Annotated in this window: 54 protein-coding genes (2 of these 54 running past the window's edge); 27 read left to right on the top strand and 27 right to left on the bottom strand. The window is 61.2% G+C overall.

Annotated elements, in window-relative coordinates:
* Positions 1-271, top strand: partial view of an MFS transporter gene (locus AC1DWG_RS12045; RefSeq protein ID WP_477787847.1) — the 3' end only. The gene continues 1,067 nt to the left of window position 1, outside the view; only the last 271 of its 1,338 coding nucleotides appear in the window; its start codon lies off the left edge, out of view; it ends in the stop codon at positions 269-271.
* Between the two features lie 24 nt (positions 272-295).
* Here AC1DWG_RS12045 and AC1DWG_RS12040 read toward each other — a convergent pair whose 3' ends face one another.
* Positions 296-1,180 carry a DMT family transporter gene (locus AC1DWG_RS12040; RefSeq protein WP_477753945.1) on the bottom strand — a complete coding sequence of 295 codons (885 nt, stop codon included), beginning with the start codon at positions 1,178-1,180 and terminating at the stop codon, positions 296-298.
* Positions 1,181-1,303: 123 nt separating this feature from the next.
* Positions 1,304-2,080 (bottom strand): IclR family transcriptional regulator, encoded by a 777-nt coding sequence (locus tag AC1DWG_RS12035; RefSeq protein ID WP_477764507.1) that lies wholly within the window; start codon positions 2,078-2,080, stop codon positions 1,304-1,306.
* A 165-nt stretch (positions 2,081-2,245) separates the two neighbouring features.
* On the opposite strand from AC1DWG_RS12035, the gene ypfJ reads away from it, so the two are divergent.
* Entirely contained in the window at positions 2,246-3,139 is an 894-nt protein-coding gene (ypfJ, locus tag AC1DWG_RS12030; protein ID WP_477753947.1) for a KPN_02809 family neutral zinc metallopeptidase, read from the top strand.
* Positions 3,140-4,099, top strand: a complete 960-nt coding sequence (locus AC1DWG_RS12025) for an alpha/beta fold hydrolase (protein WP_477764506.1) — start codon at positions 3,140-3,142, stop codon at positions 4,097-4,099.
* 70 nt (positions 4,100-4,169) lie between these two features.
* On the opposite strand, the gene AC1DWG_RS12020 is transcribed toward AC1DWG_RS12025, so the two are convergent.
* The 3 genes from AC1DWG_RS12020 to AC1DWG_RS12010 form a co-directional block, all read right to left on the bottom strand.
* Positions 4,170-4,763: an HAD family hydrolase gene (locus AC1DWG_RS12020; RefSeq protein ID WP_008052432.1), complete on the bottom strand. Its 594-nt coding sequence runs from the start codon at positions 4,761-4,763 to the stop codon at positions 4,170-4,172.
* Positions 4,760-5,629 carry an acyl-CoA thioesterase II gene (tesB, locus tag AC1DWG_RS12015; RefSeq protein ID WP_477787846.1) on the bottom strand — a complete coding sequence of 290 codons (870 nt, stop codon included), beginning with the start codon at positions 5,627-5,629 and terminating at the stop codon, positions 4,760-4,762. Before tesB ends, AC1DWG_RS12020 begins: the two co-directional genes overlap by 4 nt.
* A gap of 104 nt (positions 5,630-5,733) precedes the next feature.
* Complete coding sequence (locus AC1DWG_RS12010) at positions 5,734-6,303, bottom strand: GNAT family N-acetyltransferase (protein WP_477787845.1); 570 nt, start codon at positions 6,301-6,303, stop codon at positions 5,734-5,736.
* 78 nt (positions 6,304-6,381) lie between these two features.
* Here AC1DWG_RS12010 and AC1DWG_RS12005 point away from each other — a divergent pair, with 78 nt between their 5' ends.
* Both AC1DWG_RS12005 and AC1DWG_RS12000 read left to right on the top strand, forming a co-directional pair.
* The gene (locus AC1DWG_RS12005; protein WP_477787844.1) at positions 6,382-7,302 is read left to right on the top strand and encodes a histone deacetylase family protein; all 921 of its coding nucleotides are present in this window, start codon (positions 6,382-6,384) and stop codon (positions 7,300-7,302) included.
* Between the two features lie 220 nt (positions 7,303-7,522).
* The gene (locus tag AC1DWG_RS12000; protein ID WP_477787843.1) at positions 7,523-8,764 is read left to right on the top strand and encodes a TIGR03862 family flavoprotein; all 1,242 of its coding nucleotides are present in this window, start codon (positions 7,523-7,525) and stop codon (positions 8,762-8,764) included.
* A 117-nt stretch (positions 8,765-8,881) separates the two neighbouring features.
* Here the strand turns inward: AC1DWG_RS12000 and AC1DWG_RS11995 are convergent, their stop codons facing one another.
* Together AC1DWG_RS11995 and yedA are read right to left on the bottom strand one after the other, a co-directional pair.
* The gene (locus tag AC1DWG_RS11995) at positions 8,882-10,222 is read right to left on the bottom strand and encodes a DEAD/DEAH box helicase (protein ID WP_477787842.1); all 1,341 of its coding nucleotides are present in this window, start codon (positions 10,220-10,222) and stop codon (positions 8,882-8,884) included.
* A 65-nt stretch (positions 10,223-10,287) separates the two neighbouring features.
* Complete coding sequence (gene yedA, locus AC1DWG_RS11990; RefSeq protein ID WP_477787841.1) at positions 10,288-11,220, bottom strand: drug/metabolite exporter YedA; 933 nt, start codon at positions 11,218-11,220, stop codon at positions 10,288-10,290.
* Between the two features lie 165 nt (positions 11,221-11,385).
* On the opposite strand from yedA, the gene AC1DWG_RS11985 reads away from it, so the two are divergent.
* Positions 11,386-11,838, top strand: a complete 453-nt coding sequence (locus AC1DWG_RS11985) for an Lrp/AsnC family transcriptional regulator (protein ID WP_007990688.1) — start codon at positions 11,386-11,388, stop codon at positions 11,836-11,838.
* Positions 11,839-11,976: 138 nt separating this feature from the next.
* Here AC1DWG_RS11985 and AC1DWG_RS11980 read toward each other — a convergent pair whose 3' ends face one another.
* The 3 genes from AC1DWG_RS11980 to AC1DWG_RS11970 all read right to left on the bottom strand — a co-directional run bounded on the left by AC1DWG_RS11980 (position 11,977) and on the right by AC1DWG_RS11970 (position 13,997).
* Positions 11,977-12,588 (bottom strand): 3'-5' exonuclease, encoded by a 612-nt coding sequence (locus tag AC1DWG_RS11980; RefSeq protein WP_477755002.1) that lies wholly within the window; start codon positions 12,586-12,588, stop codon positions 11,977-11,979.
* A gap of 22 nt (positions 12,589-12,610) precedes the next feature.
* Positions 12,611-13,090: a LabA-like NYN domain-containing protein gene (locus AC1DWG_RS11975; protein WP_007990686.1), complete on the bottom strand. Its 480-nt coding sequence runs from the start codon at positions 13,088-13,090 to the stop codon at positions 12,611-12,613.
* A 124-nt stretch (positions 13,091-13,214) separates the two neighbouring features.
* Positions 13,215-13,997, bottom strand: a complete 783-nt coding sequence (locus AC1DWG_RS11970) for a DUF2076 domain-containing protein (RefSeq protein WP_477764501.1) — start codon at positions 13,995-13,997, stop codon at positions 13,215-13,217.
* A gap of 179 nt (positions 13,998-14,176) precedes the next feature.
* Here AC1DWG_RS11970 and AC1DWG_RS11965 point away from each other — a divergent pair, with 179 nt between their 5' ends.
* Together AC1DWG_RS11965 and AC1DWG_RS11960 are read left to right on the top strand one after the other, a co-directional pair.
* Positions 14,177-14,851 (top strand): YciC family protein, encoded by a 675-nt coding sequence (locus AC1DWG_RS11965; protein ID WP_477764500.1) that lies wholly within the window; start codon positions 14,177-14,179, stop codon positions 14,849-14,851.
* A gap of 66 nt (positions 14,852-14,917) precedes the next feature.
* Positions 14,918-15,997, top strand: coding sequence for an endonuclease/exonuclease/phosphatase family protein (locus tag AC1DWG_RS11960; RefSeq protein ID WP_477787840.1), 1,080 nt, complete (start codon positions 14,918-14,920; stop codon positions 15,995-15,997).
* A gap of 129 nt (positions 15,998-16,126) precedes the next feature.
* Here the strand turns inward: AC1DWG_RS11960 and AC1DWG_RS11955 are convergent, their stop codons facing one another.
* From AC1DWG_RS11955 to AC1DWG_RS11935, 5 genes are all read right to left on the bottom strand, one after another.
* Entirely contained in the window at positions 16,127-16,960 is an 834-nt protein-coding gene (locus AC1DWG_RS11955; RefSeq protein ID WP_007975815.1) for an ABC transporter ATP-binding protein, read from the bottom strand.
* On the bottom strand, positions 16,948-17,751 hold the full coding sequence (locus tag AC1DWG_RS11950; protein ID WP_007990681.1) for an ABC transporter permease: 804 nt from the start codon (positions 17,749-17,751) through the stop codon (positions 16,948-16,950). The genes AC1DWG_RS11955 and AC1DWG_RS11950 overlap by 13 nt, the downstream gene beginning before the upstream one ends.
* A gap of 8 nt (positions 17,752-17,759) precedes the next feature.
* The gene (locus AC1DWG_RS11945; protein WP_057400544.1) at positions 17,760-18,746 is read right to left on the bottom strand and encodes an ABC transporter substrate-binding protein; all 987 of its coding nucleotides are present in this window, start codon (positions 18,744-18,746) and stop codon (positions 17,760-17,762) included.
* 393 nt (positions 18,747-19,139) lie between these two features.
* Positions 19,140-20,510: an aspartate aminotransferase family protein gene (locus AC1DWG_RS11940; protein WP_477787839.1), complete on the bottom strand. Its 1,371-nt coding sequence runs from the start codon at positions 20,508-20,510 to the stop codon at positions 19,140-19,142.
* 21 nt (positions 20,511-20,531) lie between these two features.
* Positions 20,532-22,022: an aldehyde dehydrogenase gene (locus AC1DWG_RS11935; RefSeq protein ID WP_477764497.1), complete on the bottom strand. Its 1,491-nt coding sequence runs from the start codon at positions 22,020-22,022 to the stop codon at positions 20,532-20,534.
* A gap of 227 nt (positions 22,023-22,249) precedes the next feature.
* On the opposite strand from AC1DWG_RS11935, the gene AC1DWG_RS11930 reads away from it, so the two are divergent.
* On the top strand, positions 22,250-23,179 hold the full coding sequence (locus AC1DWG_RS11930) for a LysR family transcriptional regulator (RefSeq protein ID WP_477760375.1): 930 nt from the start codon (positions 22,250-22,252) through the stop codon (positions 23,177-23,179).
* 89 nt (positions 23,180-23,268) lie between these two features.
* On the opposite strand, the gene hrpB is transcribed toward AC1DWG_RS11930, so the two are convergent.
* Positions 23,269-25,785 carry an ATP-dependent helicase HrpB gene (gene hrpB / locus AC1DWG_RS11925; protein WP_477787838.1) on the bottom strand — a complete coding sequence of 839 codons (2,517 nt, stop codon included), beginning with the start codon at positions 25,783-25,785 and terminating at the stop codon, positions 23,269-23,271.
* A 109-nt stretch (positions 25,786-25,894) separates the two neighbouring features.
* Between hrpB and AC1DWG_RS11920 the strand changes: the two genes are divergently transcribed.
* Together AC1DWG_RS11920 and AC1DWG_RS11915 are read left to right on the top strand one after the other, a co-directional pair.
* Positions 25,895-26,314 carry a hypothetical protein gene (locus tag AC1DWG_RS11920; protein WP_008022979.1) on the top strand — a complete coding sequence of 140 codons (420 nt, stop codon included), beginning with the start codon at positions 25,895-25,897 and terminating at the stop codon, positions 26,312-26,314.
* A 41-nt stretch (positions 26,315-26,355) separates the two neighbouring features.
* A complete protein-coding gene (locus tag AC1DWG_RS11915; RefSeq protein ID WP_477787837.1) occupies positions 26,356-27,252 on the top strand; it encodes a cation diffusion facilitator family transporter in 897 nt (298 codons plus the stop codon).
* On the opposite strand, the gene AC1DWG_RS11910 is transcribed toward AC1DWG_RS11915, so the two are convergent.
* Positions 27,246-28,289 (bottom strand): DUF6515 family protein, encoded by a 1,044-nt coding sequence (locus AC1DWG_RS11910; RefSeq protein ID WP_477755746.1) that lies wholly within the window; start codon positions 28,287-28,289, stop codon positions 27,246-27,248. The two genes, AC1DWG_RS11915 and AC1DWG_RS11910, sit on opposite strands and share 7 nt — an antisense overlap.
* A 439-nt stretch (positions 28,290-28,728) precedes the next feature.
* On the opposite strand from AC1DWG_RS11910, the gene AC1DWG_RS11905 reads away from it, so the two are divergent.
* A complete protein-coding gene (locus tag AC1DWG_RS11905; RefSeq protein ID WP_007937367.1) occupies positions 28,729-29,208 on the top strand; it encodes an Lrp/AsnC family transcriptional regulator in 480 nt (159 codons plus the stop codon).
* A 225-nt stretch (positions 29,209-29,433) separates the two neighbouring features.
* The gene (locus AC1DWG_RS11900; RefSeq protein ID WP_003185724.1) at positions 29,434-29,643 is read left to right on the top strand and encodes a DUF2788 domain-containing protein; all 210 of its coding nucleotides are present in this window, start codon (positions 29,434-29,436) and stop codon (positions 29,641-29,643) included.
* Here AC1DWG_RS11900 and AC1DWG_RS11895 read toward each other — a convergent pair.
* The 4 genes from AC1DWG_RS11895 to AC1DWG_RS11880 all read right to left on the bottom strand — a co-directional run bounded on the left by AC1DWG_RS11895 (position 29,638) and on the right by AC1DWG_RS11880 (position 36,070).
* Complete coding sequence (locus AC1DWG_RS11895; protein WP_477764495.1) at positions 29,638-30,273, bottom strand: pseudouridine synthase; 636 nt, start codon at positions 30,271-30,273, stop codon at positions 29,638-29,640. The genes AC1DWG_RS11900 and AC1DWG_RS11895 overlap by 6 nt on opposite strands.
* Before the next feature lie 71 nt (positions 30,274-30,344).
* On the bottom strand, positions 30,345-31,844 hold the full coding sequence (gene amn / locus AC1DWG_RS11890; protein WP_477764494.1) for an AMP nucleosidase: 1,500 nt from the start codon (positions 31,842-31,844) through the stop codon (positions 30,345-30,347).
* Between the two features lie 117 nt (positions 31,845-31,961).
* The gene (locus AC1DWG_RS11885; protein WP_477759721.1) at positions 31,962-33,611 is read right to left on the bottom strand and encodes an acyl-CoA dehydrogenase family protein; all 1,650 of its coding nucleotides are present in this window, start codon (positions 33,609-33,611) and stop codon (positions 31,962-31,964) included.
* A 74-nt stretch (positions 33,612-33,685) separates the two neighbouring features.
* A complete protein-coding gene (locus AC1DWG_RS11880; protein ID WP_477787836.1) occupies positions 33,686-36,070 on the bottom strand; it encodes a 7TM diverse intracellular signaling domain-containing protein in 2,385 nt (794 codons plus the stop codon).
* Between the two features lie 368 nt (positions 36,071-36,438).
* On the opposite strand from AC1DWG_RS11880, the gene AC1DWG_RS11875 reads away from it, so the two are divergent.
* The 4 genes from AC1DWG_RS11875 to AC1DWG_RS11860 all read left to right on the top strand — a co-directional run bounded on the left by AC1DWG_RS11875 (position 36,439) and on the right by AC1DWG_RS11860 (position 39,985).
* Complete coding sequence (locus AC1DWG_RS11875) at positions 36,439-37,236, top strand: hydroxymethylpyrimidine/phosphomethylpyrimidine kinase (RefSeq protein WP_477753820.1); 798 nt, start codon at positions 36,439-36,441, stop codon at positions 37,234-37,236.
* A gap of 31 nt (positions 37,237-37,267) precedes the next feature.
* The gene (gene thiE, locus AC1DWG_RS11870; protein WP_477753821.1) at positions 37,268-37,891 is read left to right on the top strand and encodes a thiamine phosphate synthase; all 624 of its coding nucleotides are present in this window, start codon (positions 37,268-37,270) and stop codon (positions 37,889-37,891) included.
* Positions 37,892-37,922: 31 nt separating this feature from the next.
* A complete protein-coding gene (hemL, locus tag AC1DWG_RS11865) occupies positions 37,923-39,206 on the top strand; it encodes a glutamate-1-semialdehyde 2,1-aminomutase (protein WP_085726051.1) in 1,284 nt (427 codons plus the stop codon).
* Between the two features lie 224 nt (positions 39,207-39,430).
* Positions 39,431-39,985: a tetratricopeptide repeat protein gene (locus AC1DWG_RS11860; protein ID WP_103396533.1), complete on the top strand. Its 555-nt coding sequence runs from the start codon at positions 39,431-39,433 to the stop codon at positions 39,983-39,985.
* Between the two features lie 110 nt (positions 39,986-40,095).
* On the opposite strand, the gene AC1DWG_RS11855 is transcribed toward AC1DWG_RS11860, so the two are convergent.
* Positions 40,096-40,425: a DUF1820 family protein gene (locus AC1DWG_RS11855; protein ID WP_024780849.1), complete on the bottom strand. Its 330-nt coding sequence runs from the start codon at positions 40,423-40,425 to the stop codon at positions 40,096-40,098.
* Between the two features lie 133 nt (positions 40,426-40,558).
* On the opposite strand from AC1DWG_RS11855, the gene miaB reads away from it, so the two are divergent.
* From miaB to lnt, 5 genes are all read left to right on the top strand, one after another.
* A complete protein-coding gene (miaB, locus tag AC1DWG_RS11850) occupies positions 40,559-41,884 on the top strand; it encodes a tRNA (N6-isopentenyl adenosine(37)-C2)-methylthiotransferase MiaB (RefSeq protein ID WP_477753823.1) in 1,326 nt (441 codons plus the stop codon).
* A gap of 221 nt (positions 41,885-42,105) precedes the next feature.
* Positions 42,106-43,113 (top strand): PhoH family protein, encoded by a 1,008-nt coding sequence (locus tag AC1DWG_RS11845; RefSeq protein WP_008022966.1) that lies wholly within the window; start codon positions 42,106-42,108, stop codon positions 43,111-43,113.
* A complete protein-coding gene (gene ybeY, locus AC1DWG_RS11840; protein WP_477753824.1) occupies positions 43,106-43,600 on the top strand; it encodes an rRNA maturation RNase YbeY in 495 nt (164 codons plus the stop codon). Before AC1DWG_RS11845 ends, ybeY begins: the two co-directional genes overlap by 8 nt.
* A gap of 5 nt (positions 43,601-43,605) precedes the next feature.
* Entirely contained in the window at positions 43,606-44,445 is an 840-nt protein-coding gene (locus AC1DWG_RS11835; RefSeq protein WP_477764490.1) for an HlyC/CorC family transporter, read from the top strand.
* 8 nt (positions 44,446-44,453) lie between these two features.
* The gene (gene lnt, locus AC1DWG_RS11830; protein ID WP_477753825.1) at positions 44,454-45,977 is read left to right on the top strand and encodes an apolipoprotein N-acyltransferase; all 1,524 of its coding nucleotides are present in this window, start codon (positions 44,454-44,456) and stop codon (positions 45,975-45,977) included.
* Between the two features lie 82 nt (positions 45,978-46,059).
* Here lnt and AC1DWG_RS11825 read toward each other — a convergent pair whose 3' ends face one another.
* A complete protein-coding gene (locus tag AC1DWG_RS11825) occupies positions 46,060-46,821 on the bottom strand; it encodes a YdcF family protein (protein WP_477787835.1) in 762 nt (253 codons plus the stop codon).
* A gap of 104 nt (positions 46,822-46,925) precedes the next feature.
* On the bottom strand, positions 46,926-47,246 hold the full coding sequence (locus AC1DWG_RS11820) for a hypothetical protein (protein WP_108216349.1): 321 nt from the start codon (positions 47,244-47,246) through the stop codon (positions 46,926-46,928).
* 281 nt (positions 47,247-47,527) lie between these two features.
* On the opposite strand from AC1DWG_RS11820, the gene leuS reads away from it, so the two are divergent.
* The 5 genes from leuS (at position 47,528) to AC1DWG_RS11795 (ending at position 53,566) form a co-directional block, all read left to right on the top strand.
* Positions 47,528-50,134, top strand: a complete 2,607-nt coding sequence (leuS, locus tag AC1DWG_RS11815; protein WP_477753827.1) for a leucine--tRNA ligase — start codon at positions 47,528-47,530, stop codon at positions 50,132-50,134.
* An 87-nt stretch (positions 50,135-50,221) separates the two neighbouring features.
* Complete coding sequence (locus tag AC1DWG_RS11810) at positions 50,222-50,827, top strand: LPS-assembly lipoprotein LptE (RefSeq protein ID WP_477764487.1); 606 nt, start codon at positions 50,222-50,224, stop codon at positions 50,825-50,827.
* A gap of 39 nt (positions 50,828-50,866) precedes the next feature.
* Positions 50,867-51,904, top strand: a complete 1,038-nt coding sequence (gene holA, locus AC1DWG_RS11805; protein ID WP_477753829.1) for a DNA polymerase III subunit delta — start codon at positions 50,867-50,869, stop codon at positions 51,902-51,904.
* A 112-nt stretch (positions 51,905-52,016) separates the two neighbouring features.
* On the top strand, positions 52,017-52,181 hold the full coding sequence (arfA, locus tag AC1DWG_RS11800; protein WP_025108699.1) for an alternative ribosome rescue factor ArfA: 165 nt from the start codon (positions 52,017-52,019) through the stop codon (positions 52,179-52,181).
* Positions 52,182-52,243: 62 nt separating this feature from the next.
* Positions 52,244-53,566, top strand: a complete 1,323-nt coding sequence (locus tag AC1DWG_RS11795; RefSeq protein ID WP_477787834.1) for a lytic murein transglycosylase — start codon at positions 52,244-52,246, stop codon at positions 53,564-53,566.
* A gap of 124 nt (positions 53,567-53,690) precedes the next feature.
* Here AC1DWG_RS11795 and AC1DWG_RS11790 read toward each other — a convergent pair whose 3' ends face one another.
* From AC1DWG_RS11790 to lipB, 3 genes are all read right to left on the bottom strand, one after another.
* Entirely contained in the window at positions 53,691-54,641 is a 951-nt protein-coding gene (locus tag AC1DWG_RS11790) for a S66 peptidase family protein (protein ID WP_477787833.1), read from the bottom strand.
* A 174-nt stretch (positions 54,642-54,815) separates the two neighbouring features.
* Positions 54,816-55,814 (bottom strand): lipoyl synthase, encoded by a 999-nt coding sequence (gene lipA, locus AC1DWG_RS11785; RefSeq protein WP_162276382.1) that lies wholly within the window; start codon positions 55,812-55,814, stop codon positions 54,816-54,818.
* 25 nt (positions 55,815-55,839) lie between these two features.
* On the bottom strand, positions 55,840-56,447 hold the 3' portion of the coding sequence (gene lipB / locus AC1DWG_RS11780) for a lipoyl(octanoyl) transferase LipB (RefSeq protein WP_477753832.1). The gene runs 40 nt beyond the window's last position; only the last 608 of its 648 coding nucleotides appear in the window; the start codon falls outside the window, past its right edge; its stop codon occupies positions 55,840-55,842.

The raw sequence follows: 56,447 nt of genomic DNA, 5'->3' as shown, positions 1-56,447 counted from the left end.
GGCCATCGGCGCACACCAGGCCTGGACCGCGAACATCTGGAGCCTGGTGATGGACTACACGCCCAAGCACATGATGAGTACGGTGTTCGGCTTCGGCGGCATGTGTGCGGCGATTGGCGGGATGTTCATGACCCAGCTGGTCGGCCACATCCTGACCGTCACCAACAACAACTACACCGTGCTGTTCACCATGATTCCGGCGATGTACTTCATTGCGCTGACCTGGATGTACTTCATGGCACCGCGCAAGATTCCTACCGTCACCGACTAAAACATCATCACCCTCACAGGTTTTTTAGCGGCGGCTTTGTTGCCAGGCCGCTGCCAACCCGCTGCAGCAAATCACGGCAATGCCGAGCAGGGTGGTCAGTGTCGGCGTATGGGAAAACAGCAGCCAGCCCAGCAGGCCGGCGAAGATGATCTGGCAATAGCTGAACGGTGCCAGCAGTGCCGGTGCCGCGAGGCGGAAAGCCTGGGTCAGGAACAGGTGGGCCGTCATCCCGCAGGCCCCCAGCGCCAGCATCATCGCGCCATGCATCAGGTTTGGCGTCTGCCAGAAGAACGGCACCAGCGCACTCATCACCAGCGTGTTGCACAAGCCTGCGAAGAAGTTGCTGGTGGTCGGGCTGTCGATCTCGCTGAGCTTGCGCGTCAGCAGTTGATAGAAGCAGAAAAACAGCGCCGAGCAGAATGGCAGCAACACCGCCGGGGTAAACAGATCACCGCCGGGGTGAACGATGATCAGCACCCCGCTAAAACCGAAAATCACCGCCAGCCATTGCCCTCGTGTCACCCGCTCCTTCAGCAGCGGCACCGACAACGCGGTGACCAGCACCGGAGCGAGGAAGTTGACCGACGTAGCCTCGGCCAGCGGGATGTACATCAAGCCTGTGGTGAAAAACAGACTGGTACCCAGCAGGCACAGCGCCCGGATCAGCTGAAGCAATGGCCGTTTGGTACGCAGCACTCGCAGCCCGGATTGCGGCAGGAAAATCCCGGCCATCAGCAAGGTGTGAACCACGTAACGCGCCCAGACCACCATGACAATGGGATAGAAACCCGAGAGATATTTGGAAAAGGCGTCGTGGCTGGAAAACAGGAAGGTCGCGACAACGATCAGCAGGATCCCTTTGAAGGGCTGATTGACGCCGGAAAGCGGGGTGCTGCTGGGCGACGTCAAGACGAAGTCCTTTTATGGGTTGAGGCGAGACCTGAATAATTTAGAACCCAGTTCCACTTTATGACATCAATGACTCAAGAAAGTGTGCGAATACCGCACACTCTATTCAAGCAGACATCACGCTCAACTGAACAACTCTGACGCCTGGCTCGCCAGCGAAAGCTCTTCGGCGTACTTCAACAAGGTCGACGCCAACTCATGCAAGCGCGCACCGGGCATTCGCGCGCTTGGCCCGGCAATACTGAGCACGCCAATCACCCGGCCATCCAGTGGATGACGTACCACGGCGGCAATCGCCGAGGTGCCCACCGCCGAACTTTCCTCGACCCAGGCGTAGCCTTGCTCCCGCGCCAGACGCAAGCGCTCCAGCAGTTCAATATTCGAACGCGGTGCATTAGGCCCGATATCCCGAGGCAATCCGCCCCCTTGCCGCTCGACCAGCAACAGCGCCTCGGCATCGCTCATGCACGCCAGCCACGCATGCCCGGAAGCCGTGTAGAACAAAGGCGCATCACGCCCCATGTCCGGGTCGTAGCGCAGGCCCGAGCGGGCACCCTGGGACTTGGCGATCCAGACCTGCCGCTCACCCTGAATCACCCCCAGACGCACCAGTTCACCGGTTTCCCCGGCCAGTCGATCAAGCACCGGCTGAACGATATCCGCACCGCTGCCGGACAGGTATCGAAAGCCCATGGCCACCAGCTTGGTCGACAGGTGATAGCGCAGGTTGTCCGGATTCTGCCGCACGTAACCCAGGCGAATCAGTTCGGCGAGCAACCGATGAGTCGCGCTTTTAGGGATTTCCAATTGCTCGGCCAACGTCTGCATCGGCAGACCCTGCGGTTCACCTGTCAGGCTTTCCAGCACGCTGAAGACACGTTCGATCTGACTGCCGGCCATGGTAGGTCCCAAACAAAATTTGGCTGATTCTAGAAGAGAAGCCCCACGAAGCAAAATTGGAACCAGTCGCACAACCGGCAGTCTGACTATCGGACTGGCGCGGCTCTCAATTCGCAGCAACACTCATCGCACGGCTCTTTACCCGGAACAAAAGAGGATTCCCGCATGCTATGGAAAAAAGGCCGACGCAGTGACAACGTGGTCGATGCCCGTGGCGATGATGTCGGCAGTGGCGGCGGTGGGATGCGCTTCGGCGGTGGCAAGGGCCTGAGCCTGACGGCAATCCTCCTGATCGTCGGCATCGGCTGGATCACCGGCCAGGATCCGTTGCAAATCCTCGGACAACTGACCGGGCAAATGGGCCAGCAAACGGCGCCCGCTACCAACCAGAGTCGCAAGGCACCGCCGGTCAATGATGAAAGCGCGGAGTTCGTTCGTTCGATCCTCGGCGATACTGAGGACACCTGGGGTGCGATTTTCCAGCAGGCTGGCCGCCAATACAAAGACCCGACCCTGGTGCTGTTCAGCAACCGCGTGAATTCGGCCTGCGGCCTGGCCACCTCGGCGACCGGCCCGTTCTATTGCCCGGCGGACCAGAAAGTCTACCTGGACATGGCGTTCTTCCAGGAAATGTCCCAACGCTTTTCCGCCGCAGGCGACTTCGCCCAAGCCTACGTGATCGCTCACGAAGTCGGACACCATGTACAGACCCTGCTTGGGGTTTCCGCGAAAATTCAGGCAGCGCGCCAGCAGGGTCGGCAGATGGAGGGCGACGGTGGTTTGCTGGTTCGTCAGGAACTGCAAGCCGATTGCCTGGCCGGCGTCTGGGCCAACAATGCGCAGAAGCGCCTGAACTGGCTGGAACCGGGCGACATCGAAGAAGCACTGAACGCAGCGAACGCCATCGGCGACGATCGTTTGCAGCAACAGGGTCAGGGCCGCGTGGTCCCGGACTCGTTCACCCATGGTACGTCGGCGCAACGGGTGCGCTGGTTCAAAACCGGTTTCGCCCAAGGCCAGGTTGGCCAGTGCGATACCTTTGCGGCGAAAAATCTGTAAATGAAGAATTGGTTGTTGGTTGTTCTGTTTACTTGCGCAACGTCCCAGGCCGCCGAGCATGAGGTCAAGGAGCTCAGCTCAGGGCGCCTGCTGTTGAAATCAGGTGAAATCGCGGTGGGCATCAGCCCCGCCCCGGCAAAAATCGAACGGGTGCTGATCATCCTCCACGGTCGCTTGCGCAATGCGCAAACCTATCTGCAGAGCGGTGAGCACGCGGCCGAACTGGCCGGACAAAGTGCAACGACCCTGGTGATCGCCCCGCAGTTTCTCAATGAAACCGACGTTGCGGTCCATCCGGTGGCCGACACGGTTTTGCGCTGGCAAGGCAATGATTGGATGGCTGGCGGCGAATCCACGGCACCGTTTCGGCTGAGTTCCTACGCCGCGCTCGACGAAATCATCGCCCGCCTGGGTGACCGCCAGCAGTTTCCGGATGTGAAGCAAATCGTCATCGCCGGGCACTCCGGCGGCGCGCAGGTGGTTCAGCGCTATGCATTGCTCGGCCACGATCAACCAGCCCTTGAAGCAGCAGGCGTGCAGGTGCGATACGTGATCGCCAATCCGTCGTCCTACGCCTATTTCGATGAGCGCCGGCCAGTGGCGTTCAGCCACGCGGGTTGCCCGCAATTCAATCGCTGGAAATATGGGCTGACGGATTTGCCCGCCTACGCCGAAGGACAAACTCTCGCACAACTGCAGGAAAAGTACCTCACGCGTGACATCGTTTATCTACTGGGCCAGCAGGACACCGACCCGAATCATCCGGCGCTGGACAAGAGCTGCGAGGCTCGGGCGCAAGGACCTTATCGATTGGCGCGCGGGCATTTTTACTTTGATTATCTGAAGCGGCTGCAACCGCAAGGGTTGAATCAGCAACTGATTGAAGTACCCGGGGTCGGGCATAACGGCGACGGGATGTTTACCTCGCCAGAGGGGCAGAAGGCTTTGTTTGGTCAGTAGGTTATGCACTGCCTGATCTGACGCCATCGCGAGCCTGCTCGCGATGGCGGTCTAGCAGACAACAAATTCGTCAAGCCGACAACATCTGCCGCAACTCGACACAATCCGCCGCATGCCAATCGGTCAATTCCGGCCATGGATTATCCGGCAGATTCACCAAAACAGTCCGCGCTCCCGCCGCTCGCCCGCAATCGAGATCGAAGCGGTAATCACCGACCATCACCATCTCGCTCGCCGGCACCTTCCACGCTTCGGCCAGTTTCAGCAGCCCGCCCGGATGCGGTTTGGGTGGTGCATCATCGCGACCCAACACATCTTCCAGTGCAAAGCAGTCGGCCAGGCCAATGGCCTCCAGCGTGACATGCGCCAGCTCCCGGGCATTGCGCGTGAGAATGCCCAGGCGATAACCGCGCCCGGCCAGCTCACGCACCAGCTCCACCGCGCCCGGTGCCGGTTGCGAACCGAGGGCCAGGTCCCGCTCATGCTCCAGCAGCCACGCATGTTTGGCTGCGGCTTCATCGGCCGGCAGTGCGGCGAGGTGAGTCAGGATGTCGTGTTCGGCAGGGATCGCCAACGCCACGCGAATCGCCGCGAAGTCGTGCACGGCGACCGTCAGGGTACCGTCCATGTCGAACACCCAGTGACGTACATCGGCCAGGCTCATGTCCAGTCCTTGCGATGACGGATCAAGCCTTCCTGGGTGACCGAGGCCACCAGTTGCCCGGCGCGGTTGAACACGCTGCCACGGGAGAATCCACGGGAGTTGCCGGCCCACGGACTGTCCATCGCGTAGAGCAACCAGTCATCGGCACGCAAATCCTGGTGGAACCACAACGCGTGATCGAGGCTGGCGACCTGCATGTCCTTGTGCCAGACCGACTTGCCGTGGGGCTGCATCGAGGTGGTCAACAAGCCAAAGTCCGATGCGTAGGCGAGCAAATACTTATGCAGCGCCGGCGAATCGGCCAACGCCCCGTCGGCGCGGAACCAGACGTACTTGACCGGGTCGGAGGGTAGCGGGTTGTAGGGATCCTTCTCGGTCACCGGGCGAAATTCGATCGGCTTCGGGCACAGCAGTTTTTCGCGCATTTTCTCGGGGATCAGGTGCGCGCGCTGCTGGGTAATTTCCAGTTCCGATGGCAGGTTTTCCGGACCGACCACTTGCGGCATTTCGCTCTGGTGCTGAAAACCTTCTTCGTCGTACTGGAACGACGCACTGCACGTGAAGATCGGGTGGCCCTTCTGGATCGCCGTCACCCGGCGCGTGCTGAAACTGCCACCGTCACGCACCCGGTCAACCTGATACACCACCGGCAGCCCGGCATCGCCCGGACGCAGGAAATAGCCGTGCATCGAATGCACATGGCGCGCCTCTTCAACCGTCTGACTGGCCGCCGACAGCGACTGGCCGAGCACCTGCCCACCGAACAACTGGCGAAAACCCAGATCCTGGCTGCGGCCACGGAACAGGTTTTCCTCGATCGGTTCCAGGGTCAGCAGGTCGACCAGATCATCCAACACTTGGCTCATTCAGATGCTCCTCACGCAACACATTGCCGCGCAGCCTTGGCTGCAACGGTCGATTCAGTTTCTGGACCGGGCCCATGAAGGCCATTGTAAACGTCCGTGTCAGGTTATCCATGCAAGGTTTGCAGCCATTGTTCGCGACTGATGCGATACAGCACATGCCGACACAACGGATGATCGGCCTCGAGTCGCGGGTGATCGAAGTCATTTTCCGGATCATGGTGCATGCCGATGGCCTGCATGACTTTCTCTGACTGCAGATTGGTTTGCGTGGTGAAGGCCACAACCTCTTTCAGCGGCAGGCGGTCGAACCCGCAGCGCAGAGCGGTCCACGCCGCTTCACTGGCGTAACCCAGGCCCCAGTGCTCGCGGGCCAGGCGCCAGCCGATTTCCGTGGCAGGGGTGAAAGGCGCGTCGAAACCGACCACACCGAGCCCGGTAAAACCGATGAATTGGCCGGTGTCCTTGCGTTCCAGAGCCCATAGGCCGAAACCATACTCGGCGAAATGGCCACGGATTCGCCCGATCAATGATGCACTTTCCAGCCGACTCAAGGTTGCCGGGAAATAGCGCATCACCTGCGGGTCGGCACACATCGCCGCAAAGTCCGCTAAATCTTCATCGCGCCACTGGCGCAACAGCAGCCGAGCGCTTTCAAGTTCCAGTATTGGCTCCATTGCTCCCCGCCCTCCGTTTGCATGCCGCAAGTCTACAACGCTGGTAGGATCCTTCTCTCATTCCTGAATGAAATCATCATGCCGCTCCCGCTGATTTATCACGAAGACTACAGCCCCGAGTTTCCGGCGGATCACCGCTTTCCGATGGACAAGTTCCGCCTGTTGCGCGATCACCTGGTGGACAGCGGCCTGACCCGCGACGCCGACCTGTTGCGCCCGGATCTATGCCCCGCAGAGATTCTCGCCCTCGCCCATGACCCTTCGTATATCGAACGCTACATGAGTGGCGAATTATCCCGCGAAGACCAGCGCCGCCTCGGGCTGCCCTGGAGCGAAGCCCTGGCCCGGCGAACGGTGCGGGCGGTCGGTGGCTCGTTGCTCGCCGCCGAGCAGGCGCTGGAGCATGGCCTGGCCTGTCACCTGGCGGGCGGCACCCACCATGCGCACTACGACTACCCGGCCGGGTTCTGCATCTTCAATGACCTGGCGGTGATCAGCCATTACCTGCTGGAAAGTGGAAGGGTGAACCGGGTACTGATCTTCGATTGCGACGTGCATCAGGGCGACGGGACTGCACGAATTCTGCACAACACCCCGGAAGCATTGACCGTTTCCCTGCACTGCGAGAAGAACTTTCCCGCACGCAAGGCCGAAAGCGACTGGGACATTGCGCTGCCCAACGGCATGGGCGATGCCGACTACCTGAAGGTGGTGGACGATGCACTCAACTACCTGCTGCCGCTCTACCAACCGGATCTGGTGCTGTATGACGCCGGAGTCGATGTGCACAAGGACGACGCACTGGGTTATCTGAAGCTGACAGACGAAGGCGTCGCCGCCCGCGATGAAAGCGTGATGCGCCATTGCCTGGGTCGCGACATTCCGCTGGTCGGGGTAATCGGCGGTGGCTACAGCAAGGACCGCCAGGCCCTGGCCCGCCGTCACGGCATCCTTCATCACAGTGCGCAACGCGTCTGGCAGTCATCAGGTTGTCACTGAGCTGTGGATGCTTTACCCACAATGCCTGTGGAACTGCCTGTGGATAACCTGAGTGAAAGGGACTACAGGCCACACGACTTATAGGCTACAGAGAGATGGTCGTTTTTTAACCACCCTTTCAAAGACACCTCTAAACCCTGTAGGAGTGAGCAGGCTCGCTCCTACAGGGGATGGGGCTGGTAGAATGCGCGGCTTATTCCGTCAGACCGCAGCGCACCCCATGACCCAATCCTCGCCAGCCCTCCCCCCTCACGTCGCCATCATCGGCGGCGGCCCCGCCGGTCTGATGGCGGCCGAAGTGTTGAACCAGGCCGGGATCAAGGTCGACCTGTACGACGGCATGCCTTCGGTCGGACGAAAATTCCTCCTGGCCGGCGTCGGCGGCATGAACATCACTCACTCTGAAGCCTACCCGGCGTTTCTCTCGCGCTACGCCGAACGCGCCCCGCAGATCGCCCCGCTGCTGCGCGGCTTCGGTGCCGATGCGCTGTGCCAATGGATTCACGAGCTAGGCATCGAAACCTTCGTCGGCAGTTCCGGCCGGGTATTCCCCACCGACATGAAAGCCGCGCCGCTGCTACGCGCCTGGCTCAAGCGTCTGCGCGACAGCGGCGTAGTTATCCACACCCGCCACCGCTGGCTCGGCTGGGACGAGCGTGGCGGATTGCGCATCGACAGCCCGGAAGGCGAAAAGACCGTTCAAGCCGATGCCACCCTGCTCGCCCTCGGTGGCGGCAGTTGGTCGCGGCTGGGCTCGGACGGCGCGTGGATGTTGCCGCTGGAGCAACACGGCGTGGGACTGGCGCCGTTGCAAGCCAGTAATTGCGGCTTCGAGGTACAGGCCTGGAGCGAATTGATGGTCAGCAAATTCGCTGGCGCGCCGCTGAAAAACATCGCCATTGGCCTTAACGATGACGTGCCGCGGCTCGGCGAATGTGTGATTACCGCCACCGGGATCGAGGGCAGTCTGATCTACGCCCTGTCGGCAGCGATCCGCGAGGCGATCAACCGGCACGGTTCGGCAACGATTCATCTGGACCTGTTGCCGGGCCGGCCTGTGGATAAAGTTATGGCGGCGTTGAGCAAACCCCGGGGATCGCGCTCCATGGCCAAGCACCTGCACAGTCAGTTGGGTATCGATGGGGTCAAAGCGGCGCTATTGCGTGAACTGACCGGCGTCGACTGCTTTGCTGACATGGCCTTGCTGGCCAACGCGATCAAGGCATTGCCCCTGACGCTGGTGAAAACCCGTCCACTGGATGAGGCCATCAGCAGCGCTGGCGGTGTGTTGTTCGAGGCGATGGATGAGCGATTGATGCTCAAGCAACTGCCTGGCGTGTTTTGCGCCGGGGAAATGCTCGATTGGGAAGCGCCGACCGGCGGCTATCTGCTGACCGCGTGTTTCGCCAGTGGGCGAGCGGCCGGGTTGGGGATGGTGGAGTGGTTGAAGCACAAAGGCTGAAGACCGCGGCGCGCCCTTCGCGAGCAGGCTCGCTCCTACAGGGGATTTGTGAACAACGCAGACCCCTTGTAGGAGCGAGCCTGCTCGCGAAGGCGGCTTAACAGACGCCGCAGGTAATCAAGGCTTACGCTTACGCGGCCCGGTATTGAACACCGGCACCTTGCGCACAGGCTTGATCGAAGGCTCCGCCGGCGCAACCTCTCCGCTATCCACCCACTTACCCAGATTGCGTTTACCACCGCCACCACCGGAAGCCTTGGGCTTCTTCGGTTTCTTCGGCTTCTTGACGACCTGGCCACTGGCATCGGTGTCCGGTACGCGGTGCTCGGGCTCGAAGTCCGGCTCGTTCTGCCGCTTCAAGGTCTGGCGGGTCAGCATCTCGATAGCCGACAGCAGATTCACTTCATCGGCGCAGACCAGGGAAATCGCCTCGCCCGTCGAACCCGCGCGGCCAGTACGACCAATGCGGTGGATGTAGTCTTCGGCGACGATCGGCAAGTCGAAGTTGACCACCAACGGCAGGTCTTCGATGTCCAGGCCACGGGCCGCCACATCGGTGGCGACCAGGATCTGCACTTCACTCGCCTTGAAGCGGTCCAGTGCGCGCTGACGAGTCGCCTGGGGTTTGTCGCCGTGGATGCCGTCAGCGTTGATGCCCAGACCCTGGAGTTTATCCACCAGCGCGTCCACGCCGTTGCGGGTCTTGGCGAACACCAGCACCTGCTTCCACTTGCCCTTGCGCATCAGGTGCACGAACAGTTCCGGCTTGCGCTTCTTGTCCACCGTCACGATCCATTGCTTGACCGTATTGGCCGCGACGTTGCGCGGGCTGACTTCGATGCTCAGCGGGTCGTTGAGCATTTGCCCGGCCAGCAGGCGGATATCATCGGAGAAGGTCGCGGAGAACAGCAACGTCTGACGTTTCTTCGGCAGCGCGCGGTAAATGTTCGCCAGTTCCTCGGAAAAGCCCAGGTCGAGCATGCGGTCGGCTTCGTCCAGCACCAGGGTCTGCAACTGGTTGAACTTCAGCGCGTTCTGGCGGAACAGGTCGAGCAAGCGGCCCGGGGTCGCCACCAGCAGATCGACACCGCTGCGCAGTTTCATCATTTGCGGGTTGATGCTGACGCCGCCGTACACCGCGTAAGTACGCAGCGGCAGGTTTTCGGCGTACTGGCGCACGGCTTCGTGAACCTGCTCGGCCAGTTCGCGGGTCGGCACCAGGATCAGCGCGCGCACCGAGTTGGCAGTGACTTTCGGCCCTTCCATGGCCAGCAGTTGCAACAGCGGCAGGGCGAAACCGGCGGTCTTGCCGGTGCCGGTCTGGGCCGCGGCCATCAGGTCGCGACCGGCCAGCACCGCCGGAATGGCTTGCGCCTGAACCGGCGTCGGAGTCTGGTAGCCGAGCGTCTCGAGGGAGCGCAGCAAGGGTTCGATCAGGCCAAGGGTGGCGAAAGTCATGGGAGTACCGTAGGAAAATTCAGCGCAGTTGTGCAAAACGAGTGTGCAATGGCGCGCAGTTTACCCTAATTCACACGGGATTCTGTCGGTACTACCTTCGCCACCACTGGCCGCGCTGGCGTGCGACGCCACTGCGGCAGGCCAATCAATACTACGGCGCTGATGATTACCGCCATCGCCAGGGCTTCTTCAATACCGATGGTTTCGCCGACGAACACGATCCCCAGCAACACAGCCACCGCCGGGTTGACGTAGGCATAACTGGTGGCCGCGGCCGGACGCACGTGCTTCAACAGGTACATGTAGGCGTTGAAGGCGATGATCGAACCGAACACGGTCAGATACGCCAACGCGGCCCAACCTTCGATCGGCGGCATCTTTTCCAGGTGTTCACCGCTGACTGCGCTGGCGATCAGCAACACGACGCCGCCCACCAGCATTTCCACGGCACTGGCCATTGCGCCTTGAGGCAACGGCAAGTGTTTGCTCCACACCGAGCCAAAGGCCCAGGTTGCCGCCGCGAAAATCAGCAGGGCCGCGCCCAACGGGCTCGACTGCAGGTTGGAACCGAGGTTGAGCATGGCAATACCGATCAAGCCGAGCACAATCCCGGCCCATTCGAGACGGGTATTACGCGCGCCCCAGAAATATCCGCAGAGCAAGGTAAACAGCGGCACGGTCGCCACTGCCAAAGCGGCCACCCCAGAGGCCACGCCCGTATGCTCGGCCACACTGACCGCACCGTTACCGCACGCCAGCAGCAATACGCCGATCATCCCCGCGGCCTTCCATTGCGCCCAGGTCGGTGCCGGCGCCCCGCGCCAGCGCAGGAAGCCATACATCAAGGTTCCGGCGATCACGAAGCGGATGCCCGCAAGCAGCAACGGCGGCCAGTACTCCACGCCGATGCGGATCACCAGGTAGGTCGAGCCCCAAATCACATACAAGGCGAAGAAGGCAGCGATCAAGGGTAAGGGAAAGCGACGAGGGCCGGACATGGGGGCAGCTCACAGGCAAGGACAAGTGAACGGCTATTCTAGAAAGGCCAGCGTCGAAAAATAAGTTACAAAACCTGTTTAAAGCGCCAGTACACTTTTCAAAACACGGAGTTCAGCGCTATAAACCGTGTTTTCGAAAGTCGGCCATTTTCAGGAGTCACCCCGATGGATAAGTACGACCGCATGCTGCTCAGCGCCCTGCTGGAAAACGGTCGCGCGTCCTACGCCGACCTGGCGCGCAAGGTCAACCTGTCCGCCCCGGCCGTGGCCGAGCGCGTGGCCAAGCTCGAAGCCAGCGGTGTGATTACCGGCTATCAGGCAAAGGTCGACATGGCCAAGCTCGGCCTGCCGATCCAGTGCGTGATCGAACTGCGCCTGAACCAGCACGGCAACCAGAAAGCCTACGACGACCTGATCAAAATCCCGCAATTGACCGAATGCCATCGGGTGACGGGTGACCCATGCGTGATCATGCAAGCGGCTGTGGGCTCGATGCCGGAGCTGGAAGAACTGATCAACCGGATCGCAACGTTCGGGTTCAGCAAGACGTCGATTGTGTTGTCCAGCGCCATCGAGAAGCGGGTGCCGTTGGGGCATATCGAAGGTAATGGCAAATAGCTTTCTGTAGGACTGTAGGACCGTAGGAGCTGTCGAGTGAAACGAGGCTGCGATCTCTTGATCTTGATCTTTAAAATCAAAGTCAAAAGATCGCAGCCTCGTTTCACTCGGCAGCTCCTACAGGGATTTGCGATGTATTCAGAATCCGCGATAGCGCTTGAGGTGTTCGTTCACCTTCGCCGCCGGCACTTTCTGCAATTTGCACAACAAGTCATGGGACAGCTCGCGCAAGCCATGCTTGTGCCGCAACTCCTCGGCCAGGTGCGCCGTCAGGTTGGCGGCCATCTCGGCATCGGCCATGGCCCGGTGGGCCTTGCCGGTGTGGGGCAGGTTGGCGAATGTGGTGAGGGTGCCGAGCTTGTGGTTCGGCGCGGCGGGCATCAGCCGGCGGGCCAGTAGCAGCGAGCAGGCAAAGTTCTGCAAGCGGGTGCGTTTGATTCGCCCCAGTTCGAAGTCCCAGAACTTCTGGTCGAATGCGGCGTTGTGCGCCAGCAGTGGCGTGGTGCCGACGAATTCATTCACTTCGTTCATCACCTGCTCCGCCGACGGCGCCGTACGCAGCATGGCGTTGCTGATGCCGGTGAGTTGCTCGATGAAGGCCGGGACGCGCACACCGGCGTTCATCAGGCTTTGGTAACGCTCGACGATGCGCCCCTGTTCAAGGATCACCACGGCAATTTCCGTGGCCCGGCAGCTGCTGCTCGGGGAGATCCCGGTGGTTTCGAAGTCGATGACTGCTATGCGTTCCAAACCTGGTTCAACTCCGTAAAAATCAATTCTTGAGCAACAACGCGCCTTCGATCGGCACGTAACGGCTGGCGGCGCGGATCAGCGAGTTCGCCGTCAGGCCCGGCACGCCGTAGGCCACCGCCTGCACCCCGTGCTTGCTGATGATGCGTTCCAGCAGCATGTCGAAATCACCATCGCCGGAGGCCAGGACGATTTCATCGACATGGTCGGCGGCATCCATGATGTCGAGAGTAATGCCCACGTCCCAGTCGCCCTTGGCCGAACCATCGCTGCGCTGGATGTACGGCTTGAGCTTCACGGTGAAACCGAGGTTGCGCAGGATCTGCTGGAACTGCTGCTGTTTGCTGTCGCCACGGTCGATGGCGTAGGCGTAGGCTTCGACGATCTCGCCCTGTTTGCTGATGTCAGCCCACAGTGCGGCGTAGTTGAAGTGGCAACCATAAGCCTGACGCACGGTGTAGTAGAGGTTCTGGACATCGGCGAACACTGCGATTTTTTTCACCGGCTTTCCTCAAGGCTGAATCAGGCACCAGGCCCGAAAGGTCGCCCAGTATGCCAGCCCAAAGGATTGTTCCGCGAATAATCAGCTATGTGGCAAGGGAGCAAGCTCCCTTGCCACATATGTGTCAGACGAAGGAATCGTCGTCGCCGCCGAAGAACGATGAGTTGTCATCGCTGTAGTCGGCGTCGCTGAACCCGCCCTGATCGTTGCCGTAGGAGTCGTTACCGGCCATGCGCTGGTCATCGCCCCAGCCATTGTTGCCCTGGTCATTGACCTGGGCCGGCTCTTCCTTGATGACTTCGACGACTTCCGGTTGCTGATTGTGATGGAACAGGCTGCTGATGCCTTGCGCCAGCATCACGCCACCCGCCACGCCGGCGGCGGTTTTCAGCGCACCACCGAGGAAACTGCTGCCGGCCGCTGCCGGAGCCTGCTGTTGCGGCGCATAGCCTTGCTGTGGAAAGTTCTGCTGTGGGGCACCGAAGTTCTGCTGTGGCGGTTGCGAACCGAACGACGAGCGCCCCGGCTCACGCCAACCACCACTCGATGGCGGCGCGCTCTGGGTCGGTGCCGGTTGTGGATCACGGGAAGCGCCACCAAAAATACTCGACAAAAAGCCACCGCTACTCGGAGCCGGAGCCGGGGTTGCCTGAGCCTTGACCTGTTGCAATTCGGCCTGCAACTGCTGGACTTGCCGGGTCAGTTGCTGGTTCTGCTCGTCGAGGCTCTTGATCGCCGCCTCTTGCACCAGAATCGCCTGGGTCATGAAATAACCTGCCGCCGGCTGGCGCGTCAGGTGTTCCTTGATCCGCGCCTCGGCCTGGGCGTCGCGCGGGGCTGAGTCCGTTTCGGCCTGTTGCAGCCGGGAAAACAGTCCATCGATCAGGGTTTGTTCTTCGCTGTTCATGGCGACCTCGTAGATTGCCGGGGGAAATCGTTGCCCTTTTCCACTGAGGATAAGGTGCTCGACCTTAATGGAGGCTGAAACAAGATGTTTCAATGACCTTTACCGAACGTTTACGTTTGCGTCCCCGAGCACTTGATCGGTTAAAGTGAGCGACTGCTTCCAACCTGCGATACCCACTGATGAATCCGTTAGATGTCCTGCGTGACTCGCTGTATTTCTTCAAGCGCAATCTTGGCCAGATCGTGCAGCTGTGCCTGCCGCTGGTGATGCTTGAGGCGCTGCTGCAACAAGTGGTCGACCACTCCACGGAGCCGGACAGTTTCCCCGGCATCAGCGTGATCGTCGGCTTGCTGGTGTACCCGCTGTACACCGCCGCGCTGATTCTGTTTCTCGACGCCCGCAGCCGCGGCGAGTCGCCGCGCAACCGCGACCTGCTGGCGACGGCGGCGAGCCTGTGGCCACGCTTCGCCCTGCTGACGGCGCTCAATACCGTGCTGATTCTGCTAGGCCTGTCACTGTACTTCCTGCCGGGTATCTACCTGATGGTGACCCTGGCGTTTGGCGAATACCTGCTGGTGTTGCGCGGCCTGGCGCCACTGGCGGCCATGAAGGAAAGCCTGCGCATGACCCGCGGCCATTTTCTGCGCATCCTGCTGTGCATCCTGAGTGTGATGGGGCCGTTGTGGCTGCTCAAGGGGGCCACCCTGGCGGTGTATCCGGAACCGCAAAACCCGGTGATCTCGCTGCTTATCGACAGCGCCCACAGTTTCCTGCAGCTGTTTACCAGCGTGGTGCTGTTCCGTCTGTTCATGCTGATCAACCCGTTGACTGAAAGAAATGACAGCTCGCTCTGACCTTGGGCGCGACCATCGCTCTCGGGTATGCTCGGGAACAATTTTGTAACGCCAATAAGCCGAGCCATGACCCGTCTACTGCGCTACACCCTGCTGGGCCTGCTGATCGTGATCGGCCTGATCGCCGTGATGATCTACAGCCTGACCTGGCGCCCCGACGCCAAAGAAGTTTTGCCAGTCAGTTGCAACGCCCAGGCACCCACCCTGGTCCCCGGGCAGGCGTTGAAGGTGATGACCTGGAACGTCCAGTACCTTGCCGGCAAGCGTTACGTGTTCTGGAATGACCTGGCCGCCGGTACCGACGAACGTCCCACAGCGGAAGACATGGCTTTCAGCCTCGACGAAGTGGCGCGGGTGATTCGCGACGAACAGCCGGACATCGTGCTGTTGCAGGAACTGGACGACGGCGCCAAGGCCAGCGATTACCAGCACCAGTTCAAACTGCTGCAAGAACGGCTCACCGACTTGTATCCCTGTGGCACCAGCGCGTTCGACTGGAAGGCCGACTTCGTGCCGAACACGCACATTTTCGGCAGTGTCGGCCGGCAACTGGCGACCCTGAGCCGTTACCAGATCGAACATGCCGAACGGCTGCAACTGCCCATCGCCTCGGGAAATCCGGTCAGCAGCCAATTCAAACCCAAAGACGCCTTGCTGGTGAGCTACTTGCCGTTGAGTGATGGCGGACAAATAACGGTGCTCAATACCCATCTGGACCGCGCCACCCAAGCTGACAATACCTTGCAAAACCAGGTGACCGCCGTGGCCAGGGCCCTCGATAAACTCGAAAGCCGTGGCACGCCGTGGCTGATCGGTGGGGACTTCAACCTGTTACCGCTGGGCCAGTATCGGCGCCTGTCCGATGCGCAACGCGCACCCTACTCCGCCGACAGCCCGCTACACCTGCTGTGGGACAAGTACCCGATGATCCCGAGCAACAACGAAGCCAGTGGTATCGACCGCGAACGCTGGCTGACCCATTACCCGAACGATCCCGGGCTGAACGGACCGGACCGGACCGTCGACTACCTGTTCTACAGCCCGCGGATCAAACGGGTGGAGGCGATGGTGCGGCAGGACGATACGTTGCGCATCTCCGATCACCTGCCGGTGATTGCGCGGTTCCTGTTGCCGGTTGCGCCCTGATTCCGAATCAACACAAAACCTTGTAGGAGCTGGCTTGCCAGCGAAGAGGCCAGTACATCCAACATCAATGTCGTTTATTGCACCGCTTTCGCTGGCAAGCCAGCTCCTACAGGGGTGTGCATTGGCGACTTAATGCACCTCCTCCAGATCATCATGCAGCAGCCCGAAGATCTCGCGTTTCATCTCGATGAACGAGCGCTCCATGACCATGTCCAGGTTACGTGGACGCTCGATCGGCACGTCCAGAATCTGCTTGATCCGCCCCGGCCTGGCGCCCATCACATACACACGGTCGCCCAGCAGAATCGCCTCGTCGATGTCGTGGGTCACGAACAACACCGTCTTCTTGCTGTTGCCCCACACCCGCAGCAACAACTGCTGCATTTGCAGGCGCGTCTGGCTGTCGAGGGCGCCGAAGGGTTCGTCCATCAGCAGGATCTGCGGGTCGTTCGCCAGCGCCCGGGCAATCGCCACGCGTTGCATCATCCCGCCAGACAGCTGCTTGGCGTAGTTGTCGGCAAAGCCGCTCAGGCCCACCTCATTGACGTAGTAATCGACGATGTCCTTGCGTTGCGCCGCTGGCATGCCGCGCCGCTTGAGGCCGAACTCGACGTTCTGGCGCACCGTCAGCCACGGGAACAACGTGTAGCTCTGGAACACCATGCCGCGATCCGCACCGGGGCCTTCCACCTGTTGGCCGCCGACGTAAATCTCGCCTGATGTCGGTTCGGCCAGGCCGGCGGTGAGGTATAGCAGGCTCGACTTCCCGCAGCCCGAAGGCCCCACCAGTACCGCGAATTGCTGGTCCGGCACCTCGAACGACACTTCCTCCAACGCGGTAAAGGTACCGCCATCGGGTTTCTTGTAACGCAGGCTGACCTTGTCCACTTGCAGCCGAGGGGCGTTCACCGGGGCAGCCTGAGGGGCAACAAAACGATGAGTGGCGGCGGTTACTGAGCCCATGCGGTGATCCTCAGACGTAGGAAACGGAACAGTTGATCGGTGACCAGGCCCAGCAGGCCGATGATCGCGATGGCCAGGAAAATCACATCCACCTGAAAGCCACGCATGGCCTTGAGGCTCAGGTAACCCAGGCCACTGGAAGCGGCGACCAGTTCAGCCACCACCAGGTAAGTCCAGGCCCAGCCCATGGTCACCCGCAAGGTGTCGAGCACGCCCGGCAGGGACGCCGGGGCGATCACATGCAGCACCGCGTCACGACGGTTCGAACCGAGGGTATAGGAGGCATTGATCAGGTCCTTGGAGATGCCTTTGGACACGTCCGCGATCATCACCAGTTGCTGGAAGAACACGCCGAAGATGATCACCGACACCCGCTGCTCCAGACCGATGCCGATCCACAGGATGAACAGCGGCACGAACGAGGTCACCGGTAGGTAGCGAATGAAATTCACCAGTGGCTCAAGGAACGCCTGGACGATGCGGAAGCTGCCCATCAGCAGTCCCAGCGGTACCGCCACCAGGGACGACACGATGAAACCGACCATCACCACTTCGACACTGGCCCACACATGCTGGCCGAGGGTGCCGTCGCGCCCCAGGCGCACGGCGGCCTCGACCACCGCGCCCGGCGTCGGCAGGAACATGCCCGGCACCACGCCACCGTAGGACAAGCCGGCCCACAGGCCGACCAACAGCACCCAGGCAAGACCGCTCGCGCTCCAGATCACCGAGACCGGCAAACCGGTCTTGGGCGTGATGCAGCGGCTCAGCCATGAATTGCGCTTGAACATGCAGCCTCCTAGAGCGGGGTGACGAAGCGGTTGTCGATCAGGTCGTCATTGCTGACGTTGTAGGGCTTGCCTTGCAGCTCGCTGGCGGTCTCGTTGGCCAGCTTGATCAGCGGCGCGCTGTCACCCGGCTTGCCCGGTGCGCCCAGAAGTTTTTCGCTCATGGCCTGATCGTAGAAGCGCACGCCCTGGGCGGCGGCTTCCAGCTCCTTCGGATCGGCCAGGTAACCGCCAACGCCCTTGGCCATGATTTTGTAGGCTTCCTGTGGATGATCCTTGGTGTACTGCACGGCTTTATACAAACCGGCCACCAGTGCCTTGACGTCTTCCGGCTGCTTTTCGATCACGGTGCAGTTCAGTGCAACAACGTCGACGATCACCCCCGGTGTGCTGCTGCTGTCGATCAGCACCTTGCCCTGCTGCTTGTCGCGAACCATCGACAGGTGAGGTTCCCAAGTCACGGCAGCCGGTACGCGACCGGCGATGAACGCGGTGGCGGCGTCGTCGGCCGTCATGTTCTGCACAGTGATGTCGCTCATTTTCATGCCGTTCTTTTTCAACAGATACGACAACCAGAATTGCGAAGTCGAACCTTCGTTTACTGCCACGGCCTGGCCCTTGAGCTCCTGCAGGCTCTTGACGTCCTTGCCCACCAGCACGCCGTCGCCACCATGGCTGTCATCAAGTGCGGCCACAGCCTTGAAGCAGAATTGCGGACGGTACTTGAGCACCTCGTCGATGGTCGACGCCGAGCCGGACAACTCGCCGGAAGCTTGTGCGGCCATGTACATCGCCGCTTCTTCGACCACCGGCAACTCGACGGTCAAACCGTTTTCCTTGAAGTAGCCAAGGTCCTGGGCCAGGTACAGGGTGCCGTAGCCGACCCAGGTGGTATGACCGATGGACAGGGTGCCGGCCTGGGCGCTGGTGGCGACCGTCGCGGCGATGGCGGTGACCGCCAGTGGATGGGCAACGCGCGTAAGCAAGGACTTGATCATGGAGCACTCCCAAAGCTGTTGATTTAGTTTTGTCATGGGCAGTACGGCGAGCCCTGAATCGGCTGCAACCTGTGGTCTCTCGGGGACCCTTCGGCGGGCAGCATTCGGCGGGCTGGCGAGATCGATGTTGGCCCAAGGGCGGGATTAGGAAAATGAGGAAATATGTGGATGCGAACGATGAAAAAACTCGTTAGCGCGCACCGCGAAAGGGCGCTGTGGGCGGGGATGCCCGAGGTGGGTGCAAGGCGGTAAAAATGTGTTGAATCGGCCATAGCATTCGCGAGCAAGCCCGCTCCCACAGGGGTTCCAGGTTGACCACAACATTGGGATCAACTCAGTTCCATGTGGGAGCGAGCTTGCTCGCGATAAGGTCCGCAGGACCTTCCAGCAAGATCAGAGCCGGCCGTATTCCTGCGCCGTACGATCCAGCGCTTTCAGGGTCTTGCTGATCAGCTCATCAATCTCTTCACGGCTGGCAATCAACGCCGGCGCCATGATCATCCGGCCCAAGGTCGAGCGAATGATCACCCCCTCCTCGAAACCAATGGTGCGGCAGCGCCAGGCGATGTCGTTCTCGTTGGCAAAGCGCTTGCGGCTGGTTTTGTCTTCAGCCAGTTGCAGCGCCGCGACCATGCCCGTGCCCTGGATATCGCCCACCAGCGGGTGCTTGCCGAACACTTCGCGCAGGCACTGTTGCAGGTACGGACCAATGTCATCCTTGACCCGCGTCACCACGCCTTCATCGCGCAGGGCCTTGAGGTTGGCAATCGCCACCGCCGCCGCCACCGGGTGCCCGGAATAGGTCAGGCCGTGGGCAAACACGCCGCCCTGCTCCACCAGCACCGAGGCCATTTTTTTCGACAGGATCAAGCCGCCCATGGGGATGTAGCCCGAGGTCAGGCCCTTGGCGATGGACAGGGTGTCCGGCTCGAAACCGAAGTACTCGTGAGCGAACCATTCGCCGGTACGACCGAAGCCGCCGATCACTTCATCGGCGCACAGCAGCACGTCGTATTTGCGGCAAATGCGCTGGATTTCCGGCCAGTAGCTTTCCGGCGGGAAGATCATGCCGCCAGCGCCCTGGAACGGTTCGGCGATAAAGCCAGCGACCTTGTCCGCCCCCAGTTCGAGAATCTTCGCTTCCAGTTGCTGTGCCGCACGCAGACCGAATTCGGCCGGCGTCAGGTTGCCCTCGTGAGCGAAGAAGTACGGCTCGTCGATGTGCTCGATGTCCGGAATCATGCCGCCCATTTCGTGCATGAATTTCATGCCGCCGAGCGCCGTCGCGGCCAGGGTCGAACCGTGGTAACCGTTCCAGCGGCCAATCATGATTTTCTTCTCGGGCTTGCCGAGCACCTGCCAGTAACGACGCACCGTGCGGATCAACACCTCGTTGGCTTCAGAGCCGGAGTTAGTGTAGATCGCGTGGCTGTAGTGACCCGGCAGCAGGCTGAACAGCAGCTCGGACAGCTCGATCACCTGCGGGTGGGTGGTGTGGAAAAACATGTTGTAGTACGGCAGCTGCTCCAGTTGCTGGCTCGCCGCGAGGGCCAGGTCCTTGCGCCCGTAACCGAGGTTGGTGCACCACAACCCGGACATGCCGTCGAGGTAACGCCGGCCATCGTTGTCCCACAGGTGCAGGCGCTCGCCACGGACCATCACCCGTGGCCCCTCGTCATTGAGGGCTTTCTGATCGACGAACGCATGGATGTGGTGCGCAGCGTCGGCGGCCTGGTAGTCGCGGGTTTCACGTGGTGTGGTCATCGCCAGTTCTCCGTTTTGTTATCAGCGCAATTGAAACCAGGTGGTCTTCAACTGGGTGTATTTATCGAATGAATGCAGGGACAGGTCGCGGCCGAAACCCGACTGCTTGCCGCCGCCAAAAGGCACGGTCACGTCAAGTGCATCAACGCTGTTGACCGACACCGTACCGGCCCGCAATTGTCGGGCCACACGATGGGCGCGATTGAGGTCGTCGGTCCACAGTGAAGCTGCCAGCCCGTAGACGCTGTCGTTGGCCAAGTGCAAGGCATGGGCCTCGTCGTCGAACGCCGTGACGGCCAGCACCGGGCCGAACACTTCATCGCGAAACAGCGGCATGTCCGGGGTCACGCCGGTAAAAATCGTCGGCTGAATGAAGTTGTCCGAGCCGTTGAAGATCGACTGCCGACCGCCACAAACCTTGGTCGCGCCTTGCTGCTCGGCCTGCTGGATGAATTTCATGATGCGCGCGGTCTGACGGCTGTCGACGATGGCCCCGGCGGCGCTCGACGGGTGCAGCGGATCGCCGGGCTGCCAGCGTTCGGCCTGGGCCTTGAGGCGTTCGACGAACTCGTCATGAATCGAACGCTGCACCAGCAACCGCGAGTTGGCCGAACAGACTTCGCCCTGATTGAAGAAGATGCCGAACGCGGCTTTCTCGGCCGCCAGATCCAGGTCCTGGCAATCGGCGAACACCAGGTTCGCGCTCTTGCCGCCGCACTCCAGCCACACTTGCTTGAGGTTCGACTGGGCCGAGTACTGCATGAAATACTTGCCGACTTCGGTGGAACCGGTGAACACCAGGCAATCGACGTCCGGGTGCAGGCCGAGGGCCTTGCCGGTCTGCTCGCCAAGGCCCGGCAGCACGTTCAACACACCCGCTGGTACACCGGCTTCCAGCGCCAGCTCCGCCAGGCGCAGGGCAGAAAAAGGCGACTGCTCGGCCGGTTTGAGGATTACCGAGTTACCGGCGGCCAGGGCCGGGGCGAGTTTCCACGCAGCCATGTCCAGGGGGAAATTCCACGGCACCACGGCCGCCACTACGCCCAGGGCTTCACGGGTGATGGTCGCCAGCACGTTCTGCGCACTCGGCGCGACCTGATCGTAGAGTTTGTCGAGGCTTTCGGCGTACCAGCGGAACACTCCAGCGGCACCCGGCACGTCGATGTTGTAGGCATCGGCGACAGGTTTGCCCATGTTCAGCGAATCGAGCAGTGCCAGCTCTTCACGGTTTTCGAGAATCAAGTCGGCCAGGCGCAACAGCACTTGCTTGCGTTCGGTCGGTGAGCGCGCCGCCCAGGTACCCGCCTCGAAGACCTGCCGCGCATTACGCACCGCCGCGTTCACGTCTTCCTCGCCACATGCCGCGACATTTGCCAGGCATTGACCGGTGGCGGGGTTGATCGCGGCGAAAGTCTGCCCCGACTGCGCCCCACGGTGCTGGCCGTCGATCACGGCATGGTCGGGAAACCGCAGGGATGCGACTTTGCGTTGCCAATACTCAAGCTCGAACACGTTCAGATGCTCCAGAGGACATTCTTGTGTATTGGATAGTCGCTCAGGCCCAAGCGGTGGAAAACCAGTAAAAATGTGTTCGCAGGCCAAGAAAAAACTACGTAGCCAATCTCCCTTCTGGCGCAGCATGTGGTTATTGTTCAATCACAACAAATCGCTGCCCGAGCGGATAGGGGTGGCGCGCAAATTGCCAGGATGCCTGATCTGTTCTCCCCCCGAGGTTTGCTGTGGCTGCCTACAATCTGCGTCAATTGAAATACTTCATCACCACCGTCGAATGCGGCAGCGTCGCCGAGGCCTCGCGCAAGCTGTACATCGCACAGCCTTCGATCTCCACGGCCATCAAAGGGCTGGAAGACAGTTTCGGTGTGCAACTGCTGATCCGCCATCACGCCCAGGGCGTGTCGTTGACCCCCAGCGGTGCCCGCTTTTACCGCAAGGCCCAGGAGCTGCTGCGCATGGCCAAGGAGTTCGAGCAGAACGCCCTGGCCGACAACGACGTGGTGTCCGGGCAGATCGATATCGGCTGTTTCGAAACCGTCGCACCGCTGTACCTGCCGCAATTGATCGCCGGGTTTTCGGCGTTGTACCCGGGGGTGGAAATCCGCATCCGCGACGGCGAGCAACAAGAGCTGGTGCAGGGCCTGACTTCCGGTGCTTTCGATCTGGCGATCCTCTACGAGCACGACCTCGACGGCACCATCGCAACCGAACCCTTGATGCCGGCGCAACGGCCTTACGCATTGCTGCCGGCGGATCACCGCTTTGCCCAGCAGGCGCAGGTGTCGCTGCGGGACCTGTGCCTGGAGCCGATGATTCTTCTGGACGTGCAGCCGAGCCGAACCTACTTCGTCAGCCTGTTCGATGAGCTGGGCCTGACCCCACGCATCGCCTTCAGCTCGCCATCGATCGAGATGGTGCGCGGCATGGTGGGACAGGGTTTTGGGTTCTCGATCCTGGTGACCAAACCGCATTCGGAGTGCACCTACGACGGGCAGAAAGTAGTGTGCGTGGACATCGCTGAAGAGGTCACCGGTTCGGGGCTGGTGGCGGCATGGCTCAAGCGCGGGCAACTGACCAAACCGGCGCAGTTGTTCGCTGACTATTGCCGCGAACAGCTGACCGCAAAATCCGAAAGCTCAACGCCGTCCGTGTAGGAGCTGCCGCAGGCTGCGATMTTTTGACGTTKATTTTTTAAGATCAAAAGATCGCAGCCTGCGGCAGCTCCTACGTAATCGCGATGCGACTACTTACGCGGCTTGATCCGCGCAGTCGCCTCCGCCACCAGCGGATCATCCGGCCAGTAATGTTTCGGATAACGTCCCTTCAAATCCTTCTTCACCTCCGCATAGGTGCTGCGCCAGAAGTTCGCCAGATCCTGCGTCACCTGCACCGGCCGCCGCGCCGGGGACAGCAGATGCAGCTTGACCACCTGCCGGCCACCAGCGATGCGCGGGGTCTCGGCCAGGCCAAACAACTCCTGCAAACGCACCGCCAGAATCGGCGGCTGTTCGCTGTAGTCCAGACGAATCGACGAGCCCGACGGCACGTTCAAATGATGCGGCGCCAGCTCGTCCAGCCGTTGCGGCAATGGCCACGGCAACAGATTGTGGACGATGCTCGACAGGTCGAGATTGGCGAAGTGACTGAGCCGGGAAACCTTGCCCAGATACGGCATCAGCCAGTTCTCCAGACTCTTGAGCAACGCCGTGTCGCTGACATCCGGCCACTCGCTGTCACCCTTTCCGGCGAGGTCCAGTTGCCGCAACAACGCCACCCGCGCCTGCCACTGACGCAGCTCCGGGGTCCACGGTAATAGCTCCAGGCCTTTGCGCCGCACCAGGTTCACCAGCGCCTGACTGCGGGCGGTTTCGTCGAGGCCCGTGAGTGGCTCGCGACTGAGGATCAGTTCACCGACCTTGCGCTGACGCTCGGCCCGCAGCACGCCTTCACGCTCATCCCAATCCAGTTGATCGACGCAGCGCACCTGCTCTGCCAGCACTGAATCGAACAGCGCCGGATCGAAGTCCGTCGCCAGGTAAATCCGCTCCTCACGCTGGCCCTGGCGACTGCCCAGATCGGCGATCACCAGCCACGGCTGCTTCATCAGACTGTCGGCCTCGGCGAACAGTGCGGCACGGCCGTTGGCCAAACGATACTCAGCGCCACCGGCACGTCGCTGTTGGGCGACACGGTCGGGATAGGCCAGCGCCAGCAACGCGCCGAGCCAGCGCGGATGATCCGGATCGCTGACCGGCTCCGAGGCTTTGCCGCGCAGGTAACCACGATACTGCCGCGCCAGTTGCCGTGCGCGCTGCACGCCCCCCTGAGCACCGCGTGCGGCGCGCTCTTCGCCAGACAGCAGTACCAGTCGGCTGTGCAAGTCCGCCCCGCCGCCACGCAAGATATCGCGCTCGCCGAGCAGCGCCGCGACATCGCAGGCCATGTCCGCCAGACCCAGTGCCTGGCCACGCAACAGCAAATGCGCGATACGCGGATGCGCCGGCAGTTCGGCCATGGCCTGACCGTGGCGGGTCAATGCGTCCCCCTCCAGAGCTCCCAGGCGTTCGAGCAGGTCCTGAGCCTGTGCATAAGCGGCGGCCGGCGGCACGTCGAGCCACACCAGTTGCCCGGGCGTCACGCCCCAACGTCCCAGTTGCAAGGCCAGCCCGGCGAGGTCCGCCGAAAGGATTTCCGCACTGCCATAGGCCGCCAGTTGCTCGTGTTGGTCCTGGGACCACAAGCGATAACACACGCCCGGTTCCAGTCGCCCGGCCCGGCCCGCGCGCTGGGTGGCGCTGGCTTTGGAAATGCGCTGGGTGTCGAGGCGGGTCATGCCGCTGCCGGGGTCGAAACGCGGCACCCGTGCCAGCCCGGCATCGATCACCACGCGTACGCCGTTGATGGTCAAACTGGTTTCGGCGATATTGGTGGCCAGCACCACTTTGCGTTTGCCCGCCGGTGCCGGATCGATCGCGGCCCGCTGCGCGGCGAGGTCCAGTTCACCGTGCAATGGGCACAGTAGAACCTGAGTATTTTCGCCCAAGGCATCCGCCAGTTGCTGATGCACGCGGCGGATTTCCGCCTGCCCCGGCAGGAACACCAGCACGCTGCCGGTCTCGTCGTTCAAGGCTTCGAGGATGGTCTGCACCAGACGCGGCTCGATGAATTCACCAGACTGGAACGGCCGGCCCCAGCGCATCGCCACCGGGTACATGCGCCCTTCGCTGCGCAGGATCGGCGCGTCGTCGAGCAACCCGGCCAAGCGTTCGCCTTCAAGCGTGGCGGACATCAAGAGGATTTTCAGCGGCTGATCGTCACGGAACAGTTCGCGGCCATTGAGGCTCAAGGCCAGCGCCAGATCAGCGTCGAGACTGCGCTCGTGAAATTCGTCGAAGATCAGCAGGCCCACGCCTTCCAGTGCCGGGTCGTCCTGCAGGCGCCGGGTGAGGATGCCTTCGGTGACCACTTCGATACGAGTGTTGGGGCCGACCTTGCTGTCGAGCCGAATGCGATAACCCACGGTCTCGCCGACCTTCTCCCCCAGCTCACTGGCCAGCCGTTCCGCCGCTGCACGCGCGGCCAACCGGCGGGGTTCGAGCATCAGGATGGTCTGCCCGGCCAGCCACGGCTCGTTGAGCAAGGCCAAAGGTACGCGGGTAGTTTTACCGGCGCCGGGCGGCGCTTCGAGCACGGCTTCGTTGCGTGTAGCGAGGGCTTCACGCAGGGCGGGTAAAACTTCATCGATCGGCAAAGAAATCATGCTGGCTCCAAAACAGAGGGCCGAGTATAACGGCGAACTGTCAGGCGTTCGTCAGGGTCTTAATTCATACCGACGACGTTTCGTTTTGAGATTACCCAGGAGATTTCATATGCGTGCTCCCTTTCGCCTGATTGGCGGTGTTCTGGTCGCAACCTTGCTGACTCAAGTGACAGCCTGCGGTTCGATTTTCTACCCCGATCGCCGCGGCCAGATCGAAGGCAAGATCGACCCGGCCATCGCCGCGCTCGACGCCGTTGGCCTGCTGTTCTACATCATCCCCGGCCTGATCGCGTTTGCCGTGGACTTCGCCACTGGCGCGATTTATTTCGAGCCGGGCAAGACCGCCCAGGTCGATCCACAAAAACTCAAGGACGCCATCGGTCCCGACGGCAAGGTCGATAACCGCAAGTTGCAGACTATTCTGGAAAGCGAACTGGGCCGCAGCTTCCCGCTGGACGATCCACGCCTGATCCAGAGCAAGGGCAGCGCCCAACAACTGGCGATGTTCGGCCTGCAACCAGCCGCGTAGTCCCTGCGCGCCAAAGGAATCCTCAAGGAACGATGGCCACTATGACCTCCAGCTCCGAACACGCCCGCCTGCTGCGGCTGGCGACCCGTGCCTCGGTGGCGGTGGCGTGCACCTTGATCGTCGCCAAAGGCATCGCCTGGTGGCTGAGCGGCTCGGTGAGCATGCTCGCCGGGCTCACCGACTCGGCACTCGACGGCGTCACGTCATTGCTCAACCTGCTGGCGGTGTATTACGCCCTGCGCCCCGCCGACAATGATCATCGCTACGGGCACGGCAAGGCTGAGTCATTGGCAGGCATGGCCCAGGCGCTGTTCATTGGCGGCAGTGCGGTACTGATTGCGTTGCATGCCTATGATCGGCTGAAACACCCCGAACCGGTCGGCGCGCCGTGGATCAGCATCGGTGTGATTGTGTTCTCGCTCGCCCTGACCCTGGCCTTGCTGATGTTGCAACATCGGGTGGTCAAGGCAACCGGCTCCAACGCCGTGCGTGCCGACTCGCTGCATTACCGTTCGGACATATTGCTCAACGGCAGCATTCTGCTGGCGCTGGTACTGGCCGGGTTTGGCTGGGATCAGGTCGATGCCTGGTTTGGTCTGGGCATCGCCGCTTATATCTTTTGGAGCGCGGTGCAGATCGCCCGGGAGAGTTTTGCGGTGTTGATGGATGAAGAACTGCCGCCGGATGTCAGCCAGCACATGCTGGAATTGGCGTGCAGCGTGCCCGGTGTGTTGGGTGCGCATGACTTGCGTACGCGGATCTCCGGCAACCAGTGGTTTGTGCAGTTGCATCTGGAGTTGCCGGGGGAACTGACGTTGTCAGTCGCCCACGGCATCAGCGATCAGGCGGCCGCAGCCATTCACAGCGCCTACCCGCGCGCCGAAGTGCTGGTGCACGCCGACCCGCGGGAAGTGGTGAAAGCCGCCCGGGCTCAGTAATTCACCTGATAACCGCGACTGCTCAGGCAGTTGCCCTGAGCCTGTCGGTAGGCTTGCACCACCGCCGGGTCTGGCTGGTAGGTGGCGGTTCGTGGATCGAAACCACTCTGCTGCACCGCGTATTGATAGCACTCGTAACCATCCCGACTGACCTGCTCCGGCGACTGCCCGTTGGCTGGATATGCCTCCACGTCATAACCATTGTTGCCGGCGGGTGGTTGCGATTGGCCAACCGGCGGCTCGACCACGACGTAGTCCTGAGTGCTTTCCTGATAGGCGTAGTAGGAGCCCGCCGCGAGGAACAGCAGCGCCCCGCCGATCCACAACTGCTGGGCGTAATCGGGCAGGTATCTGACTCGAATCCCGCGCGGTGGCTCTACCACCTCATAACGCGGGCCTAGCGGGCGATACCAGTAGCCACCGGAATAGTAGTAATCCATGCCACGGTAAGGCACGCGGAAGTTACGCTCGGGGAAGCGGTCGATCACCTGGCCGGGGCGATACCTGGGGCCTGCCCCCCAGCCGTTACCATGGCCACTCGGGCGCCCCTGCCAGTGATTGTCATTGGACGGTGCGCCTGTGTAGCCATTCCAGTGCTGGTTGTAATCGTTGCGACGCGGCTGATCCTGGTAGTAACCGCGCTGCGGCGGCTGGGTCTGGTGCACGGTGTCGGGGCGGGGCTGGATCGGCATGTCAGTGGCCGGCGCCTGCGGCGGTGGAGGCGGCGAGCGAACCCGGCTGTTGAAGTCCGGCGCTGGACGGTTCTGCCACTGACCATTGTTCTGATGTTGATTCTGGCCGTTGTGCTCGGACTGGCGGTTGTCATTGTTCTGCGCGCGGGGCTGATTCTGCTGCTGGCCGTTTTGCGGGTGCGGCTGGTTGTTGCCACCCTGGCCCTGGTTATCACCCTGATGCCCCCCCTGGCCATGTTGCCCGCCGTCATGGCCACGGTTTTGCTGCTCATCGGCCATCGTTTGCGCAGTGACACTGACACACAGCAAACCAACACCGGCCAAACGCCAGAAACGCGATTTCATGCTTTTCCTCATTAAGAGTCAGGGCCTGTACGTAAGACTGGGAAAGCACCGACCGGTTCTGCAACAGGTTATCAGTCACGCAACTTATTTATTGAGGGTCGGGGGGCAAATTCCACACGCAAGAAAAAGGGGAGACCCGTCGGCCTCCCCTTAGAGAACTTCGTCCTGGCTCGACGCTTGTGGCGCCGGCTCACCTCACGCCGTCTTCTGGACAGTGTGTAGCTCGGGGGCCGGCACATCCCCGGTGGGGGTGGCGACCGCGGCGGGCCTGATTCGGCGAGCCGCACTGGACTGTTTGTCCGAGCAGTGATTCTGGTGATAAGAATAGGCCGGGAGCACCGGCAGAGGATTGCGAAGATTGCTGAATTAAACATCACTTGCGCAATTTTTAACCCCTGACACATAATCCTCAGCAATAGTTACGACAAAGGACCGTTTGATGAGCAAGCTCGACCGTTACGACCTGAGTATTTTGGCGGAATTGCAGCGCGACGCACGCATCTCCAACCAGGAGCTGGCCGAGCGCATCGGCCTGTCGCCTTCGCCGTGCTCGCGGCGGGTCAAGCAACTGGAAGACGACGGCTACATTTCCCGCCAGGTCGCCCTGCTCGACCGCAAAATGCTCGGCCTGAGCCTGACGGCCTATGTGCTGATCGGCATGGACCGTCACACGCCGGAGCGTTTCGAGAATTTCGAAGCGGCCATCCGCACCCTGCCTCAAGTGCTTGAATGCAGCCTGGTGACCGGGATGGATGCCGACTATCAACTCAAGGTCGTGGTGCCGGACATGGATCACTACCAGAAACTGCTGCTGGGGCATCTGACGCGGATTGAAGGGGTGACCAGTGTGCGTTCGAGCTTTGTGCTGAATCAGGTTTTGAACAGCACCGAACTGCCTTTGACTCATCTGCGTAGCTGATGGACTTTCGCAGGAGCTGGTAGGAGCTGTCGAGTGAAACGAGGCTGCGATCTTTTGATCGTCCATAAGAAGCAACATCAAAAGATCGCAGCCTTCGGCAGCTCCTACAAGAGCAGGCCGGGCGACGAATGACTGCGACACACCGACGCAGGTCAATACAGCGCGAACCCGCGCAGGCGTATACTCCCCGCGCCCTTTTAGCCTCGCCCGCGCCGGAGATGTTCGATGGACCCTGCAGTTTTCGAAGAGTGGATGATGACCGGTCTGGTCAGCATCCTGATCATTTTCATGGGTTTCATCGTCTGGGATCTGGCGAAGAAGTCCAAGGCCGGGCGCTTTGGCTCGTTCATTCTGTTCTTCGTGCTGGGCCTGGGTGTGGCGGCGTTCGTGATCAAGAGCGTGGTGATCGGCCTGATCGAATCCGGCGCCTTATAAGCGCGCCGGTACTTCTTTCCACTGTCCCTGATCGAGCCCTTCGATCGTCCAGTCACCGATTCTGACCCGTACCAGGCGCAACGTCGGCAAACCCACCGCAGCGGTCATGCGCCGCACCTGGCGGTTGCGCCCTTCGCGAATCACCAACTCCAGCCAACTGGTCGGCACGCTTTTACGAAAGCGCACCGGCGGATTGCGCGGCCACAGCTCGGGTTCGTCCAGTTGCCGCGCCTCGGCGGGCAAGGTCATGCCGTCATTCAATTCCACGCCGTCACGCAAGCGCTGCAATTGCTCGGCGCTCGGTTCGCCCTCGACCTGCACCCAATAGGTCTTGGCCAGTTTGTGTTTCGGATCGGCGATCCGCGCCTGAAGCTGACCGTCGTTGGTCAGCAGCAACAAGCCTTCGCTGTCGCGGTCCAGCCGTCCGGCCGGATAGATTCCCGGTACTTCGATGTAATCCTTGAGGGTCGCGCGCCCTTCGCCGTCGCTGAATTGCGTCAGCACATCGAAGGGTTTGTTGAACAGGATCAGTTTCGGCTCGGCCGGCGGTGCCTTGGCGACACGGCGCTGGGCTGAAGTAGAGGGTTTCGCGCCAGGGCGGCGGGAAACGGGGCGTTGAGGACGGGACATGGCGAAGTGAACATCTAACGATCAGGGCTGCTAATGCTAGTGCCCCGACCGCCAAATGACCACGACAACCGTTAGCGGAACGGTGGCTCGTCGAAGCTGCGCAGTTTGCGCGAGTGCAATGAGTTGAGCTCGGTACGCAACAGATCCACCGCCTCGATACCAATCTTCAAGTGCTGGCTGACCGCGCGCTCATAGAAGGCGTTGGCCGAGCCCGGCAACTTGATTTCGCTGTGCAGCGGTTTGTCCGAGACGCACAACAACGTGCCATACGGTACCCGCAAGCGATAACCCTGGGCGGCGATGGTGCCGCTTTCCATGTCCACCGCCACGGCGCGGGACAGATTGATCAACGGACGTTCCTGGGCCCAACGCAGTTCCCAGTTACGGTCGTCGTAGGTCAGCACGGTACCGGTACGCAGGCGTTTCTTCAGTTCGTCGCCCTTCTCGCCAGTGACGTTGGCCGCCGCTTGCTGAAGCGCAAGCTGCACTTCGGCCAGGGCTGGAATCGGAATGTTCGGCGGTACCACCCGGTCGAGAATGCCGTCGCGGCGCATGTAAGCGTGGGCCAGCACATAGTCGCCGATGGTTTGCGACTGACGCAGGCCGCCGCAGTGGCCGATCATCAGCCAGCAATGCGGACGCAGAACGGCAAGATGGTCGGTGATGTTCTTGGCGTTGGACGGGCCGACGCCGATGTTGACCAGCGTCACGCCGTGGCCGTCACTGGCGATCAGGTGATAGGCCGGCATCTGGTAGCGGTGCCAGACCACCCCGGCGGCAATCGCCGAGGCTTCGTCGTGGTCCATGCTCTTTTCGATGATCACATTGCCCGGTAACACCATGCGCACGAAACGCGGGTCTTTGCGCAGCTGTTCCAGACCATGGACGATGAACTGGTCGACGTAGCGGTGATAGTTGGTCAGCAGAATCCACGGCTGCACATGCCGCCAGTCGCTGCCGGTGTAATGCACCAGTCGGCGCAGGGAAAAATCCACCCGCGCGGCATCGAACAGGGCCAGGGGCAGCGGATCGGTGTTTTCCCAATCGTACAAACCGTCGGCAATGCCGTCGGTCGCGGCCGACAGGTCGGTACTCGGGAACACCCGCGCCAGCACGGCAGCGGTGACGCCGGAACCCGCGAGCTCATCGCCCTGCTCGACCACATACGGATACGGGATGTTCTGCTCGCTGACACCGACTTCCACGGTCACGGTGAAGTCGTGCATCAGCGGAACCAGCTGTTCCAGCAGGTATTTACGGAAAGCCGATGGATGGGTGACGGTGACGCTGTAGGTGCCCGGCAACTGGACCTTGGCGTAGGCACGGGTGGTCTGCGGGACTTCGCCCTGGCAAAGGTAGGTCAGGCGCAGCTCGGGATAACGGAACTGCGCTCGCTGCTCGGCATCAGGCTCGACGCGATCCTTGAGGTAACGCTTGAGCGCCTGGCTCAGCGCGGTGGTTGCACGATTGTGCAAGAGTGCAAGCCGATCCACGGCTTGCTCGGCGGTTTGAACGACAATAAAAGCTTCGGTCACGATCAGCATCCTGTGTTCTGACTTGCAGACCTTCATCTTGCCTGCATCGTCGCTTCACGGGAACAGCCAAAAAAGATCGCAGCCTGCGGCAGCTCCTACAAGGGCTCGTCGTGCACCCGTAGGAGCTGCCGCAGGCTGCGATCTTCTAACCAATCAGAATCCTTGTGGAGTCGAGCGGGCGACAATGGCTTCCACGTCCAGGCCTCGTGGCAACGCGCCGTAGACTCGCCCGCCACCCTCCAGACGACTGGCGATGAAGGCATCACTGACCACCGCATTCCCGGCTTCCAGCAACAATTTGGCCTGCAGCCCCAGCGCAATGTCCTCGGTCAACTGCCGGGCGCGGTACTGAATGTCGCTGGAGTCCTTGAATGCCGCCTGCAATTGATGGATGTGCGCAGCCAGGCGCTTGTCACCATGGCCATCGCCCAACTCACTGAACAGCGCGTCGAGCACACCCGGTTCTTTCGACAGGGCACGCAGCACGTCGAGACATTGCACGTTGCCGGAGCCTTCCCACGTCGAATTCACTGGCGCCTCGCGGTAAAGCCGCGGCAGGATGCTCTCTTCGACATAACCCGCGCCGCCCATGCATTCGGCGGCTTCGTTGATCATGGCCGGCGCCCGCTTGCAGATCCAGTACTTGCCCACTGCCGTCACCAGTCGGGCGAATTTGGCTTCCTGTGAATCATCCAGATGATCCAGCGCGCGGCCCATGCGCAGGCTCAAGGCCAGGGCGGCTTCGCTTTCCAGCGCCAGATCCGCCAACACGTTCTGCATCAACGGCTGTTCGCTGAGCAGTTTGCCGCCAACCGAACGGTGAGCGCAGTGATGGCTGGCCTGAGTCAGCGCCTGACGCATCAGTGAACTGGACCCGACCATGCAATCGAAGCGGGTCATGGCGACCATCTCGATGATCGTTGGAACACCCCGGCCCTCTTCACCGACCATCCACGCCAGCGCACCACGGAACTCCACTTCGCTGGAGGCGTTGGAGCAGTTGCCGAGCTTGTTCTTCAGGCGCTGGATGTAGAACTGATTGCGTGTGTCGTCCGGGCGGTGACGCGGCAACAGGAAACAGGTCAGGCCCTTGTCGGTCTGCGCCAGTGTCAGGAACGCGTCGCACATCGGCGCCGAGCAAAACCACTTGTGCCCCACCAGTTCATAGGCCTGGCCCGGACCGCTGGCACCGACCGGATACGCCTTGGTGGTATTGGCCCGCACATCGGTGCCGCCCTGCTTCTCGGTCATGGCCATGCCGATGGTGACCCCGGCCTTGTGGGCCATGCCGACGTTGCGCGGATCGTATTCGGTGGCGAGGATTTTCGGCAGCCATTTTTCAGCCAGGTCCGGTTGTAGACGCATGGCCGGAACGCTGGCGAAGGTCATGGTCAACGGGCAGCCACTGCCGGCTTCGGCCTGGCTGTGCAGATACGACATCGAAGCTCGGGCGACATGGGCGCCGTCCTGCGGGTGCGCCCAGGGCAGCGAGGTCAAGCCGTGCTCGACCGCCGCGCGCATCAATTGGTGATAGGCCGGATGAAATTCCACCAGATCGATACGATGACCAAACCGGTCATGGCTGTTGAACACCGGCTTGTTCTGATTGGCCAGGAACCCGGCTTCCATCAACGGGCCACCGGCCAGTGCGCCGTAGGCATCGATCCGCGATTCGGCCCAACCGGCCCCGAACCGCCGCGACCATTCCTGCAACGGCAAATCGATGCGGTACAGGTTGGCGCCATCCAGTGACGGTGGCTGGTTGGTGACTTCGTGGGTTTCGGCGAACTGATGCAGGTTCATGACAGGGCTCCTTTGGTCGGCCAAGGGACTTCAGTTAAGCACCACCCCTCGGCCGAACAAAGTGTCATATACGCCTAACTGTCGGCGCTTTCGCCCTGTTGCGAGCAGAGCACACGGCGGTAGAGCGCGGCCTGCAAGTCTTCGAATTTCACCGGTTTGCTCAAGTGATCAATCACCGCACCGGTCGGGCAGCGCTCACGGTCACCGCCCAGGGCAATCACGAACAGCGGCAGTTCGGCATAACCCGGCAAAGCGCGGATCTGGCAGCACGCCGACTCACCGCCCTGCAGCGGCAACTGAGAATCGACCAGCACCGCATCAAACCCTTCGCGCTGCAAGAGATCGAGCGCGACGTCGGCGCTGTCGGCCGTACGCACGCGGAACCCCAGCTTGAGCAACATGCCGCGCATCACCAACTGACTGATGCTGTTGTCATCCACCAACAGCACGGCACAATCCTGAGGCAAGCGCAGGCGCGGAAAATCCCGGGACATCAACGGCGTCACCGGGCGTTCGGCCACCGCCAGTCCGACTTCCACATCAAGCTGAAACCGGCTGCCGCGTCCTGGCTCGGTGCGATGCGTCAGGCGTCCACCGAGCAATTCGACCAACTGTCGGCAAATCGCCAGGCCAACACCCAGGCCACCATATTCACGGGTCATCGAGCCATCGAGCTGGAAGAACCGTTGATACATCTTGGCCTCCCCCAAATCAGTGAAGCCAATGCCCGTATCGATCACCGCAAAGGTCAACGCCAGCCGGTCGGGCTCAATGGCCTTGCCGGTCACCCGCAGGGCCAGGCCGCCGATCCTGGTGAACTTGATGGCATTATCCAGCAGACATTCCAGGCACTGCGCGATCTTGACGTTGTCGCCGTGCAAGCGATCCGGCACACCTGGCGCGATATCGACCTTGAAGTCCAGCGATTTGCTTGATGCGTTGCCCTCGAACTGCATGCGCAGTGCCTCGACCATGCCGCGCAAGCTGAAGGTATCGGCCGAGGCCTTGAGTTTGCCGGCCTGCAGTTCGGTGAGGGTGAGGATGCCGTTGACCATACGCATCATGTCCCGCGCCGATCCCGCAGCCGTCTGCTGATACTGCTCGAGCTCCGGGTCCATTTCGACCGTCTGCATCAGCTCCAGCGAACCGATCACACCGTTCATCGGCGTGCGCAGTTCGTGGGTCAGGGTGGCAAGGAACTCGTCCTTGAGCTTGTTACTGCGAGCCAGTTGCTGGTTGAGCACTTCAAGCTTCTGGCTGGCGTCGAATAGCGTTTGCGCCTGCTGTTCGCGCATGTCGTTGATACGGTCGGCCAGCGCCAGGGACAGCAACGCCACTTCGATGGCCGAGCCGATCTGGCTGGAATACATGGTCAGGAACACGTTCGGCAGGTAGCCCAGCACCATCAGCGTATTGACGATGCCGCCGAGCAAAAACGCCGACCAGGCAATAATGAAATACCGCGCCACCCGCAGCCCCCGCAGCCAGGCAAAGATCCCGGCGGCAAAAATCACCACGGTGAACGCCAGCGCCAGCGCCGTGGCCAGGCGCAGGGCCAGGGCGTAACTGCTCATCAACGACAGTCCGACCACCAGTACACCGAAGGCAACCAGCGCCAGCAACAAGCGGTCGAGCCAGCGACTGTGGGTAGCCATTTGCAGGAAACTGCGGGCGAACTGACTGCCGAACAACCCCGCACAGCCGATGAAAAACGGCGTCGCGGCGTTGGCCCACCAAGGGTTGTCCGGCCAGAAATACTGCACGGCCGCACCGTTTACCGACAGCTGATACAAGCCGAACGAGGCGATATAGAAGATGTAGTAGAGGTAACTGGTGTCGCGCACGCTGAGGTAGATGAACAGGTTGTAGACCAGCATCCCCAGCAGCACACCGTAGATCAGCCCCAGTACGTAGAGGCGCACGGGTTGCTCTTCGAGGTAGGCGGTGCTCGACCACAGGGTTACCGGTGCCTGGATCGAGCCTTCGCTTTGCAATCGCAGGAATACGGTTTCGGCCTGGTCCGGTTTGAACGTCAGGTCGAACAAATAGTTGTTCTGACGAATCTCGCGGCTGGCGAACGGCAAGGCATCGCCGGTCTGCCTGACCCGCTGATAGTTGCCGGCCGCATCAGGCAAATAGAGATCAAGATGATCGAGGGGCGGATAGGCCAGTTCCAGCAGCCAGGTCCGTTGCGCCGCCGGATTGGCCGGACGGTAATGCAGGTCGATTTTCAGCCAGAACACCGAACGCGAGTACCCGGCGTTGAGCGTGTCCTTGTGGTGCGGTTTGAAGTTTCCGGCCGCCGCTTGCGCACGGATATCCGCAATGGTCGCCTGACCACCTGCGTCCTCATAGACCTGCAGGGTTCGGCCCAAGGGGAGGCTTTGAGTGAACTCATCGAACTCGACGGCGTTTGCCAGGAGGGGCAAACACAACAGCAACATCAGCAAATAGTGCATTGAAGCCCCAGCGTGGCCTGTCCGGTTCTGTCAGGAAGCCCCCCATTCCTTTTGAGCAGACGTAAAACCGATATTACCTGTTATTGGTTTGGATCCACTCTAGCATAGCCGTTGATAGCCATTAAACACCATTGAAATTTTTCCTACAAAGGCTCTAGGACGGGCGTTCCAGCGCCATGTATTGAGTTAGAGCTGTTGGCTTGGTCAGAAAGATCAAAAGATCGCAGCCTTCGGCAGCTCCTACGGATTTGCATCGATCCACGGTCCATGTAGGAGCTGCCGCAGGCTGCGATCTTTTGCTCGCTGCGCAATCGGCTCCGATACGTGCGCACACCGAAAAAACATGTTTGGTGGTAAGCTCGCGCACCATGAATATCTACAGCTCTCGCCCCGTTGTCCTCTGTCTCTCCGGCCACGACCCAAGTGGTGGCGCCGGCTTGCAAGCAGATATCGAAGCCCTGCTCGCTCAGGGTTGCCATGCAGCTCCGGCCGTCACCGCCCTGACCGTGCAAGACACCGTCAATGTCACTGACTTCCGCGTCCTCGACCGTGAGTGGGTACTGGCCCAGGCCAACGCCGTGCTCAACGATTCCGAAGTCGCGGCAGTCAAACTGGGCATGCTCGGCTCCCTGGAAATGGTCGATACCGTGGTCGAACTGCTTTCGGCGCACCCGCACTTGCCGGTGGTCTGCGATCCGGTGCTGCGCGCCGGCGGCGGCGGACGCCTGGGCAAGGACGAAGTCGGCTATGCCATGCGCGAACGCCTGCTGCCCTTGTCGATCATTGCGACCCCCAACCTTCCCGAAGCCCGGATCCTCGCCGAACTGCCTGAAGGCACCGCGGACGAGTGCGCTGAAAAACTCCTGCCGTTCGTCAAACACCTGCTGATCACCGGTGGCCATGGCGACGAAACCGAAATCCACAATCGCCTGTACAGCCGCGACGGCCTGCGCGAAACCTTTACCTGTCAGCGCTTGCCGGGCAGCTATCACGGTTCCGGCTGCACCCTGGCCAGTGCGCTGGCCGGTCGTCTGGCCCTGGGCGAAAACCTCGCCAGTGCCGTACAGACCGCGCTTAACTACACATGGCGCACCCTGCGTGATGCCGAGCAGCTGGGCAAAGGCCAGTTTGTGCCGCGCCGTTTGCCACTGGATTTCTGTTCGTAACTTCCATTTGTAATGCGGTGAGGCTTGTCCGATGAAACTACGTGGTCTGTACGCCATTACCGACAGTCATTTGCTGGACGGCAAGTTGCTCAAGTACGTGGAGGCGGCGCTGGAAGGCGGCGTCACCTTGCTGCAATACCGCGACAAGAGCAGCGACGAGGCCCGACGCCTGCGTGAGGCCGAAGCCTTGCGCGAGCTGTGCGAGCGCTATAAGACCCGGTTGATCATCAACGACGACGCCGAACTGGCCGCCCGCCTGAACGTGGGCGTGCACCTGGGCCAGGCCGACGGCCCTCTGTCACCGACCCGCGCCCTGCTCGGCTCCAAAGCCATCATCGGCTCGACTTGCCACGCGCAACTCGAACTGGCCGAACAAGCGACAAAAGAAGGCGCCAGTTACGTCGCCTTCGGCCGCTTCTTCAATTCCAACACCAAGCCCGGCGCACCGACCTGCAGCCTCGACCTGCTCGACCAGGCCCGCAAGCAGTTGCACTTGCCAATCTGCGCGATCGGCGGCATCACCCTGGATAACGCCGCCCCACTGGTGGCCCATGGCGTCGATCTGCTGGCGGTGGTGCATGGCCTGTTTGGCGCCGAGAGCACGACGCAAGTGACCCGTCGTGCCCGCGCCTTCAACGAATTGTTTTCTATTTAAGTAGCTTAAAATCTGATTTGAGAGCCCGATCATGTCTCGTTCCGAAACGCTGTTTGCCAATGCCCAAAAACACATTCCCGGTGGCGTGAACTCGCCGGTTCGCGCGTTCAAGAGCGTCGGCGGCACGCCGTTGTTCTTCAAGCATGCCGAAGGCGCCTACGTCACCGACGAAGACAACAAGCGCTATGTGGATTACGTCGGTTCCTGGGGCCCGATGATCCTCGGCCACAGCCACCCGGACGTGCTGGACGCCGTGCGCAAACAGCTTGAGCACGGCTTGTCCTACGGCGCCCCGACCGAGATGGAAACGCAGATGGCCGACCTGGTCTGCTCGCTCGTGCCGTCGATGGAAATGGTGCGCATGGTCAGCTCCGGCACCGAAGCGACCATGAGCGCCATTCGCCTGGCCCGTGGCTTCACCGGCCGCGACAGCATCATCAAATTCGAAGGCTGCTACCACGGTCACTCCGACAGCCTGCTGGTCAAGGCCGGCTCCGGCGCACTGACCCAGGGTGTACCGAGTTCGGCCGGTGTACCGGCAGCGTTCGCCAAACATACCCTGACCCTGCCGTTCAACGACATCGACGCCGTTGAAAGCATGCTCGCCGAAGTCGGCCAGGATGTGGCCTGCATCATCGTCGAGCCAGTGGCTGGCAACATGAACTGCGTGCCGCCGGCACCGGGTTTCCTCGAAGGCCTGCGGACCCTGTGCGACAAGCACGGCGTGGTGCTGATTTTCGACGAAGTGATGACCGGTTTCCGCGTCGCCCTCGGCGGTGCCCAGGCGTACTACGGCGTGACACCGGACCTGACCACCTTCGGCAAGATCATCGGTGGCGGCATGCCGGTCGGCTGCTTCGGCGGCAAGCGCGAAATCATGCAGCGCATCGCTCCGCTGGGCCCGGTCTACCAGGCCGGCACGCTGTCCGGTAACCCGCTGGCGATGGCCGCCGGCCTGACCACCCTGCGCCTGATCAGCCGCCCGGGCTTCCATGCCGAGCTGACCGACTACACCACTCGCCTGCTCGACGGCCTGCAACAGCGCGCCGATGCGGCCGGCATTCCGTTCGTGACCACCCAGGCCGGCGGCATGTTCGGCCTGTATTTCAGCGGCGCCGACGACATCGTCACCTTCGATGACGTCATGGCCAGCGATGCTGCCCTGTTCGGTCGCTTCTTCCATCTGATGCTGGAAGGGGGCGTCTACCTGGCACCGAGCGCCTTCGAAGCCGGTTTCACTTCGATCGCTCATGGCGAAGCCGAGCTGAAACTGACCCTGGACGCCGCCGAGCGCGCCTTCGCTGCCTTGAAATAACGCTGTGGCGCTGACGTTGGCCATTGCCGGCGTCAGCCTTCACCTACACGCCCGCCTGTATTCCTACAGTTTCAGCAAAAATCCCTCGCAAAACGGGTGATATATTTCCCGCGCAGCAGAAAAACGAGTAAAGACTTTGTAAGGTTGCCCCTGCTTATTTCATAATGCGCGCTTATTGGATCCCTCGATGGGTCCGCGCGCCCTTCAGAGGTAAGTCGATTCCCATGAACCGCACCGGCCGCACCCTTGCACTGGGCTGCCTGTTGCTTCTTCAGCCCCTGCTCGCGCACGCACAAGCAGGCGGCAACTCGTTGTTAATCCCAGCGATGGGTCGCTGCACCCTCAATACCCAGCCGCAAGACCTGGAACAGGCGCTCGCCGCCTGCCAGAAAGCGTCGGATGAAGGGGATGCACAAGCGCAATACGAGTTGGGTGAGTTCTACTACGAAGGCAAAAACGCGCCGCGCGACCTCAATCAAGCCCTGAGCTATTTCGAAAAAGCCTCGCTGCAAGGCCACGCCCAGGCACAATTCAAGCTCGGTACCATGTTCTTCCACGGCGAAGGCGTGCCGGCCAATAACGTTCAGGCGTACATCCTGCTGAAGATGGCGGCGGTCAACGGCGCCGAAGATGCCCTGGACACCGCCGACGAAGTCACCGAAAAAATGCCCCGCGAAGAACTCGAAGTCGCCACCCAGGTGCTCGGGCAAATTTTCCGTAAATATTTGATGGAGTTGCAGAGCGCTGACGGGCGTACGCCGTTTGCGCCGTTGCCCTGATTTTTGCTTCAAACCATCTGACGCATCCGCTGGCAAGCCAGCTCCTACAAAGACCGCACGTATCTGTAGGAGCTGGTTTGCCAGCGAATGGAGCGACTCGATTCCAGGACTTACTTCTCAGGCATCGGCATCGGAAACGGCATGACATTGCCAACCGTGCCACGGGCTTCGCTGATTTTCGGTGTCCCCAGACGCTCGACTTCGTCGATACGCACGATCGAATGCATCGGCACAAAGCTGCGCACCACGCCTTCGAACTGAGCCTTGAGCTTTTCTTCGCTCGGATCAACAACCACTTGCGTGCGCTCGCCAAAGACGAACTCTTCCACTTCCAGAAAGCCCCACAGATCACTTTGATAGATCTGCTTGGCGTACATTTCGAACACCTGGCCCTGGTTGAGGAAAATCACCTTGTAGATTGGAGCTTCACGTTTAGTCATGGTGGGCGGGTAACACATCGGGGTAAAAATGAGGGCGCGAACTATAGCACAGCCGCCGGACGCACAACGGTAGGAACCATGGGACATGTCCCCTATAATGCGCGGTTCTTTGAATCAGGTGATGACTCTTTCCATGGCCAAGAAGCTTTACATCGAAACCCACGGTTGCCAGATGAACGAGTACGACAGCTCGCGCATGGTCGATCTGCTGGGCGAACATCAGGCCCTGGAAGTCACCGCCCGCGCTGAAGACGCCGACGTGATCCTGCTCAACACCTGCTCGATCCGCGAACGTGCACAGGACCGTGTCTATTCCCAGCTCGGTCGCTGGCGCGAACTGAAGCTGGCCAACCCGGACATGGTGATCGCCGTCGGCGGTTGCGTGGCCAGCCAGGAAGGCGCGGCCATCCGCGATCGCGCGCCGTACGTCGACGTGGTCTTCGGCCCGCAGACCCTGCACCGCCTGCCGGAAATGATCGACGCCGCGCGCATCAGCAAGCTGCCGCAAGTCGACGTCTCGTTCCCGGAAATCGAAAAATTCGACCATCTGCCCGAACCGCGCATCGACGGCCCGAGCGCTTACGTGTCGGTGATGGAAGGCTGCAGCAAATATTGCACGTTCTGCGTGGTGCCCTACACCCGCGGTGAAGAGGTCAGCCGGCCGTTCGACGACGTGATTGCCGAGATCATCCACCTGGCCGAAAACGGCGTGCGTGAAGTGACGCTGTTGGGGCAGAACGTCAACGGCTATCGCGGCCTGACCCATGACGGGCGCCTGGCGGATCTGGCCGAGCTGATCCGTGTGGTCGCCGCGGTCGACGGCATTGAACGCATCCGTTACACCACGTCGCATCCGCTGGAATTCTCCGACAGCCTGATCCAGGCCCACGCCGACGTGCCGGAGCTGGTCAAGCACCTGCACTTGCCGGTGCAATCGGGCTCGGACCGCATCCTCGCTGCGATGAAACGCAATCACACCGCGCTGGAATACAAATCCAAACTGCGCAAACTGCGCGCCGCCGTGCCGGGGATCTGCATCAGTTCGGACTTCATCGTCGGCTTCCCGGGCGAAACCGAGAAAGATTTCGAGCAAACCATGAAGCTGATTGCCGACGTCGGCTTCGACTTTTCCTACTCGTTCGTCTACAGCCAGCGCCCGGGCACACCGGCCGCCGATCTGGCCGACGACACGCCGCAAGAGCTGAAAAAAGAGCGGCTGAATGCCCTGCAGCATCGCCTGAACCAGCAAGGTTTCGAGATCAGCCGACAAATGGTCGGTTCGATCCAGCGGATCCTGGTAACCGATTACTCGAAAAAAGACCCGGGCGAGCTGCAAGGCCGGACCGAGAATAACCGGATCGTCAACTTTCGCTGCGACAATCCGACCCTGATCGGCCAGTTCGCGGACGTGCACATCGATGCCGCGCAGCCGCATTCGCTGCGGGGGTCGCTGGTGTAGGAGCGAGCTTGCTCCGGGCGGCGTTCCGACGATGGTCGTCAACGATGACGCGTGCATCCTGAATGAACGAGGGGCATTCAAGCCCTTCGCGAGCAAGCTCGCTCCTACAGAGTCCGCGCCAGAGGCAGGAATCGGCTTGCCTCATTTAAGAGCTTTCGCGCCCACGCCACTGGCGCTATCCTTGATTCATCACTATTGCCCCAGGGCGGCTAAATACGACCTTGAACGCACCCATAGAACCACATCGTTTCATCCTCGAGCCTTTTGAAGCTCGTCGCTTCGCCAATCTGTGCGGGCAATTCGACGAGCATTTGCGCTTGATCGAACAGCGCCTGACCATCGAGATCCGCAATCGCGGAAACCAGTTCGAGCTGATCGGCGAACCCAAACACACCACCTCCGCGGAAAACCTCCTGCGCCGCCTGTATCGGGAAACCAAGGGTACCGAGCTGTCGCCGGACATGGTGCACCTGTTCCTGCAGGAATCGGCCGTCGAGCAGCTGGACAACCACTCTCCCGCCGAACCGTCCGTGGCCCTGCGCACCAAGAAAGGCATGATTCGCCCCCGCGGCTTGAATCAGCTGCGCTACGTGAAGGAAATCCTCGGTAACGATATCAACTTCGGCATCGGCCCGGCCGGTACCGGCAAGACCTACCTGGCTGTGGCCTGCGCGGTGGATGCACTGGAGCGCGAGCAGATTCGCCGCATCCTGCTGGTTCGTCCGGCGGTCGAAGCGGGTGAAAAACTCGGCTTCCTGCCCGGCGACCTGTCGCAAAAAATCGACCCGTACCTGCGTCCGCTCTACGACGCACTCTACGAAATGCTCGGCTTCGAATACGTCGCCAAGCTGATCGAGCGCCAGGTGATCGAAGTCGCGCCGCTGGCCTACATGCGCGGCCGTACGCTGAACAACAGCTTCATCATCCTCGACGAAAGCCAGAACACCACGGTCGAGCAAATGAAGATGTTCCTGACCCGGATCGGCTTCGGCTCCACGGCCGTCATCACCGGTGACATCACCCAGGTCGACCTGCCTCGCGGCACCAAGTCCGGGCTGCACCACGTGATCGAAGTGTTGAAAGACGTGCCGGGCATCAGCTTCACGCACTTCCAGCCCAAGGACGTCGTGCGTCATCCGCTGGTACAGCGCATTGTCGAAGCCTATGAGCGCTTCGAAACCAAAGCGGCCGATGATGCAGCCGCCAAGGATAGCCGCCGCGATGCTTGAGCTTGACCTGCAAATCGCCACCCAAGCCCCCGCCCCCAGCGAAGCCGAATTTCGCCAGTGGTGCGAACTGGCTTTGCGCCAGCGCACCGCCGATTCGGAGATGACCATTCGCCTGGTCGACGAAGCCGAAGGCCGCGAGCTGAACCACACCTGGCGGCAAAAGGATTACGCAACTAACGTCTTGTCATTCCCGGCCGATGTGCCGGATGAGTTCCTCGACATCCCGCTGCTGGGCGATCTGGTGATCTGCGTGGCCGTGGTCGAGCGCGAAGCCGCTGAACAGGGCAAGGAGCTCAAGGCTCATTGGGCACACCTGGTGATTCACGGCTGCTTGCATCTGCTCGGTTACGACCATATTGATGACGACGAAGCCGAAGAGATGGAAGCACTGGAACGAACGTTGCTTGCAGAACTGGGCTTTCCCGATCCGTACGCGGACGACGAAACCGATTCATCCCCTACCGAAACAACAAAGGATTCAGAGTAATCGCTATGAGCGAAGATCGATCGAGCAACGGGCAAAAGTCATGGCTGGGTAAGCTCACCCAGGCTTTTGCCCACGAGCCGAAAAACCGCCAGGAGCTGCTGGAGCTGCTGCGCGATGCACACCAGAACAAACTGCTGGACAGCGAAGCGCTGGCCATCGTCGAAGGTGCGATCCAGGTGGCTGATTTGCAGGTTCGGGACATCATGGTCCCGCGCTCGCAAATGGTCAGCATCAAGGCGACCCAGACACCCCGCGAGTTCCTGCCCGCCGTGGTCGACTCGGCCCACTCCCGCTACCCGGTGATCGGCGAAAGCCACGATGACGTGATGGGCGTGTTGCTGGCCAAGGACTTGCTGCCGTTGATCCTCAAGGAGAACGGCGACAGCTTCAACATCAAGGACCTGCTGCGTCCGGCCACCTTCGTGCCGGAATCCAAGCGCCTTAACGTGCTGCTGCGCGAATTCCGCGCCAACCACAATCACATGGCCATCGTCATCGACGAGTACGGCGGCGTGGCCGGTTTGGTGACCATCGAGGACGTGCTGGAGCAAATCGTCGGCGACATCGAAGACGAACACGACGTCGAAGAAGACAGCTACATCAAGCCGCTGCCCAGCGGTGATTTCCTGATCAAGGCCCTGACACCGATCGAGAACTTCAACGATTTTTTCGACAGCGAGTTCTCCGACGATGAGTTCGACACCGTTGGCGGCCTGGTGATGAGCGCGTTCGGGCATTTGCCAAAACGTAACGAAATCACTGAAATCGGCCCGTACCGCTTCCGCATCCTGAACGCCGACAGCCGTCGGATTCACTTGCTTCGCCTGACGCCCATTGCTCGCTAAGGATTGAAATGCGCTGGACAACCCGCCCCGGCTGGCCCGGTAACCTGCTGGCCGTGGCGGCCGGTGCAATCACCACCCTGGCCCTGGCGCCGTTCGATATCTGGCCACTGGCACTGCTCGCCGTCGGCCTGTTCTATGCCGGTTTGCGCGAACTGAGCCCACGCCAGGCGCTGGGTCGCGGCTGGTGTTTCGGTTTCGGCCTGTTCGGTGCCGGCACCAGCTGGATCTACTACAGCATTCACCACTTCGGCGGCGCGTCAATGCTGCTGGCCGGCTTCCTGATGCTGATCTTCACAGCGGCGATTGCCTGGTTCTTTGCCCTGCCCGCCTGGATTTGGGCGCGCTGGCTGCGTCGCAATGAGGCACCGCTGGCCGACGCGCTGGCCTTCGCTGCGCTGTGGGTTGGCCAGGAAGCTTTCCGTGGTTGGTTCCTGACAGGTTTCCCGTGGCTGTATTCCGGTTACAGCCAGCTCGATGGCCCGCTGGCCGGGCTTGCTCCCATCGGCGGGATGTGGCTGATTTCCTTTACCCTGGCCCTGACAGCTGCGCTGATCTACAACGGCTTGCGCCTGGTTCGCACGGGGCGTAAAGGCTTCATCGCTGCCGGTATATTGCTGCTGGTCGGCCCATGGCTGGTCGGTATGGCGCTCAAGCACCACGCCTGGACCAGCCCGTCGGGCCCGCCACTGAGCGTCGCCGCCATACAGGGCAACGTCGAACAAAGCATGAAGTGGGACCCGGCGCAGCTCAACGCGCAACTGGCGTTGTACCGCGACATGAGTTTCAGCTCCAGGCGCGCCGATCTGCTCATCTGGCCGGAAACGGCGATTCCGGTGCTCAAGGAGTCCGCCGAGGGCTACCTGAACATGATGGGCAGCTTCGCGGCCGAACGTAAATCGGCGTTCATTACCGGTGTCCCGGTGCGCATGGAAGTCCGCCACGAGAAGCGTTTCTTCAATGGCATCACCGTTACCGGTGAAGGCGACGGCACTTACCTGAAGCAAAAACTGGTGCCGTTTGGTGAATATGTCCCCTTGCAGGACATGCTGCGCGGACTGATCGCTTTCTTCGACCTGCCAATGTCGGACTTCGCTCGCGGCCCGGCTGACCAGCCGTTGCTGCAGGCCAAGGGTTATCAGATCGCGCCGTTCATCTGCTATGAAGTGGTTTATCCGGAGTTCGCCGCCAGCCTTGCCGCCCGCAGCGACCTGCTGCTGACCATCAGCAACGACACCTGGTTCGGTACCTCCATCGGCCCCCTGCAACACCTGCAGATGGCGCAAATGCGCGCACTGGAGGCCGGCCGCTGGATGATCCGCGCCACCAACAACGGCGTGTCCGGCCTGATCAACCCGTTCGGCCAGATTACCGATCAGATCCCGCAGTTCGAACGCGGCATCCTGTATGGCGAAGTGGTACCGATGCACAACCTCACGCCGTACCTGCAATGGCGTTCGTGGCCATTGCTCATTGTCTGCGTGCTGTTGTTTGGCTGGGCATTGATTGCAAGCCGGATGGCCAAGACCGTCTAGAAAAGATCGCAGCCTGCGGCAGCTCCTACAGGGGATTGCATTCCAACTGTAGGAGCTGCCGCAGGCTGCGATCTTTTGATCTTTACCGGTAAAACAACGAATAACCGATCTGCCCCACCGCCTCGTTCATCAATTGCCCGTTCTGCCAGATCGCCTTGAACTCCGGCAGCCAGCCACCCAGTGGCCGCGCGTTGTCGCCGCCCAGAAACCCTACCGGCGCCGGCACCACCTCAAACCCGGCCTTGCGAAAACTCCAGACCGCTCGTGGCATATGCGCGGCATGAGTCACGAGCACCACACGCTTGATGCCCTGTGGCAGCAGCACCTCGGCGCTGAACTGTGCATTTTCCCAGGTCGTGCGGCTGCGCCCTTCCTGCCAACCCACGCTCACGCCAAAATCGTCGCGCAAGGAGTCAGCCATCATCTGCGCTTCGCTGGGCGGCGTGCCGTAATGCAGGCCGCCGCTGGTCAATACCGGCAGGCCGGAAGCCTTGGCCAGCCGCGCGGCAAAGCGCTGGCGTTCCAGGCCTATACCCGTGGGCTGGTCGGCGCCCCAGGCCACATCACCACGCTCGCGCCCCGAGCCGAGGACCACGATCGCGTCCGCGCGCTGCCCCAGAATTGCCCATTCATCGCGGGCCAGCGGTGGCTCCCGCTCGAGCAGGCCGGCACTCCACTGCACCACCACCGGCAGGCTCATCAGCCAGAAACCACCCAGCCCCAGAGCAAAGCACGCACCGGCAAGCCTTGGCCTTGAGCGGCGCAACCACCAGGCGAGCAAAAGCAGCAGCAATAGAATGCCGGGTGGCAAAAGAAGTTGTTTCACGAAATAACGAAAAGGCATCGAGCATCTCCCGGAGATGCCCGAAGCCTAAGTGGGTTCGCGCAATGCGACAATCAATACAGGAGGACTATGCTTCAAAAAACCATGGAGTACGGCTCTGTGCCCTATTTGAACTGGAAAGACCGGACCTTTACCGCGTCTCTGCCGGGAACCTTGTCCTTGAGCCAGATAATCTTGGCCGAACGTGGTACGTCGAGTTGCTTTACCGCCTCTGACAAGCATCCGTGTGTCTCACGCTCACTGCGATCCAGATACGCCTTGACCAGTGCAAACTCTGCGGGGCTCAGACCACGCAGTTCCAGTTCCAGAGGGTGTTCGTCGCGCAACCGGCCAGCGGTCCTTGCCGCATCCAGGGCCAAGGCCAAACGATCGATCAGCCTTTCGTACAGCTCCGGTTTTGTAGCTTTTTGCTGAGACTCAACCATCCCTCACCTCATTGGAAGATAAGACCTACTCCCCAGTTAGAGCTTAGCTTCCATGAACAAACCGGCTGAACGCCGCGACCAACGGCCCTCGCAGCGGTTTTTGCAGGACGTGCGGCAGCAATCAGGGTTTCCCTCGGTAGAGCGCGGTCATGTATGCTACGGCGCTTCCTGTAACTCCACTTCCAGCTCGGCTGGGCCTCGAAAACGCCAATGTGGCGTGTTCACCGTCCAGCGTTGCATTGAAGAGGATTAGGCCACCCCTATTCAGTTCAAAAGTAGCCATGCACGAACAATATCAGCCCCGTGAAATCGAAGCCGCCGCCCAGTCGTTCTGGGACGAGCAAAAGTCCTTTGAAGTCAGTGAACAGCCAGGCAAGGAGACGTTCTACTGCCTGTCGATGTTCCCTTACCCCAGCGGCAAGCTACACATGGGGCACGTGCGCAACTACACCATCGGCGACGTGATCTCCCGCTACCAGCGCATGCAAGGCAAGAACGTTCTGCAACCCATGGGTTGGGACGCCTTCGGCATGCCGGCGGAAAACGCCGCGATGAAGAACAACGTCGCGCCCGCCAAGTGGACCTACGAAAACATCGCCTACATGAAGACCCAGCTGCGCAGCCTGGGCCTGGCGGTGGACTGGTCGCGCGAGGTGACCACCTGCAAGCCGGATTACTACCGCTGGGAACAATGGCTGTTCACCCGCCTGTTCGAAAAAGGTGTGATTTACAAAAAAAGCGGCACCGTGAACTGGGACCCGATCGACCAGACCGTCCTGGCCAACGAGCAAGTGATCGACGGTCGCGGCTGGCGTTCCGGCGCGCTGATCGAAAAGCGCGAAATCCCGATGTACTACTTCAAGATCACCGCCTACGCGGATGAGCTGCTGGAGAGCCTCGACGACCTGCCGGGCTGGCCTGAACAGGTCAAGACCATGCAGCGCAACTGGATCGGCAAATCCCGCGGCATGGAAGTGCAGTTCCCGTACAACGTCGATTCCATCGGCGAAGCGGGCGTGCTGAAAGTCTTCACCACCCGTCCGGACACCCTGATGGGCGCGACCTACGTCGCCGTGGCCGCCGAGCACCACCTGGCCACCCTCGCTGCACAGAACAATCCTGAGTTGCAAGCGTTCATCGCTGAATGCAAGGGCGGCAGCGTGGCTGAAGCCGACGTCGCCACCCAGGAGAAAAAAGGCCTGCCGACCGGCCTGTTCGTCGAGCACCCGCTGACCGGCGAAAAACTGCCGGTATGGGTCGCCAACTATGTGCTGATGCACTACGGCGATGGCGCGGTGATGGCGGTTCCAGCCCACGACGAGCGCGATTTCGAGTTCGCCCACAAGTACAACCTGCCGGTTAAATCGGTCGTGCGCACCAGTTCCGGTGATAGCAACCCGACGCCATGGCAAGACGCCTATGGCGAGTACGGCACGCTGATCAATTCCGGCGAGTTCGACGGCCTCGACTTCGCGGGTGCCTTCGACGCCATCGAAGTTGCGCTGATCAAGAAAGAACTGGGCGCCTCGCGCACCCAGTTCCGCCTGCGCGACTGGGGCATCAGCCGTCAGCGCTACTGGGGCTGCCCGATCCCGATCATCCACTGCAACACCTGCGGTGATGTGCCGGTACCGGAAGATCAATTGCCGGTCGTACTGCCGGAAGACGTGGTGCCGGACGGCGCCGGCTCGCCACTGGCGCGCATGCCTGAGTTCTACGAGTGCAGCTGCCCTAAATGTGGCCAGCCTGCCAAGCGTGAAACCGACACCATGGACACCTTCGTCGAGTCGTCGTGGTACTACGCCCGCTACGCCTCGCCGCACTTTGAAGGCGGCCTCGTGGAGAAATCCGCAGCCGACCACTGGCTGCCGGTGGATCAGTACATCGGCGGTATCGAACACGCGATCCTGCACCTGCTCTACGCGCGCTTCTTCCACAAATTGATGCGTGACGAAGGCCTGGTGAGCTCCAACGAGCCGTTCAAGAACCTGCTGACCCAGGGCATGGTGATCGCCGAGACTTACTATCGTCGCGAAGCCAATGGCGCTTACACCTGGTTCAACCCGGCGGACGTCGAGCTTGAGCGTGACAGCAAGGCCAAGGTTATCAGCGCCAAGTTGAAAGCTGACGGCTTGCCGGTGGAAATCGGCGGCACCGAGAAGATGGCCAAGTCGAAGAACAACGGTGTCGACCCACAGTCGATGATCGACCAGTTCGGTGCAGACACTTGCCGCCTGTTCATGATGTTCGCCTCGCCGCCTGACATGAGCGCGGAATGGTCTGACTCCGGCGTGGAAGGTTCGCACCGCTTCCTCAAGCGTGTCTGGCGTCTGGCTCAAGCGCACGTCACCCAGGGCCTGCCGGGCAAACTGGACGTCGCCAGCCTGAATGACGAGCAGAAAGCCGTTCGTCGCTCGATCCACCTGGCCATCAAGCAGGCCAGCCAGGACGTCGGCCAGAACCACAAATTCAACACCGCCATCGCCCAGGTGATGACACTGATGAACGTGCTGGAAAAAGCCGCGCAAGGCACCGAGCAGGATCGCGCACTGATTCACGAAGGTCTGGAAACCGTGACTCTGCTGCTGGCTCCGATCACGCCGCACATCAGCCACGAACTGTGGAATCAATTGGGTCACGCTGATCCTGTGATCGACGCCGGTTGGCCGGTGCAGGACGACAGCGCACTGGTTCAGGACAGCCTGACGCTCGTCATCCAGGTCAACGGCAAGCTGCGTGGCCAGATCGAAATGCCCGCCAGTGCCAGCCGCGAAGAAGTCGAAGCAGCCGCCCGCGCCAACGAGAACGTCCTGCGCTTCGTCGACGGTCTGACCATTCGTAAAGTGATCGTAGTGCCCGGGAAACTGGTCAATATCGTCGCCAGCTAATTGGATCAGGCGCCAGGTGAGCCTGGCGCCGAGTAAAACCTTTCGGGCCGCTTGATCGGCCCACATGGTTTCAAGGGGAGCAACAAGATGATCAAACGCAATCTGCTGGTGATGGGCCTCGCGGTTCTGTTGAGCGCCTGCGGTTTCCAGCTGCGCGGCACCGGCACCGACGAACTGGCGATCAAGGAACTCGACCTGAGCGCCCGTAACGCCTACGGTCCAACCGTGACCCAGTTGCGTCAGGTACTGGAAGGCAACGGCGTCAAGGTCTATAACGGCGCACCTTACAAACTGGTGCTGACCAATGAGCAGGAAAGCCAACGCATCCTCAGCTACGCAGGTGCCGGTCGTGCTGGCGAGTACCAGGTGACCACCGTATTGAACTACGACATCCGTGGTCGCGGTGACCTGCCACTGATGAGCGACAAGCTTGAAGTGCAGAAAATCTACCTGCACGACGGCAACAACCTGATGGGTTCCGACCAGGAAGCCGCAACGGCCCGGACAGAAGCTCGCCGCGAGCTGGTTCAACGCATGATGCTGCGCCTGCAACAACTGAGCCCAGGTCAACTGGATCAGCTGCAACAGACTGCCGAAGCCAAGGCCAAGGCTGATGCCGCGGCACTGGAAGCGGCAAAGAAGGCTGAAGCGGATACCCCGCGCCAGTCGCCTGTCGAACTGCCGCAGCAGTAAGACTTACGGGGCGTTCAGGCGCCCCGTTCGCCCTCTCTTATGAAGCTCGCCCCCGCCCAACTCGCCAAACACCTGCAAGGCGCCCTTGCGCCGGTCTACATCATCAGCGGCGATGACCCGTTGTTGTGCCAGGAGGCGGCCGACGCCGTTCGCACTGCCGCCCGTCAGCAGGGATTCGATGAACGCCAGGTGTTTGCCGCCGACGCCAGTTTCGACTGGGGGACGCTGCTGCAAGCCGGTGCCAGCATGTCGCTGTTCGCCGAAAAGCGCCTGCTGGAACTGCGCTTGCCTTCCGGCAAACCCGGCGACAAAGGTGCCGCCGCGCTGATCGAGTACTGCTCGCGCCCGGCTGACGACACCATACTGCTGATCAGCCTGCCGAAACTCGATGGTAGTGCGCAGAAAACCAAGTGGGGCAAAGCGCTGGTCGAAGGACAACAGACCCAGTTCGTGCAGATCTGGCCAGTCGATGTCGCCCAGTTGCCAAGCTGGATCCGCCAACGTTTGTCCCAGGCCGGGCTTTCCGCCAGCCAGGACGCCGTTGAGCTGATCGCCGCGCGGGTCGAGGGCAACTTGCTGGCCGCCGCCCAGGAAATCGAAAAGCTCAAGCTGATGGCCGAAGGGGGTCAGATCACCGTTGAAACCGTACAGGCGGCGGTGGCCGACAGTGCGCGCTTCGACGTCTTTGGGCTGACCGATGCGGTGCTCAATGGTGAAGCAGTCCATGCGTTGCGCATGCTCGAAGGATTGCGCGGCGAAGGCGTCGAGCCGCCGGTGATTCTCTGGGCCCTGGCCCGGGAGTTGCGCCTGCTGGCCAATATTTCCCTGCAATACAGTCAGGGCACGCCGCTGGACAAGGCCTTCAGCCAGGCTAAGCCACCGGTCTGGGACAAACGTAAACCGTTGATGAGCAAAGCCCTGCAACGCTACTCGGCGCAACGCTGGGCGCAACTTTTGCTCGAAGCACAGCGTATCGACGCACAGATCAAGGGCCAGGCTGCGGGTTCGCCGTGGATGAGTCTGAGTCGGTTGACGTTGTTGATGGCCGGGCAAAAACTGGCGTTGCCTGCCGAGTGAGATCTCTTGATCTTTCTTCCTACAAAATCCACATCCATCGCCCCTATAGACAGAACCTGAACTTCGGCCGATGATTCGCCTCGCAAAATCCACTCACTTGCGAGAAATCATCATGAGCAAAAAGCCATCGAAGCATGGCCCCAACAAAGCCAAATCCATCATCGCCCAGCCATTGTTCCGCAGCCGCCAGGAACGCCCCACCAAGGGCAAAGGCAGTTACCGCCGCGAAGCCTTCCAGTCTGACAGCTGGGAGGCTTCTTGCTTTCTGGCGGCCTGAAAGGCAAGCATCCGCTCAACATGTTAAGGTTTGCACCTGATCCGTATTCCCTGGACCCGTGCATGCCCTTTTGTCTTTCCCGTCGTTGGCACTTGCGCCAATTGATTGCTGCCTCCAGCCTCGTTTTGCTAGTCGCCTGCGCGGAAAAACCTACCGCCGCCGACGCCCAGCCGCTTCAGACCCTCCCTGTCGCCACCGCCCCGGCGGTTGTTCCGCCTGTGGTTCCGAACGGTGAAGACCTCGACATCCAACCCACCCAGACCTTCGCCGAATGGCAGGCGGGTTTCCGCAAGGATGCCTTGGCCGCCGGTATCCGCGCCGATCTGTTTGATCGCGCTTTCGCCGATGTCAGCTTCGACCCCAGTGTGATTCGTGCCGATCGCAGCCAACCGGAATTCGCAAAACCGGTGTGGGAATACCTCGACGGCGCCTTGTCGCCGCTGCGGGTACGCAAAGGCCAGTCGCTGGTCAACCAGTACGCCGACATCCTGCAAAGCATCGAGCAGCGTTACGGCGTTGATCGTCAGGCGTTGGTGGCCGTGTGGGGCATGGAAAGCAACTTTGGCCAGTTCCAGGGCAGCAAGTCGGTGATCAACTCGCTGGCGACCCTGGCCTACGAAGGCCGTCGCCCCGGTTTCGCCCACGCACAATTGATTGCCGCCCTGCAAATCCTGCAACAAGGCGATATCGAACCCGAGAAGATGCTCGGATCCTGGGCCGGCGCCATGGGCCAGACCCAGTTCATTCCGACCACCTACAACACCCATGCCGTCGACTTCGATGGTGATGGGCGCCGCGATATCTGGGGCAGTTCGGCCGATGCCCTGGCCTCGACCGCGCATTACCTGCAAAGCTCAGGCTGGCAGAGAGGCCAGCCGTGGGGCTTCGAGGTGCAGTTGCCAGGCGGGTTCAACTACGTGCTGGCCGATGGCACGACTCGCAAGAGCGTCGCCGAATGGCGGCAACTGGGGATTACGCTGCCCAATGGTGGCCAGGTCCCGGCCGGCTCCGAGCAACTGTCCGCCGCCCTGCTGCTGCCGGCCGGTTACCGTGGACCGGCGTTCCTGGTGCTCGATAACTTCCGGACGATCCTCAAGTACAACAACTCGTCGTCCTACGCCTTGGGGGTGAGCCTGTTGTCCGAACGCTTCAATGGCGCGGGACTGATCAGCGGCACGTGGCCAAAGGATGACCTGCCACTGAGCCGTACCGAGCGGATCGAGCTGCAAAACTTGCTGAGCACACAAAACTACGATGCCGGCACCGCCGACGGGATCATTGGTGCCAACACGCGCAAGGCGATCCGCAGCGCCCAACAGTCGTTTGGCTGGCCGGCGGACGGGTATCCGACGCATAAGTTGCTGGAAGGGTTGCGGAACCGCTAAAAGCTTCGCGGGCAAGCCCGCTCCCACAGGTGACCGAGTTCTTCCATAGGAATACAGTCGAATGTGGGAGCGAGCCGGCTCCGGACGGCGATCCGACGATGACTGACTTAAAGGCGACTGAATTTCAACGCCTGACTACTACATCCTGCTCCAGCACCAATTCCTTGCTCCCCGCATCCAGCCTGACCAACGCCCCCATGGGCAGCATCAGGTTCGGATCGCAATGCCCACTGCGCCACCCGGACAACACCGGAATATTCAATGGCTCGAAGGTCTGCTTCAGCAACCTGTCCAGCGCTGCCACCTCAACCCCTGCCACATCCCCTACCAACACGCCGCGCAGTTTGTGCAACGTGCCAGCCAGCCGCAGATGGGTCAGCAACCGATCGATGCGATACAGCGGCTCGTTGATGTCCTCGATCAACAGAATGACGCCCTCGGCGTCTATCTCGTAAGGCGTGCCCATGGTCGCGGCGATCATGGCCAGATTGCCACCGAGCAAGCGCCCATGAGCCACGCCAGGCTCGATCGTGGTCAGCGGATAAGCCACCGGATGAGCCAGCACCGTTCCCGCCCTCACCTGCCCTCGCAGCATGTTGAAGAAGGAAGACTCCGTAGGTTTTTGCTTGCCACCCAGCAGGTCGGCATTGAGCATCGGACCATGAAATGTCACGAAGCCGGCATAGCGACTGATCGCCAAATGCAGAGCGGTGATGTCGCTGTAGCCGATGAACGGCTTGGCGTTGTCACGCAGCAAATCAAAATCAATGCGGTCGAGGAGCCGCGGCGTGCCGTAACCGCCGCGCAGGCAGATGATGGCATCCACCTCGCTGTCGGCGAATGCTGCATGCAGGTCGCCAAGTCGCACCTCGTCGCTCCCGGCCAGGTAGCCGTTTTTTTCGTAGACCCCGGGAAACACTTTCAGTGAATAACCCTGGGCACGCATCCATTGCACCGCCTTGTCGGTGTCCAGCGGCGCGGGACCGGCGGGTGCGATAACGCCGATCATGCCTTCCGACGGCAGTGCCGGGACCGGAGCATGAGGGCAAAGGGTGTGGGTCGGTCGAGCGGTCATCCGTGAATCTCCCTGCGTGAAATCTTCAGCACACAGTAGTCAGGAACGGGGACAAACAGAAGAGGAACCGTTGCCCCGCAGGTTGCAGGAAAAAACAGCCATTGCCGTAGGCCAGGCAAAAAAACGCCCGCGAGGCTGAACACCGTGCGGGCGCTTTTCATTTCATTGCGTCGATCAGGACGACATCAGCTCGGCCTTGACCAGCTTGGCCTGCTCGTCAGCGTGATACGAAGAGCGTACCAACGGACCGGACGCCACGTTCTTGAAGCCCATCTTGTAGCCTTCCTCGGCGAACCAGGCGAAGGTGTCCGGGTGCACGAAGCGCTGCACCGGCAAGTGGCTGCGGGACGGTTGCAGGTACTGGCCGAGGGTCAGCATGTCGATGTCGTGTTCGCGCATGCGCTTCATGACTTCGATGACTTCTTCGTCGGTCTCGCCCAGGCCCAGCATCAAACCGGACTTGGTCGGAATGTGCGGCATCATCTGCTTGAAACGTTGCAGCAGGGTCAGCGACCACTGGTAGTCCGAGCCCGGACGCGCAGCCTTGTACAGGCGCGGCACGGTTTCCAGGTTGTGGTTGAACACATCCGGCGGCTCGGCAGCAGTGATTTCCAGCGCGATGTCCATGCGGCCACGGTAATCCGGGACCAGGGTTTCGAGCTGCACATTCGGCGACAGCTTGCGGATTTCGCGGATGCAGTCGGCAAAGTGCTGGGCACCGCCGTCACGCAGATCATCACGGTCCACCGAGGTGATTACCACGTACTTGAGTTTCAGGTCGGCGATGGCGATGGCCAGGCTTTCCGGCTCGTTGACGTCCAGCGGCTTCGGACGGCCGTGGCCGACGTCGCAGAACGGGCAACGACGGGTGCAGATGTCACCCATGATCATGAAGGTCGCGGTGCCGCCGGAGAAGCACTCGCCCAGGTTAGGGCAGGAAGCCTCTTCGCACACGCTGTGCAGCTTGTGTTTGCGCAGCAGGGCCTTGATGCGGTCGACTTCCGGTGAAACCGGGATGCGGACACGAATCCAGTCCGGTTTTTTCGGCAATTCCGTAGTCGGAATGATCTTCACCGGGATGCGTGCAACCTTTTCGGCGCCGCGCAGCTTGACGCCGGCTTCTACCTTGGGACGCGGGGCCGGGCGCTCGGTAACATCGAGCGTCGGGATCATGGTTTGCACTGCATCAGTAGTCATATCAGTCGATTCCGCCCGTCAGGGTCGTCTGCTCAGCATAGTCGAGGTGTTTGACGAGCTGCGCGCGCAGCCGGGCACTTACCTCGGCAAATTCAATCGATCCTGCGTGATCGCTAAGCTGGGTCATCGCCAGCCCGGCATAGCCGCAGGGATTAATCCGTCGAAACGGTTCCAGGTTCATGTCCACGTTCAGGGCCAGGCCATGAAAGGAGCAGCCATGGCGGATCCGCAGACCCAGCGAGGCGATTTTCGCCCCGTCGACGTAGACTCCCGGTGCATCGGGTTTGGCCACGGCGGTGACGCCGTAACTGGCCAGCAGCTCGATCAGGCACTGCTCCATCCGGGTGACCAGATCGCGCACACCAAACCCGAGCTTGCGCACGTCCAGCAGCAGATAAGCCACCAACTGGCCAGGCCCGTGGTAAGTCACCTGACCACCACGATCGACCTGCACCACCGGAATATCACCGGGGAGCAGCAAATGCTCGGCCTTGCCCGCCTGGCCCTGGGTGAACACCGGTGGATGCTCTACCAGCCAGATCTCGTCGGCGGCATCGCTGCCGCGTTCGTTGGTGAAGCGTTGCATGGCATGCCAGACCGGCTCGTAAG

The organism is Pseudomonas sp. P4_B3 (genome assembly GCF_056402295.1).
The sequence above is the reverse complement of the archived record's forward strand: the minus strand, read 5'-3'. Positions and strand labels throughout refer to the sequence as shown.

Bases quoted from the DNA above. Each gene is read 5' to 3' on its own strand.
- AC1DWG_RS12035 (WP_477764507.1), bottom strand. From the start codon at position 2,080: ATGGCCGGCAGTCAGATCGAACGTGTCTTCAGCGTGCTGGAAAGCCTG.
- ypfJ (WP_477753947.1), top strand. From the start codon at position 2,246: ATGCTATGGAAAAAAGGCCGACGCAGTGACAACGTGGTCGATGCCCGT.
- AC1DWG_RS12025 (WP_477764506.1), top strand. From the start codon at position 3,140: ATGAAGAATTGGTTGTTGGTTGTTCTGTTTACTTGCGCAACGTCCCAG.
- AC1DWG_RS12020 (WP_008052432.1), bottom strand. From the start codon at position 4,763: ATGAGCCTGGCCGATGTACGTCACTGGGTGTTCGACATGGACGGTACC.
- tesB (WP_477787846.1), bottom strand. From the start codon at position 5,629: ATGAGCCAAGTGTTGGATGATCTGGTCGACCTGCTGACCCTGGAACCG.
- AC1DWG_RS12010 (WP_477787845.1), bottom strand. From the start codon at position 6,303: ATGGAGCCAATACTGGAACTTGAAAGCGCTCGGCTGCTGTTGCGCCAG.
- AC1DWG_RS12005 (WP_477787844.1), top strand. From the start codon at position 6,382: ATGCCGCTCCCGCTGATTTATCACGAAGACTACAGCCCCGAGTTTCCG.
- AC1DWG_RS12000 (WP_477787843.1), top strand. From the start codon at position 7,523: ATGACCCAATCCTCGCCAGCCCTCCCCCCTCACGTCGCCATCATCGGC.
- AC1DWG_RS11995 (WP_477787842.1), bottom strand. From the start codon at position 10,222: ATGACTTTCGCCACCCTTGGCCTGATCGAACCCTTGCTGCGCTCCCTC.
- yedA (WP_477787841.1), bottom strand. From the start codon at position 11,220: ATGTCCGGCCCTCGTCGCTTTCCCTTACCCTTGATCGCTGCCTTCTTC.
- AC1DWG_RS11985 (WP_007990688.1), top strand. From the start codon at position 11,386: ATGGATAAGTACGACCGCATGCTGCTCAGCGCCCTGCTGGAAAACGGT.
- AC1DWG_RS11970 (WP_477764501.1), bottom strand. From the start codon at position 13,997: ATGAACAGCGAAGAACAAACCCTGATCGATGGACTGTTTTCCCGGCTG.
- AC1DWG_RS11965 (WP_477764500.1), top strand. From the start codon at position 14,177: ATGAATCCGTTAGATGTCCTGCGTGACTCGCTGTATTTCTTCAAGCGC.
- AC1DWG_RS11960 (WP_477787840.1), top strand. From the start codon at position 14,918: ATGACCCGTCTACTGCGCTACACCCTGCTGGGCCTGCTGATCGTGATC.
- AC1DWG_RS11955 (WP_007975815.1), bottom strand. From the start codon at position 16,960: ATGGGCTCAGTAACCGCCGCCACTCATCGTTTTGTTGCCCCTCAGGCT.
- AC1DWG_RS11950 (WP_007990681.1), bottom strand. From the start codon at position 17,751: ATGTTCAAGCGCAATTCATGGCTGAGCCGCTGCATCACGCCCAAGACC.
- AC1DWG_RS11945 (WP_057400544.1), bottom strand. From the start codon at position 18,746: ATGATCAAGTCCTTGCTTACGCGCGTTGCCCATCCACTGGCGGTCACC.
- AC1DWG_RS11940 (WP_477787839.1), bottom strand. From the start codon at position 20,510: ATGACCACACCACGTGAAACCCGCGACTACCAGGCCGCCGACGCTGCG.
- hrpB (WP_477787838.1), bottom strand. From the start codon at position 25,785: ATGATTTCTTTGCCGATCGATGAAGTTTTACCCGCCCTGCGTGAAGCC.
- AC1DWG_RS11920 (WP_008022979.1), top strand. From the start codon at position 25,895: ATGCGTGCTCCCTTTCGCCTGATTGGCGGTGTTCTGGTCGCAACCTTG.
- AC1DWG_RS11915 (WP_477787837.1), top strand. From the start codon at position 26,356: ATGACCTCCAGCTCCGAACACGCCCGCCTGCTGCGGCTGGCGACCCGT.
- AC1DWG_RS11910 (WP_477755746.1), bottom strand. From the start codon at position 28,289: ATGAAATCGCGTTTCTGGCGTTTGGCCGGTGTTGGTTTGCTGTGTGTC.
- AC1DWG_RS11905 (WP_007937367.1), top strand. From the start codon at position 28,729: ATGAGCAAGCTCGACCGTTACGACCTGAGTATTTTGGCGGAATTGCAG.
- AC1DWG_RS11900 (WP_003185724.1), top strand. From the start codon at position 29,434: ATGGACCCTGCAGTTTTCGAAGAGTGGATGATGACCGGTCTGGTCAGC.
- AC1DWG_RS11895 (WP_477764495.1), bottom strand. From the start codon at position 30,273: ATGTCCCGTCCTCAACGCCCCGTTTCCCGCCGCCCTGGCGCGAAACCC.
- amn (WP_477764494.1), bottom strand. From the start codon at position 31,844: ATGAAGGTCTGCAAGTCAGAACACAGGATGCTGATCGTGACCGAAGCT.
- AC1DWG_RS11885 (WP_477759721.1), bottom strand. From the start codon at position 33,611: ATGAACCTGCATCAGTTCGCCGAAACCCACGAAGTCACCAACCAGCCA.
- AC1DWG_RS11880 (WP_477787836.1), bottom strand. From the start codon at position 36,070: ATGCACTATTTGCTGATGTTGCTGTTGTGTTTGCCCCTCCTGGCAAAC.
- AC1DWG_RS11875 (WP_477753820.1), top strand. From the start codon at position 36,439: ATGAATATCTACAGCTCTCGCCCCGTTGTCCTCTGTCTCTCCGGCCAC.
- thiE (WP_477753821.1), top strand. From the start codon at position 37,268: ATGAAACTACGTGGTCTGTACGCCATTACCGACAGTCATTTGCTGGAC.
- hemL (WP_085726051.1), top strand. From the start codon at position 37,923: ATGTCTCGTTCCGAAACGCTGTTTGCCAATGCCCAAAAACACATTCCC.
- AC1DWG_RS11860 (WP_103396533.1), top strand. From the start codon at position 39,431: ATGAACCGCACCGGCCGCACCCTTGCACTGGGCTGCCTGTTGCTTCTT.
- AC1DWG_RS11855 (WP_024780849.1), bottom strand. From the start codon at position 40,425: ATGACTAAACGTGAAGCTCCAATCTACAAGGTGATTTTCCTCAACCAG.
- miaB (WP_477753823.1), top strand. From the start codon at position 40,559: ATGGCCAAGAAGCTTTACATCGAAACCCACGGTTGCCAGATGAACGAG.
- ybeY (WP_477753824.1), top strand. From the start codon at position 43,106: ATGCTTGAGCTTGACCTGCAAATCGCCACCCAAGCCCCCGCCCCCAGC.
- AC1DWG_RS11835 (WP_477764490.1), top strand. From the start codon at position 43,606: ATGAGCGAAGATCGATCGAGCAACGGGCAAAAGTCATGGCTGGGTAAG.
- lnt (WP_477753825.1), top strand. From the start codon at position 44,454: ATGCGCTGGACAACCCGCCCCGGCTGGCCCGGTAACCTGCTGGCCGTG.
- AC1DWG_RS11825 (WP_477787835.1), bottom strand. From the start codon at position 46,821: ATGCCTTTTCGTTATTTCGTGAAACAACTTCTTTTGCCACCCGGCATT.
- AC1DWG_RS11820 (WP_108216349.1), bottom strand. From the start codon at position 47,246: ATGGTTGAGTCTCAGCAAAAAGCTACAAAACCGGAGCTGTACGAAAGG.
- leuS (WP_477753827.1), top strand. From the start codon at position 47,528: ATGCACGAACAATATCAGCCCCGTGAAATCGAAGCCGCCGCCCAGTCG.
- AC1DWG_RS11810 (WP_477764487.1), top strand. From the start codon at position 50,222: ATGATCAAACGCAATCTGCTGGTGATGGGCCTCGCGGTTCTGTTGAGC.
- holA (WP_477753829.1), top strand. From the start codon at position 50,867: ATGAAGCTCGCCCCCGCCCAACTCGCCAAACACCTGCAAGGCGCCCTT.
- arfA (WP_025108699.1), top strand. From the start codon at position 52,017: ATGAGCAAAAAGCCATCGAAGCATGGCCCCAACAAAGCCAAATCCATC.
- AC1DWG_RS11795 (WP_477787834.1), top strand. From the start codon at position 52,244: ATGCCCTTTTGTCTTTCCCGTCGTTGGCACTTGCGCCAATTGATTGCT.
- AC1DWG_RS11790 (WP_477787833.1), bottom strand. From the start codon at position 54,641: ATGACCGCTCGACCGACCCACACCCTTTGCCCTCATGCTCCGGTCCCG.
- lipA (WP_162276382.1), bottom strand. From the start codon at position 55,814: ATGATCCCGACGCTCGATGTTACCGAGCGCCCGGCCCCGCGTCCCAAG.